Source organism: Mucilaginibacter rubeus, from assembly GCF_014643835.1.
Classification (GTDB): domain Bacteria; phylum Bacteroidota; class Bacteroidia; order Sphingobacteriales; family Sphingobacteriaceae; genus Mucilaginibacter; species Mucilaginibacter rubeus.
The window spans coordinates 315,225-372,895 of sequence record NZ_BMKD01000006.1; the positions used below are offsets into that span (position 1 = coordinate 315,225).

The window sequence follows — 57,671 nt, forward strand, 5'->3', positions numbered from 1 at the left end:
AGTTTTTATAACCGGAACAAGCAGCGGACTGGGCAAATTAACCGCTAAACATTTTGCACAACAAGGCTGGAATGTAGCCGCCACCATGCGTACACCCGAAAAGGAAACCGAACTAACACAATATCCTAATATCAAAATATTTAAACTGGATGTAACCAACCTTGAACAGGTAAAAACAGCAACAGAACAAGCGATAGCCGCTTTCGGTAAAATTGATGTTGTGGTGAACAATGCAGGTATGGGTACTTACGGTGCACTGGAACTTGCCAAAGAAGAAGATATCGACTGGCAGTTTGCGGTAAATGCCCGCGGTCCTATTAATATCATCCGTGCCTTCCTGCCTCATTTCAGGGAAAACGAAGGAGGTATGTTCATCAACATCAGCTCTTTTATGGGTATCACTTCGGCCGTACCACTTGGCTCACTGTACAACATGTCGAAATTTGCATTAGAAGGCCTTACAGAAGGACTATATTACGAACTAAAACCGCTTAATATTCATTTAAGACTGATAGAGCAAGGCGGATCAAAAGGAAACAACTTTGTTGAAAGCGTAGTTTGGAACCAACACCCGGATATAACTGCGTACGATGAACTTACCAACAAACTGCAAAACCTGATGGGCTCACGTGATGAATCGCAGCTGGATGATCCGATGTTGATTATTAATGCTATTGATGATCTTGCCACCGGCAAAAACAACAAGTTCCGTACGGTGATAGGTGATATGGGCAACATGCTAATGAACATGCGCAGCTCGATGCCTATTGAGGAATATATGGATAAGATGAGCAGCTTCTTTTAACCGTGATTTGTAGGATTTTGGGATTGCCCTGATAAAACGAGCTAATGAACCCGCTCGCATATTGGGGCAATTATTATTATCAACATTAAGAGCTTATAGTTTACTAATCGGTTTCTTGTAACAGACTTATACAATCATCATATAATTCATAAGTCGCATCGGGTGCTCGATCTTTTATTACCTGGCGGGCTATAAATTCAATTACCTGATGCCGGTTATTAGTAGGTATCCCTGTTTTTTCAAACCAACTTTCCGTTGTCGGAATATATACCAATGCAACGTGCCTGCCGGCAGCTAACTCGTACAGAAACTGCAACTTAATATCTCCATCCCTATAAATAACGTACCCTTCACGACCGTTATCAATATATTCTAACTGTTTAGATACCATATCATTTATTATTCTTTCTCTATCTACTAATATAACTTCTTTATCCGATACCTGACGACCAAAACCTGTAGCTCGACCTTTTCAACAAAGCAACTTGAGCTTTTTAACAAAACGCCGCGCCGCCTTTCAACCTAACTTTGTGTTATCAAAAAGAAAGATAACACTATGAAAAAAGTATGGTTTATAACAGGCAGCGCCCGCGGATTAGGCCGCAGCCTTACAGAAGCAGTTTTAGCAGCAGGCGATAATGTTGCAGCAACAGCACGTAACCCCGAACAATTGAAAGATCTGGCTGATCAATATCCCGGTCAGGTATATCCGATAAAATTAGATGTTACCGATTACCCGGCAGTATATAAAGCCGTTGCCGACACTGTAGCCCACTTTGGCAAAATTGATGTATTGGTAAACAATGCCGGTTTCGGTATCATTGGTGCAGCCGAAGCCTTTACAGATGAGCAGGTACGCAGCCAGCTGGAAACAAACCTTTATGCCCCTATCGAGATCACCCGCGCGGTTTTGCCTTATATGCGCAAGCAACGCTCGGGCCGTATTTTGCAGATCAGCTCGGTTGGTGGTCGCGTTGGTAATGCAGGTTTAAGCATGTACCAGGCAGCTAAGTTTGGTCTTAGCGGCTTTACCGAAGCTTTGGCTAAAGAAGTAAAACCACTTGGCATACTGGTTACCAGCGTTGAGCCCGGAGGTTTCCGTACCGATTGGGCAGGCGATTCCATGAGTTACGCCCCTAAGGTTGAAGGCTATGAACAAACGGTTGACGTGCGTGCCGATTATTTATCGAGCGGCAAATTTATTCCTGTAGGTGACCCCGAAAAAGCAGCGAAGGTAATGGTTGATCTTGTTGAACATCCGGAGCCTCCTGTGCACCTTATATTGGGCAGTGAAGCCGCCGGCTTGTTAAAAGCTGCCGACGAAGCACGCAAAGCCGAATTTGAAAAATGGCTCCCCGTTACAACTTCAACTGATCATGCCGAAGCTGAAGATTTTCTGAATACAGAATTTGGGAAATCAATAACCGCTCAAAAAGCATAATATAATTTCGGTTGTGGGGACATGTTCCCCGGGATATATCAGACTTACGAAGCTTTTGAAACTTCGTAAGTCTTTCTTTATTATTAAATTTGAACAACATGCCTGTGCCAAATCCAAAAACGTCGCCGCGGATCCTTTATTCCTGTTACTCGCAAGTAAGCCGAGCTGGCGAGCAATTTATTGCCGACCACGTATTCGGCTATATCCTCTCCGGCGATTCGGAGCTTTATGTCAACGGTAAAAACTATTATTTTAAACAAGGCGATTACCGTTTTCTGAAGCGGAACGAACTGGCTAAATTTGTAAAGCATCCACCCGCAGGCGGCGAATTTAAAACCATCACTATTGGTATGGATCAGACTACCCTGCAAAGTATGAGTGCCGAACTTGATTTGCATGCAGATGGCCGGTATTCAGGCGAAAGCGCTTTGTTTCTGAGACCAAACGAGCTTTTCAACAATTACATTACATCGTTAAGTCCTTATATGGATAAAACCGGCGACGAAATTAGCCCGGCACTTACCCTGCACAAGGTTAAGGAAGCTGTAATGATTTTGCTGGAAACAAACCCCGAACTCAAAAATATCCTCTTTGATTTCAGTGAACCCGGCAAAATAGACCTGGAGGCTTTCATGACTCAAAACTATCGTTTTAATGTAGACTTGAACCGCTTTGCTTACTTAACCGGCCGCAGCCTGGCTACCTTTAAGCGTGATTTTGAACGGATCTTTAATATATCACCCAACCGGTGGATCCAGCAGCAACGATTAAAGGATGCCTACTTCCTGATCAAAGAAAAGAAGCACAAAGTATCGGACGTGTACATGGATGTGGGCTTTAAAGATCTCTCCCACTTTTCCTTCGCCTTTAAAAAAGCTTATGGGGTAGCGCCGTCGGCGGTGTAGCCGCTGGGGGAGAGTCAAGACAGCAAGAGTCAAGAGACAAGAAAAAACAGAAGCGAGAAGTCAAGACTTAAGAATCAGGACGAGAAATAGAGTCAAGAAATCATGAGTCAAGAGCTAAGACATAAAAAAGCCAGGAATGGATTAGATCTCATTCCTGGCTCTTGTATCTTATTGTCCTGACTCTAAATTCTTAATTCCTGACTCTTGCCGTCTTGGGTCTATTCCCTAAACGTTAAACCTGAAGTGCATAATGTCTCCGTCCTGCACAATATAGGTTTTACCTTCAACGCCCAGCTTGCCGTTCTCTTTGATGACAGCTTCAGAGCCGTTGAATTTCACAAAATCTTCGTATTTAATTACTTCGGCACGGATAAAGCCTTTTTCAAAATCGGTATGGATCACACCCGCCGCCTGTGGCGCGGTGAAACCCTGAGTAATAGTCCAGGCACGAACTTCCTGCACACCGGCAGTAAAGTAGGTAGCCAGGTTTAATAGCCTGTATGCCGCTTTAATCAGTTTGTTAACACCTGATTCGGCAAGACCCAGATCATCCAAAAACATCTGGCGCTCTTCATAGGTTTCCAGTTGTGAAATTTCAGATTCAATCTGAGCTGAAATGATCAGCACTTCGGCATTTTCATCTTTAACGGCTGCTTTTACTTTTTCAACATAAGCATTACCGGTACTTACGGAACCTTCATCAACATTACAAACATATAATACCGGTTTGGCGGTAAGCAGCCAAAGGTCGGCTACATATTCTTTATCTTCTTCCTCAACAGGTGCAGTACGGGCCGACTTACCTTCCAGCAGGTGATTTTTATAAACGGTTAAAACATCAAAGGTTTTTTTAGCCTCTTTGTCGCCGCCGGTTTTGGCCATCTTTTCAACTTTCTGGATCTTTTTCTCAATAGATTCAAGGTCCTTTAGCTGCAGTTCAGTATCAATGATTTCTTTGTCGCGGATTGGGTCAACCGAGCCATCAACATGGATCACATTATCGTTATCAAAGCAACGTAATACGTGGATGATAGCATTGGTAGCGCGAATATTGGCCAAAAACTGGTTACCTAAACCTTCGCCTTTGCTGGCCCCTTTAACCAAGCCGGCAATATCAACTATCTCTATAACGTTTGGTACAATTGATTTTGGCTGTACTATTTCGGTAAGCTTTGTTAAGCGCTCGTCCGGCACTGTAATTACACCCACGTTTGGCTCAATAGTACAAAACGGAAAGTTAGCCGCTTGTGCCTTAGCGTTTGATAAGCAATTAAAAAGTGTCGATTTGCCCACATTCGGCAAACCTACTATACCACATTGTAAACCCATTTTATAATTAAATTTTAGCCCCCTCTAAATCTCCCCCGGAAGGGGAGACTTCCTGTAATAATTATTAAAAGCCCTCCCCATCCGGGGAGGGTTGGGTGGGGCTAAATTCGGCTGCAAAGATAACAGAAAATTTTGCCTTATAATTTGAAAAAATAAACGACTTTTGCGCTCGGAAAAAAGAAGCTAAATATTAATACACCGATGTAAAAGAGGAGGGCCTATATATGGAAGAAATGGTTGAGCAAATAGAATTGTTGCTGGAAAAACAAGACGATACCCAATTACAGGAATATTTGAACAACCTTAACATATCGGATGTTGAAGAACTGATTGGTGAACTTCCTGAACATGGCCCAAAATTCATCGAAACCCTTTCGCTTAACCGCGCGGTTAACGTGTTCCGCATCCTTGAATTCCCTGTGCAAGAGCGGATCATCAAAAAACTTTCGGGTCAAAAGCTTGAAGATCTGATCAACGAACTCCCTCCTGACGACCGTACGTCACTTTTCAGCGAATTGCATGGTGACGCCGTTCAAAAACTTATCCAAAAACTTTCACGCGAAAACCGCGAGGAGGCTTTAAAACTTTTAGGTTACGAAGAAGAAAGCGTTGGCCGCTTAATGACACCCGACTATATTGCCGTTAAACGCACCTGGGACGTAAGCCGTGTGCTTTCGCACATTCGCCGGTATGGTAAAAACTCAGAGACCATCGATGTTATTTATGTAATTGATGAGCACGGTGTTTTACTTGATGACATCCGGATCCGCGAGATCTTATTGGTAAAGCCCGAAACCAAGGTGAGTGAGCTAATGGATGGTCGTTTGATTTCGCTTAGTGCCAGTGATCCGCAGGAAGAAGCAATCAACGTTTTCAGGATGAATAACCGCACCGCCCTACCTGTTGTTGATAATAATGACGTATTGCTTGGCATTGTAACAGTTGACGACATCCTTTGGATAGCTAACGAAGAATATACCGAAGATATCCAAAAAATAGGTGGTACGGAAGCGCTGGATGAACCATATCTTGATATCAACCTTTTTAAACTTGTAAAAAAACGCGTAGGCTGGCTCATCATTTTATTTTTAGGAGAGATGCTTACCGCTACCGCTATGGGTTATTTTGGCGATGAGATCTCCAAAGTAGTTGTACTGGCTTATTTTATTCCATTAATTATTTCGAGCGGTGGTAACAGTGGTTCGCAGGCTTCAACCCTCATTATCCAGGCCATGGCCCTTGGTGAAGTTACCGTTGCCGACTGGTGGCGGGTTATGCGCAGGGAAATTCTTTCGGGTTTAATGCTTGGTGTTTGTTTAGGTTTAATAGGCTTTTTACGCATAGCGGCCTGGAGCATGTTCAGCAATATTTACGGCCCGCACTGGATGCTGGTAGGCTTTACCGTAGGCGCGTCCCTTATCGGTATTGTTTTATGGGGATCATTATCAGGTTCGATGCTGCCACTTTTGCTTAAAAAACTTGGCGCCGACCCTGCTACCTCGTCAGCTCCGTTTGTAGCCACCCTGGTAGATGTTACCGGGTTGATCATTTACTTTACTATAGCCGTAATATTTATGCGGGGTATATTATTGTAATCCTCGTTTTCAAATATAACACACGAAAAAAGCCCTGTTTCTGAATAAGAAGCAGGGCTTTAATTATTTTAGTTTAGTATTGTTCTGTAATAATTAGATCTCAAACGAAAAATCTTCATCGGCAGATGCCCTGGCAATTTCAGGGTTTTCGCTGTACTCATAGCGTTTTTCAACTACCTCCTGGTTTGATTTGATGTAGTCGATGGTATCTTTCAAACCTTCGGCAAATTTTTCAAAGTCTTCTTTATATAAAAAGATCTTGTGTTTTACAAACACCCCATCTTCCAAACGCTTTTTGCTTTCAGTAATAGTAACATAATAATCGTTTGAACGGGTTGCTTTTACATCAAAAAAATAGGTCCGCTTCCCGGCTCTCACCTTCTTTGAATAAACCTCTTCACGCTCTCTATTGTCAAAATCTCCCATATATATTTACCTGTAATTAGTTTTGGTTGGCATAAATATAAATAAATTTTCAAAGTGCAAGTATTTTATTCGTTATTATTGAGTTTTTTGAAACAAAAGCGTCATTTTTTTGTGTGGATGACCGATTACAGGTGAGTTGTGAAAAGAGAACGCACATAAGTCTTCACTGGCGCAAGTTTTGCGGGTTTGGCTGTGCGGAGGCTAACTTGGGCCACCTGTTACAATGCGGGGTAAATGTATAACAAAAATTATTTTATAAACTGTAAACCTTTTTGGGACGTGACAGGTAAACCTATTTCAGGACAAGGCACACACAAATTCATCTCCCACCGGCGCAAGTGTTGTGCGGAGGTTGCGGGCATGCTCACTTGAGCCCATTCGTTATGCGTTTTCCTCTTCTTCCAGTAATTGTTTTTCGTAAAGCTCAAAGTAGGTGCCTTTAAGCTGCATGAGGTACGCATGGTTACCCTGCTCAACAATTTGGCCGTTATCCATTACCAGGATCTTGTCCGCATTTTTTATGGTGGAAATGCGATGGGCTATAATGATGCTTGTTTTATCCTGCATTACCCGGCCAAGGTTATTCAGAATCTCCTCTTCCGTGCGGGTATCAACTGCCGAAAGACAATCGTCAAAGATCAAAACCTGCGGGTGCTTAAATATGGCCCGTGCAATGGATACACGCTGTTTTTGCCCGCCCGATAAGGTAACGCCGCGTTCGCCTATAAGGGTTGTAAAACCTTCTTCCAGCTCAATAATATTATTGTACACCGCGGCATCTTTGGCAGCCTGCTCAACAACCGGCATATCCAGTACATCGGCACTAAAAGCAATGTTATTGGCTATGGTATCCGAAAACAGGAAAACCTCCTGCGGTACAAAACCTATCTGCGAGCGATAGTTTTCGAGGCCAAGTGATTTTATCGGCCGACCGTCAATGGTGATCTCCCCCCCTGTAGTATCATACATACGCATTACCAGGTTGGCAATGGTTGATTTACCTGAGCCCGTACGACCTATAATTGCCAGCATCTGTCCCGGCTCAACCGTAAAGGAAACATTCTTTAAAGCCTGGATTCCGGTATCGGGATAAATGAATGATACATCATCAAACTTAATCAATCCCTCAACGTGGTGGTTGTCTGCAACCGGTGAAATGATCTCCGGCTTTTCATGCAAAAATTCATTAATGCGTTTTTGCGAGGCGGCGGCGCGTTGCACTAGTGAGGTTACCCAACCCAGCGAAATAACCGGGAACGACAGCATATTGAGGTACACAATAAACTCGGCGATATTACCGGGAGTAATGTTACCTTTTATTACTTCTACCCCGCCAACATACATGGTTATTACGTTACTCAGCCCTACCAGTAACAACATAATGGGGAAAAACAGGGCCTGTACTTTAGCCAGTTCCATGGAGTGCACTTTATAGTCCTCGCTCTCCTTGGCAAAGTTTTCGCGCACAAAGCCTTCGCGCACGTACGATTTGATCACCCTGATACCAGAAAAGTTTTCCTGCACAAAGCTGGATAAACCAGACAGGCGCTCCTGGATCATCTCGCTGCGGTGATTGATAATATTGTTTACATAGTAAATAACACCGGCCAAAATAGGCAATGGCAATACCGAAAAAATGGCCAGTTGTACGTTTACTGTGAGCATGGCATATATCACCATAACAAACAATACTACGGTATTGATGGAGTACATAATACCCGGCCCAAGGTACATGCGCACACGGCTAACATCCTCGGTTACCCGGTTCATTAAATCTCCGGTGTTGTGGCGGCGATAAAAGGCCAGTGAAAGTTCCTGGTAGTGGTTGTAGATCTCGTTTTTTAAATCGTACTCGATATGGCGCGACATGAGGATGATGGTTTGCCTCATAAAAAACAGGAACAGGCCCCGCAGCAAGGCTAGCACTAATACCAGTGTACCAAACAGGAATAAGCTGGTACCGAAAATATCATAAATAAAACTCTGCCTGTCGAAACCCGAAAAAAGCTGGTAGGCCCCTATGTTTTCGGTAACCAGGTCAAAAGCTACGCGGATAACCTGTGCCGGCAGCACACCAAAAACGTTGGATATGATTACAAACAACACGCCCGGGATAAGCCGCCAGCGGTATTTGTAAAAAAACTTATTAAGGTATGCGAGGTCTTTCATTTATTATTATAGTCCGGAAGTCGGGAATGTCCGAAAGTCGGAAAGCCCTGACATAATAATCAAAAGTATTAAAATTTGAGGAGAGTGATTGGATGGAAAAGTCGGGAGGATGTAAGAATGTTACATTGATACACTCGTAACAATCCCGGTAGTGTTCAATTTTTAAAAGTGTGAACACTTGCATATTTTTCTAAAATAAACACCATTGATAATCAATACATTACAAGTAAGCCAAAGTGCGTTAAAACTTAAAATGAACACACATGTACTAATAATCAGATAGTTATGAAATTACAAAATAAAACGTTGAACACCTGTTTTTTAAAAATTGAACACTGACAGGATCCTGTCAGTATTATCAATATTATGTATCCATATACAAAAGGCAATTTTCCTGCAACTATCAGCAGGGAAATCGCTTTTAACCACATGCACATAGAGAAATCATAAATGAAAAATTTTCACACTAATTTTCACGTATTAATCGAATTTAACGAATTTCCAATTGATTTAAGATTCGTGTAATTCGATTAATTGTGGATCGGTTGAAAAGCATTCGTGTAGAAATTTTTCAGATGAGATTTAGTAAAACAGGTCTCATCATTTTTACAGTGATTTTCCTGTAACTATGGGCAGCATGATGATGTTAATGTTAAATAATACTTATATTCGTTATTTATATGAACAACCGGGTCGATTTGACAGAACATGAGCTACTTACCTTACTTAAGGGCAAAGATATAGCCGCGTTCGATCAGATTTTTGAAAAATTTTACCGGCCATTGTGCTTTTTCGCCTCCCGCATTATTCATGACACCGTTGACGCGCAAGACCTGGTACAGGATGTTTTTGTTAAATTTTGGCAAAAAGAGAACATGCCCTGCACTGCGGATGCTATCAGATCTTACTTATATGTGAGCGTAAAGAACACCTGTTTCAATTATCTTGAAAAAAACAGCGTTAAGATAGCCCACCGGCAAACCCTTGTAAATACCGATATAGAGGAGGCTACCATTTTAAATAACATTATACACGCCGAAGTATTAAGGCAGGTTTTTGCAGCAGTGGATACTTTGCCCGAACAGTGCCGCAAAATTATCCGGATGACTTTTGAAGATGGTAAAAAAGCCAAAGAAATTGCCTGCGAACTCGGCATTACCATAAGTACGGTAAACAACCAAAAAATGCGTGGCCTCAGTTTGTTAAAAAACCGCCTGTCTGACGAAGGACTTGCACTCGGAATGCTCCTGATATTACCCGGTATTATGGGCCATGTAAAATAGGCGTTAATAAAACATAAAATTTATTTCAATTTTCTTTAGATAAAACCCCACCCTTCCCTGTTCTATCATCAAATACCGGTTATAGACGCATGGATAATTCAAAAACAGACAGCCGATTAAGGATTTCTGATCTTATCAGTAAGTATTTAAATGGCAATTTAAGCGGGGCAGAACATGCCGAGTTATTTTCATGGGTTGAGGCCAGCGAAGAAAACAGCGCTTTATTTGATACCATCCTTAACGAAAACGAGCTCGAAAGTCGCTATGCCGAATACCGCTCATTTAATACCGAACATGCTTTGGCCAACGTTAAAGCCAGGCTGCAGCCAACCGTTGTTAAACCCTTTAGGCTCCCTAACTGGTTACTTGCAGCAGCGGCAGTAGTTATTTTATGCATGGCCATTGGTATACCCGCTTATTTACACCGTTCGCCACAACAAGTTGCAGCGGTAATAAAAAAGAGCCACGAAATTACCCCGGGCGGCAACAAAGCTATCCTAACGTTAGCCAATGGCAGCAAAGTTGTTTTAAACGGTGCCGCTAATGGCAATATAGCCAACCAGGGCAACACAACCATAAAAAAACTAAGCAACGGAGTGGTTGCCTACAATAAAAATAATTCGATAGCTGCACAGCCTGCCGCTGTTGCTTATAATACAATGAGCACCCCGCGCGGCGGGCAATACCACCTGATACTGGCCGATGGCACCAATGTGTGGCTTAACGCCGCGTCATCCATCAAATTTCCTGTTGTATTTAACGGAAACGAGCGCAAAGTACAAATTACCGGCGAGGCATATTTTGAAGTAGCGCATGATAAAACCAAACCGTTCCGGGTTGAGAGCGATGGGCAAACTGTTGAGGTATTAGGTACGCATTTTAACATTAATGCCTATGCCGACGAAAATGAAATTAAAACAACCCTGCTTCAAGGCAGCGTAAGGATAAAAGCGGGCAATAAAAACTACCTGCTTAAACCCGGCGAACAATCGCATCTGAAAAATGGGGAGGTAAATACTACCCAGGCAGATATGGACGAGGCGTTAGCCTGGAAAAATGGCGTTTTCCATTTTAATGATGCCGGCATTGAATCGGTTATGAAACAAATTAGCCGCTGGTATGATGTCGACGTGAAATATGAAGGAAAAATAAAAGAACGCACGTTCTCCGGCGAAATATCAATGAATGTTAATGCTTCACAAATATTGGATGCTATGCGTTTCAAAAAGATCCATTACACAATTGAAGGAAAAACAATTATTGTAAGGCCTTAAACTAATATTAAACTACTAACTAAACCCAACCGGATGAATAAAAACATACAAAAAACGCCTTAGGCGGTACTCCCCAAACCAAGGTTATTTTAAATAACCGCACCCCGACTGGCATCAGGGTACGGTAAATATTTGAGTTAACCCTTCCGGTAAACCGGAAAAACAAGCTTAGTGTCCCTAACCATGTATTAACCCAAACTTTCCAAAAGTATGAAATTAAATGCTTTTTCAACAGCCATTTATAAACCGTGGCTGTCCAAAAAAATTCTATTGGTTATGAAATTGACTACCCTATTTATGGTCATAGCCTTTATGCAATGCAGCGCGAGCGCGTTTAGTCAAAAGATTAACCTCGATGCTACTAACGTACCTTTAAAACAGGTGCTAAAGGAAATCAATAAACAGAATGGGTACCTGTTTTTTTACGATACAAAAGATGTACGTAATAAAAACATTACCGTTAAAGTAAAAGATGCTTCGGTTGATGAAGCTTTAAACGCTTGCTTAAAAAACCTGCCCTTAACCTACAAAATTGTAAACAACACGGTTTTTTTGCAGGAAAAGGACAATACTATTACAAGCGCTGTACCGCTTAACATTAAAGGCAAGGTGGTTGATGAAAAAGGCCAGCCTTTACCCGGCGCGAGCATCCAACTCAAGGGCACTACACTGGGCGTAACTGCCGATGCAAATGGCGCTTTCAGCATTAACGTACCCGATGATAAAAGCATTTTGATTGTAAGCTTTGTTGGCTTCACACCTAAGGAAGTAGCGGTTGGCAATAGTACGTTTTTAACAGTTAGCCTTAGTGAAGCAGGCAAATTAAGTGAGGTTGTGGTAACCGCTTTAGGTATTAAAAAAGCCGAAAAACAATTAGGTTACTCCATAAGTCAGGTTGGCGGCGAAGAGGTATCGCTAACCCGCGAACCTACCTTTATAAACGCGTTGGAAGGTAAAGTGGCAGGTTTGGTAGTGCAAAGCCCGCCAAACGGCCCGGGTGGCTCATCAAGGGTTATACTGCGGGGAAACTCGTCATTTTCGGGATCAAACCAGCCATTATATGTTGTTGACGGCGTGCCTATCAACAGCAGCACCCGCGAAAACAGCGACGATGGCGGCAAGGTTTACGGCGGATCTGACCCCGGTGATGGTTTATCATCTATCAACCCCGATGATATTGAAAGTATCAGCGTTTTAAAAGGAGCGTCGGCTGCAGCTCTTTATGGAGGTGGCGCGCAAGCCGGCGTTATTTTAATCACCACCAAAAAAGGCAAAAAAGGCCAGGGCCTCGGTATCAGCTTTAACAGCAACACGGTGCTTGAAAAAATGGTGCCTTATGACGATTTGCAAACCGAGTATGGCCGTGGTTACCTTGGCCGCCCATACACCGCCGCCGATTATAGCGATCCGATATTTTACGGGCAGCTTGCGGATAACTCCGGCGATGCGCCGGGATGGTCATGGGGTGGTAAGCTGGATGGCAGGCCTTTTATAGATATCGACGGAAAAACAAAACCCTATGTATCGCAATCGGCAGCAAAAAACTTCGATCGCTTTTTTAAAACCGGTGTAACTACTACCAACAGCCTGGCTTTTACAAAAGGCACCGAAAACGGCTCATACAGGGTTTCGCTATCGCAAACGCAAGATAACCTGCCTACCCCCGGCGAAAAATACGAGCGCTATAACGCCGTAATACGTGCCACCCAGGATTATGGCAGCAGGTTACATACCGATTTTAAGATAGACCTTTCAAGAACCCTACGCAAGAACGCGCCGCTTTTACGCGGGGATGGCCGCGGTTCATTTGGCCTTGCTTATCCGCGTATTGCAAGCTCGACAGATATCACTTTGCTGGATGATAAAACCCCGGACGGCAAATACCTGTCAACTTATAACGCCAACCCTTATGTGCAGATAGAACAGGTAACTAACAACCAAACGCAAAACCGCATCCTGTCATCGGGCAATATCACTTATGATATTACAAGCCACCTGCATGCCAATTTAGTTGCCGGTTACGACTATATAAACACACCCGCCTTATTTGTGGTACGCCCAAATAACGTAATTAATACCAACGGCGTTTACCGTACTACTACCATTGAGCAGCAAAAATCTGATGTTAGGGCGATGTTATCATACGATCATAAATTTTCAGATCTAACGGTGAATGCCTTTGCCGGTGCCGAATTACAAAATTCACAACAATATTCATTAGACCTGTATGCTGAAGGACTGGCCGACCCTAACCTGTTAAACTTTAGCAATGCAAGCAATGTACACCCACCTACAGAATCGCATACGCCGAGGTATAAAACCAATTCGGTTTTTGCTGATGTGCAATTTGGCTATAAAGAATACCTGTTTCTGGAACTAACCGGCCGTAATGACTGGTATTCGGCGCTTGCATCTACCCGCCCTAATTTTAAACCAAACTTATTTTACCCATCGGCTAACTTAAGCTTTGTATTTACCGATGCGTTGAAATTAGATCAGTCAGTGTTATCATTTGGTAAAATAAGGGCATCTATAGGGCAAACGGGCAGTAATCCCACCCCGCAGCTTACCGACCTCACCTTTACGCTTAAACCGCCTGTAAATGGCATTACCAATGCTGAAATTACCGGCGCAACCGTACCGCCGCCAAGTTTAAAACCTGAAACTACAACAGAAACAGAACTCGGTACCGAACTTAAATTTTTCCAAAACAGGATATCGGTTGATTTTGCTTACTACTACAAAAAGTCTGATAACTTTTTACTGCAATCAACAATCAGCAATGCAACCACTTATAATTCATTATACTTTAACGCCGGTTCCATGTATAACCGCGGCGTGGAGTTAGCTATTACCGGCAGCCCCATTAAAACGCAAAGCTTCACCTGGAACGTTGGTTTTAATGCTGCCAGAAACAAAAACATGGTAACCGCGCTCGACCCTACAATCGGCGCTAACGGGATCTCGCATTATTACAACATAAAATCAAAGGTAGGTTATCCGCTGGGTTCTATTTTCGGTACCACATTTTTAAAGAATGCCCAGGGCCAGGATGTTTATGTACCCGTAAATTCGAGATATGGCACATCTGATGCCTCACAGCCAAATGACGCCGTTATCAAAGATGTTAACAATAATGAAAGTTATCTTGGCTCACCAAACCCAAATTGGGCTGGCGGTATCACCAACACCTTCAACTATAAAAACTTCTCGTTCAGCTTCCTTATCGACGGCCAGTTTGGCGGCCAGATTTATGAAGCAGGTGCCCGGTGGACCAACTATTTTGGTAATTCACAAGCCTCACTTGTTGGCCGCGACGGTAACTATATACCAAACGGCGTTATCAACACAGGTACGGCATCGGCACCTGTTTACGTAAAAAACACCCTGCCGTTTAGTCCTTATATCCAATATAATGATGGTGGAAATGCTGATAAAAGCGCTGATGAGGCACATGTGTTTAGCCGCACTTTTGTCAAATTCAGGCAAATCTCCCTGGGCTATTCGCTGCCCCAAAGCCTGTTGAACGGCAGCCATATCCGCTCAGTTACCCTTTCACTTATTGCCCGTAACCTTTTCTATATTAAGAAAAACCTGCCAACTTTTGATCCTGAAGCATCAGACAGTATTGCCCAGGGATATGGTTATGACAGTGGCGCGCTGCCAACCAGCCGCACTTTTGGCTTTAATTTAAATGTTACCTTTTAATTATACAGAAAGGAGAAAATCATGAAAAACTCATTAAAAAGCATATTATTCTTTGTTGTAACAGCTGCGCTTTCGGGTTGCACAAAAAACTTCCCGAAATACAACTTAAACCCCGATGCCATAACTACTATTGATCCGGGAGCCTTGCTTTCTGACGCGATGGTTAATACATCAACTGTGGATATGTTTCCGCGTACGGCTTATTGCCACGCTTTTATGCAGTACGGTTATGCTAATGACTGGCCAGGCAACGCGTATGTTGCAACTGATGATGTATCGCAACGTTACTGGAACAACTTTTACCGGCCGGCGCTAAATGATCTTGAGTACGTAGTACCAGTATTAAAAGCCCGTACCGATTTGCAGTCAACTTATGCTGCCGCCAGGATATGGAGGGTATTTGTTTATCAAAAATTAACTGATTATTATGGCGACATCCCTTACAGCCAGGCTGGTAAAGCTTTAAGCGATAAAGTATTCACCCCTGCGTATGATCCTCAGCAACAGATCTATACCGATTTTGTGAAGGAGCTTAGGGAGTCTATTTCAATTTTGTCAAATAACGCAAATCAGAAAGTAAGCGGCGACCAGTTTTATGGCGGTAATGCAGCGCAGTGGAAAAAGCTGGCTTCATCCATGCTGCTAAGGATAGGCATGCGTTTAATTAAGGTTGATCCAACCCAGGCATCAACTTTAGCCAAAGAAGCTATTGCCGATGGTGTAATGAGCAGTAATGCCGATATGCCCGTTTTATTACACAATGCCGCCGCCCCCAATGGGTTTAACTTTACCCTTAACGACGGTCAGAATGATTTCTTCCTGCATAAAACCCTCGTAACCGAAATGAAGGTTGCAGGTGATCCGCGTTTATTTGTATATGGCGGTGTTTACAACACATTTATTGCTAATGGCGGCACAAAAGCCACCCCGGTTGATACTACTCAATTTAATGGCTACAGCGTTAAAGCCAGCGACCCGGCACCAAACACTCGGGTTAATTACGATGCATTTGGCCAAAAAGATACCCCATTTTTTGATTTTGCCTATGCGGAGGTTGAGTTTTTAACAGCAGAAGCTATTGTACGCGGCTATATTACCGGCAGCGCCAATGATCATTACCAGGCAGGTATCAGGGCGCACATGCAGTCGTTATCAAAATTATCGGGCAATCCGGTTATTACCGATGCCCAGATAAGCGCATACCTGGCAAAAAACCCGTTACCGGCAACTTCAGAAGCACAAATAGCCAAAATAAACACTGAGTTTTGGGTGGCTGGTTTTGTTTTTGATGCCGATGAGGTGTGGGCCAACTGGAGGCGCACCGGATACCCTGTGTTAACTCCAACCCCAGGTACAAGCGGTGTTATCCCGCGCAAAATACCTTATCCTCAATCAGAGTTTAATTTAAATAATGCCAACGTAACCGCGGCTTTAGCCAATTACGGCGGCACTAATAATTTTAATGCTAAAGCCCGCGTTTGGTGGGATAAATAATTCAGCATTAATTGGGTTAGCAGAGGCCGCCTCCGGTGTTTACCGGGGCGGCTTTTTTTGTTTTATTAGCTGAGGCTAATTGACTGGCTGGACAATGCAGCCAATGCAGCCAATGCAACTTACACATAACTTAATGTCTTCGACACTAAGATTAAGTATATGACGTTGAAACAAGCGGGGAAATTATTTCCATAAGTTATTTTTAATTTAGGTCCACAAATAATAATTATAAAATTGAAAAATTTCCCATTTGATACTACCGCACTTGATGCCGACGAGGTACAATCACTTGAAGATACTTACGAAGAGCTTAAAAGAAAATTTAGCATCGGCTTACCGAATGAATCTGAACAGCACATCAACAAGTTTGAAATATTTAATAACATTCCAGGCGCAAAATTAGGAGGTACTTTACTCATCAACCACCCTTCGGCAAATTGTTATCTGAACTTTGTTAAATTTAGCTATCAAAATAGCATGGGCGGTCGTGGTGGTAAAGGGGGGCAGGTTACCCGGTATGATAAATACCAGGTATGGGCATTTGCAGATTTAAAATCAGATTTTGGAAGGGTATTAATCAGAAGAGAAACATTTACAGATAGGGTATTAGAAATATTTCACCCTATTGAGCTTAAATTTAATGATGACAGAATCTTCAACGATCATTTTTATGTTGTTGCTAACGATAATGAAAAAGCGAAAGCGGCCATGACTTCAGCTTTCAGGAATATTCTTGTTGAAATGATGTACAACGATTTTGTAGCAGAGATCATCAACACAGCCATAGTTATACGCACAATCCAACCGGTCACTCCTGATCATACTGTTCATTTAGCTGAGTTTATAAATAAAATCTCACAGCTTACTTAGTTGAAATAAATTAAAATACAGTCTTGTGTAGGAGGCTTTTGAGCATGGAAGTTATTTTTTCTCCCTAATAGCACATGCATACGAGGCGAGCAAGTGGAAAAAAGCTACTTGCCCTTAGGGAAACAAAATGTAATTCCAAGTAAAAGCAGGGAACACATGTAGTCGCCTCCAACTTCATGTCAAAGCCAGGCAAAGGAATTATCAATCCTTTTTAATCAATCGTTTATCAAAAGTAAAAGGTTGTACATCACCAATTTTCAGCCGTGAGGCATCAGTGTGCATGGGGTTTATCAGCACATTTTTTGCAAGGGGATCTATCACACTTGGAATGTAAAGCAGCAGCGCGCTTTTTGATGTAAGCCAGGCATTACCAATCCTTTTTAATATTATCGGCGCAGGATAACTGTTCCAGCCGGCAGGCAGTTGAGCAATATCCAATTCTTCACTAAGGGTTGTATCAGGTACTATAATACTCATGACCACAAGGTCGTTACGAATTTCTTCGGGTTGCAGGTGCACCAATACTTCCAGGATAGCTGTTGATGAATTAACAGAGGCGTATATAACCGGGATATGATCATGCCATCGGGCTGATGACAACAATCCTCCCCTGCCCGACAGGTCGTGTGCATATTTTTCCCTCGTAATGCGATAAAGGATCATGAGTAAAACCCGTATTCAATTTGCGAAAGCAGATCGTTCACCATCCTTAAACCTTCACTGGTATCAAGCAGTTCTAATGGTTGTTTATCTCCCAATGCCATATTGGGGCGCATCAGCCATTTATCAACAGTAGCTGCATCACCTAAAATATCAAGCCCGCGGGTATAAACACGCGTAAACTCATAAAGAAAGTTTGATTGCTCGGGCGATAAGCGGTCATCCTGCCCATAACGATTAAGCTGCCTGGTGCTGATATGAAGTATATTAGAAAGCTGAGCCCTGGAAACATTTGTTTTTTCTAAAATGCTATCAATAGCCCGCCTTGGTATCCCGCTTCTGATACAATCAATTACATTACTATCCACCCCGCACTTCATCTTGCTTTTAACATAATCTTCCGGGAAAAGAAAAGAAAAAACATACCATGCGTCCGGCGATCCAATCTCAAGATCGGCTATATTTATTTTCCTCGGGTGATTAGCTACCTCTGCCATAATGTCTACCAATATACAGACAAATGTCTCAAATTCAAAATTTGTTTTTATAATCTTACTGTAATCATAAAACTTAAATATCCCGCTAACAGCCGTTCATACTTATTTAATAATCATTTCATACCTGGTCCTCACTTAATATCTTTGCCAGTATTAAAAAAAACCTCTACTTTTGTGCGCTTAAAGACATTTACTTATAGTACTAATGCCTGAACAACATCCACCGGAATCCATATTTAGCCAACTTGACGCTTTCGGGCATAAGAAAGTTGTTTTTTGTACCGATCCTGATACCCATCTGAAAGCTATTATCGCAATCCACAATACAACGCTTGGCCCTGCGTTTGGCGGCGTGCGTATGTGGGCCTATAAAACCGAAGGTGATGCCCTTAATGATGTATTGCGATTAGCAAAAAGCATGACCTATAAAGCAGCGATAGCCGGCCTTAACCTTGGCGGCGGCTATTCGGTGATCATCGGCGATTCGCGCCAGGACAAAAACGAAGCTTTACTGCGTAAATTTGGCCGGTTTATCAAAAACCTTAACGGCGAATTTATCGCTGCTGAAGACGTAGGCACCAACCCCCGCGATATGGAGTACATCAAAATGGAAACCAACCATGTTACCGGCGCTCCTGAAAATATTGGCGGCAGCGGCGACCCTTCGCCAATAACAGCGCTGGGCGTTTTGATGGGCATTAAAGCTTGTGTGAGGGAAATGTATGGCAGCGACAGCTTAACAGGTAAATCGGTTATAGTACAGGGTATTGGCCATGTGGGCGAAAACCTGGTACGCCTGCTTAGGGACGAAAATGTAAAAGTTTACGCCAGCGATATTAATGAGGAACGCGTAAGCCAGATCTCCAAAAAATATGGCGCGCAGCCGGTATCAAATAATAATATTTTTGATATCGATGCGGATATTTACGCCCCCTGCGCTATGGGCGGTACCGTAAATGATCAAACCATTGCCAAATTAAAATGCGGCATTATTGCAGGTTCGGCCAATAACCAATTACTTGACGAGAGCGTACACGGGCAAATGCTGCTTGATAAAGGTGTGCTGTTTGCGCCCGATTATGTGATCAACGCGGGTGGTATTATTACCGGTTATTCGGAGTTGATGAATTTCAATAAAAAGCGTACCTTACAGCTTACAGAAAATATTTACGAAGCTACGCGCAATGTGTTAAAGCTGTCAAAGGCCGAAAACATTCCAACCATTAGCGCGGCCAATAAAATAGCCGAAAAACGCATTGAAGACATCAGAAAAGTAAAATCATCCTATTAAAACAATTAATTTTTATATAAACCGTTTGCATAAGCAAACCAAATCGTTCTTACAAAAATGTTAAACAGAAGGCACCTCCGGGTAAAGGTATTACAGGCACTGTACGCGTATCATCAATCAGACACGAAAGATGTTAAGCTATTCGAGAAAAACATGCTAAGCAGCATTGACCAGGTTTACGAAATGTATATCTGGATGCTATCATTAATTAATGAAGTAGTAAGTTTTGCCGCGAATGACGCGCAGGAACGCGCCAACAAACACCTCCCTACCGCCGATGACTTAAATGCAAACCTAAAGATCCTCACCAACAGGTTTATCCTGAGCCTGAACGATAATAAGGAATACATTACAGCCTGGAAAAAGTACAAAGTTGACTGGACCTTTGAGCCCGAACTTGCAAAATCACTTTTCATTATCCTTAAAAACTCGCCCGAGTATGCCGAGTATCTTGCCAAAACAGGCGATACACTGCAAACAGACAAGGATATCATCAAATTCATTTTCAAAAAGGTTATCCTTAAATCGTCATTAGCCGAGCAGGTTTTTGAAGACAGGTTTATTTTTTGGCCTGTTGATAAAGATGTGCTCCAGGCGCTTATTGCCAAAACTTTCAAAAACTTTTCAAACGATGATTACAAGCTTAACCAGCTTGCCGAAATTACCGGCAACTGGGTTGAGGACCGTGAGTTTGTGGTAAACCTGTTTCAGCAAAGCATCAGGTACAATGAGGCCTATCATGAGCTGATAGCCGCTAAAACCCAAAACTGGGAGCCCGAGCGTATTGCCATGATGGATACCCTGTTAATGAAAATGGCTATAACCGAGTTTATTAACTTTAATTCTATCCCGGTTAAGGTTACTATAAACGAGTATCTTGAAATATCAAAAGAGTTTAGCACGCCTAAGAGTAATTCATTTATAAACGGTATCTTGGACAAGATTTTAATAGAGCTTAAAGCCGAAAACAAAATCAAAAAGATAGGCCGTGGCTTAATAGAATAATATTAAAAAATGAAAAAACTATTTTTAAGCTTAGTAGCAGCAGGCATGTTATTATCGGCCTGCAACAGCAGCAACGGCAACACAGCCGATAACGCTTCAAAAGCTAATGCCGATAGCGCCGCAACCGCGGCTAACGCGCCGGTAGCTAAATTTGAAAAGGAAAGCCACGATTTCGGCAAGATCAAAGAAGGCGACAAGGTATCGTATGATTTCAAGTTCACCAATACCGGTAAATCGCCGTTAATTATTACCAACGCGCGTGCTACCTGTGGCTGTACTACCCCTACCTGGCCAAAAGCCCCGGTTAAACCCGGCGAAAGCGGCGTGATCAGCGTTACTTTTAACAGTGCCGGTAAAAGCGGTTTACAGGATAAACAAATAACCGTTACGGCAAACACCCAGCCTGCCGAAACTATGGTGCATTTAATTGGCGAGGTTTTAAAAAAATAACAATTAATTTAAACAAATGATAGCTACTATTTTATTACAGGCTTCAAGCGGCGGCTTAGGTAGCTACGGTTCATTAGTACCAATGGTACTGATTATCGTGGTGTTTTACTTCTTTATGATCCGCCCGCAGGTTAAAAAGCAAAAAGATCAAAAAAAATACGTTGAAGAACTTAAAAAAGGCGACAGGGTTATAACTACAGCCGGCATCCACGGCCGTATCGTTGATTTAAACGAAACCACATTTTTGGTTGAGGTTGAAAACGGCAAGATCCGTTTTGATAAATCGGCCATATCGCTTGATGCATCAAAAGCACTGAATACACCTGCGGTTGAAAAGAAAGCGTAATTGAGGCGAAAGGATAAAGGTTAAAGGCGAAAGGTAGAAGCCTTAACGCGAAACCAGAAAACTTTTACTCAGATAAAATAAACAATGACGAAAGGTTAAAGGAAAAGGAATGCATGAAAGTGCTTGACCTTTCACCTTTAACCTTTCGCCTTTAACCTAAAAGATGGCAATAGTAAAATTATCGGCAACAGAACGCAGGCGGCTCTCGGTATTTTTTACCTGTTTGTCGCTGGCTATCATTGCCTGGATTTTTACTACCCTTTCTGATCCGCTTCCGTATAAGGTTAAAAAAGTTTTAACCTTTAAAAACGCGCCGCAAAGGCGGGCTTTTCATTCGCTGCAGCCCGATACTGTTGATGCTACTATACAGGGTACCGGCTGGCAAATGCTGTTCTCCAGGCTCAACAGTGATAATAAGCCACTAACTGTTGACCTCCGCTCGCTCGAAACCCGCAATTATGTGGTTATCGACAGCACGCAGCTTAAGCAGATGAATATGGGGAAAGATCCGGCTAACCGCGTTTCATCTATTGACCCGGATACGCTTTATTTTGATTTCAGTAACCGCCTTATCAAAAAGGTGCCTGTTCAGCTTACCATGGGCGTTAGCTATCAAAAGCAATTTGCCGTATCAGGTAACATAACGGTGAGGCCTGCTTATGTTACCGTGAGCGGCCCTATTGAACGCCTAAAGCAAATCACCTCGTGGAAAACAGACTCGCTTAAATTCAGTAATGTTAATGAAACCATTAATACCAGGGTTAACTTAAAGCCCAGCAATGAAGGCAACCTGAATGTTTATCCGCGCTCGGTACAGGCCATCATTCCTGTTGATGAATTTACTGAGAAAACGCTGGAGATCCCCGTGAAGTTGATCAATAACAACAACTATTACACCGTAAAAGTATTTCCGCAAAAAATTAAAGTAACTTTTACTACGTCGTTAAGCCGGTATGCTGATATTGATGAAGACCTGTTTGAGGCTGTTGCCGATCTTAATCTTTGGCGCGATAAGGGTTATACGGCCCTGCCGGTAAAACTTATCCATATGCCCCCCTTTTGTAAAATAGTAAAGATTGCCCCTGCCAATATTGACTTCTACATAAAAAAATAATGCTTAAAATAGGTTTAACCGGTAACATAGGCAGCGGCAAAACTACCGTAGCCCAGGTATTTGAATTGCTTGGCATCCCTGTTTTTTATGCCGATGACGAAGCCAAAAAAGTAATGGTTGCCGACGGGCTGCTTATTGAAGGTATTAAACAAACTTTTGGTCCGCAGGCTTATTTTGATGATGGCAGCCTGAACCGCAAATATATATCGGGGATAGTTTTTAACAATAAAGCCGAACTTGAAAAGCTTAACGCCCTGGTACATCCTGCCGTGTTCAGGGCTTTTGATAGTTTTGACCAACTGCACAAGGATGCTCCCTACGTAATTCGCGAAGCGGCCATTTTATTTGAAAGCGGCTCATACAAAATGTGCGACAGGGCCATCATGATCACCGCTCCGCTTGAAGTCCGCATTGCCCGCGTTATAGAGCGCGACGGCATTAGCCGGGCCGATGTTGAAAGCCGCGAGGCCCGCCAGCTATCGCAGGAGGAAAAGCTGAAACTGGCCAATGATGTAATTATTAACGACGGTAAACAGCTGGTTATACCCCAGGTACTGGCCTTGCATGAACTGTACTTATCGCTTGATAGCAATTAATGATACTTGACGATTTTGTTTCTTTTGACGAAAAAGGGCTGTACTGCAAATACGGCGACTTTTATATCGATCCGCAACAGCCGGTAAAAACGGCTGTAATATCCCATGCCCATGCCGATCATGCCATAAGTGGTAACAACAATGTTTACTGCACCCGCGCCACAGCAAACATTATGCAGTTAAGGTATGACCGCACCGCTGCCAAAGTTTTTAACATAGCTGCCTTTAACCAGCCATTTGAAGTGGGCAGAGTTAGGGTAACACTGATCCCGGCGGGGCATATGCTTGGCTCGGCACAAATACTGATGGAGTATGAAGGCGCAAGGTATTTATACACCGGCGACTATAAGCTACAGCCCGATGCCACCTGCGAACCTATTGAATGGGTGACAACCGATGTGCTGATCACCGAAAGTACCTTCGCCAATCCGGCTGTTATCCATCCCGACCCGGTGAGTGAGATCCGGAAGATCAACGATATTAAAAGCAATATTTTACTTGGTGCATATGCGCTGGGTAAAAGCCAGCGGTTGATCAACCTCATTACCGAACATGCACCGCAAAAAAAGATCTTGGTACATCATAAAATAATGCCTATCAATGCCATTTATGAAAAGATGGGCTTCCATCCCGGCAAGTACCAAATTTACGGGCGCAAATTGATGAAGGTGCAGGATGAGTTTGTTTACATTGTGCCGCCCTTTACTTTTGATAGCTACATCAGGGCCACGGGAGTGAAACGCCTTTTTGCATCGGGATGGAAAAACCTGCAGGTTAACAACCAGGATACCCTCTTTATATCCGACCATGTGGACTGGAACGATATCCTGCAAACCATCGCCAACACCAAACCCAAACAGGTGTGGACACTTCACGGTAAGGGCGAGCATCTGAAAGCTTATTTTAAAGATGATATCTTTGTAAAAATTCTGAACTGATGTTGCAGGAAGGCATTGATTATTATATCAACGAAGACGGCAATTTTGTTTTTACCGAAGCCTACCATTTAAAGCGGGGCTATTGCTGCAAAAACAAGTGCCTGCATTGCCCCTGGAGTTATGGCAAGGTAAAATTGTTTGGAAATGACACTGAATCAAGCGATAGCGATAAATAAATCAATGTTAAATTAAAAATAATTAAACATATTTGCATCCCATTCATTACTATTACTATGCGAATAGAAGACGAAATACAAAGTACCAATTTTGAAGACAACTACCACAAAGTAGCCATTAACGTGGCGTACACGCAAGGTTGGCTGGCTAACTATTTTCGTTGTCATTTTGAAAAACATAATATTACCCAGCAGCAGTTCAATATACTGCGAATCCTGCGCGGCCAATATCCTAAACCGGCTACAATAAATTTATTGAAGGAAAGGATGATCGACAAGATGTCGGATGCATCGCGCATCGTTGACCGCCTTGTTCAAAAAGGACTGGTATCACGCTGCACCAATAATAAAGACAGGCGCGCCGTAGATATCCGCATCAGCGAAGAAGGCCTTGCAACACTTTCAAAAATGGACGCCGAGTTTAAAACAAAAGAGATCCTAAGCAATAACCTCACCGAAGATGAAGCCGCGACCCTAAGCGATCTGTTGGACAAAATGCGGGGATGACTTTTTAGGTGAAAGGGAAAAGGCTAAAGGCGAAAGGTTTATTGCGTTGATTGTAGTAATCAAAAAAATGTCATTTCGATAGAGCAGGGAGGAGCTGGACGCCGGAGCGAAAGAGAAATCTTGTACACCCTGCCAGTGGCTATTCATGTTGGGAAGCATGGCGTAGAAGATTTCTCCTCACCTCCTGACACACAAAACCAATCCCTGGTTCGTTTGTTTTTTATCTACTCCGTTACATACTCCAGTTTCACTTGCACGTTCAGGTCTTCGTGCATCCGGGCAAACTGGCGCGGGTTGCGGGTAAAGTCGGGATCAGTGTCCATATAAATGTTGGTGATCTTAACCATTTCGGGATGCTTATCAGTACCTATATTATAGGTAAGCCCCTCGCCGCTTTCTAAACTTTGTTTTAGCTCAAGGTATTGCTTACCGGTTACAATGATCATTTTTTCGGCAGTCATGGATACTATTTATATAAATGGATAAACTACTCAAAACCGTGAGTTGATTTGCCCTGTAACATACCGGCGATACAAATTATCGCTTACCGGGTTCTGTAACGGTTTATTATATTTACATCAAATATAACTTATATATATCCGCATAAATGATCAGTATTAAAAAATTATTGCCTTTTGCTTTATTATTGAGCGGTACTGCAGCATTGGCCCAGCAAAGCCTACCCATAGCTGTAAACTTGCAAAAAACCTACACCAAAGGAACGCGCACCACAACCGGGGCACCCGGCAAAAATTACTGGCAAAACACGGCCGACTATAAGATAAAGGTAAATTTCGACCCTAAAACCCGCTTGTTAAGCGGGACAGTTGGTATCGATTATGTTAACAACAGCCCCGATACGTTAAAGCGGGTACAATTTAAACTGTACCCCAACTTATATAAAAAGGGTTCGGCACGTCAAATGCAGGTTTCGGCAGGTGACTTGACCGATGGGGTGCACATCAAAAGCCTTAGCATTGATAATAAAACGCCTGACAGCGCTAAAACCCGCCGTATCAACGGCACAAACATGACGCAGCGTGTTTCCCCTATCGCTCCAAAGCAAAAAGTACATTTTGATATCAGCTATGCTTATACATTAAACAAGGGCTCACATATCCGCACCGGTCAAGTTGATACCGGTGCATTCTTCATTGCCTATTTCTTCCCGCGTATAGCAGTTTATGACGATATTGATGGATGGAACGATTATCCATACGTTGGCTCACAGGAATTTTATAACGATTTCTGCCATTTCAGTGCAGAGATCACCATACCCGGCGACTATAAAGTTTGGGCTACAGGCGATCTGAAAAACGCCGGCGACGTTTATGACAGCCGGATCGTTAAACGCATTGCTGATGCCGGCGTAAGTGATAAGGTAACTGATATTATTACCGAAGATGATATTAAAGCGAGCAACATCACCAAAAACAATCCAACTAACACCTGGAAGTTTGAGGCCGATAGCGTTACCGATTTTGTTTTTGCTGCCAGCAACCATTATTTGTGGAAAGCATCGAGCCTGGTGGTTGATCCGAAAACCGGCAGGCGTACCCGTGTTGATGCGGTGTTTAACGAAAAACATAAAGATTACTATGCAGTAGTTGATTACGCCCGTAAAACGGTGGAAGTGATGAGCTACAAATTTCCGAAATGGCCGTATCCATACCAGCATGAAACCGTTTTTGATGGTTTAGACCAAATGGAGTACCCGATGATGGTGAATGATAATCCGCTGGAAGATAAGGCCGATGCCATTGAGCTTACCGATCATGAAATCTTTCATACCATGTTTCCGTTTTACATGGGCATTAACGAAACCAAATACGGCTGGATGGATGAAGGCTGGGCAACCATAGGCGAATGGCTGGTAAGTCCGGAGATTGATCCGTCTATAGTTGACCCATATGGTGTTGCCGCAGTTGAACAAAGCGCCGGCCACGAGGTTGATGTGCCGGTAATGACACTTACACCAATGCTCACAGGCCCTGCCGGTTTTACCGACAGCTATCCCAAACCAGGCCTGGGCTATTTATATGTAAAAGATATGCTTGGCGACGAGCTGTTTACCAAGGCACTGCATTACTACATTGCACAATGGCACGGCAAACACCCCATGCCTTACGATTTTTTTAATTGTATGAACACCGGTTCGGGCGTAAACCTCAACTGGTTTTGGAAAGCATGGTTCTTTGATAGTGGGATAACCGATCTCGCGATAAGCAAAGTAACTAATGCCGGGCAAAATTACAGTGCCACGATCACCAGGGTTGGCAGCAAACCCATTCCCGTAAATTTAACCGTTTATTATACCAATGGCACTACCCAGCTGGTACATAAAAGTATTGCTGTTTGGGCGGCCGGCAATAAAACAACTACAGTTAATTTCGCCGCCAAAAAAGCAGTAAAAAAATTAGTATTGGGCACCACTTATGATCCCGATAGCAATAAAAAGGACAATGTGTGGGTGAGTGCAAATTAAACTTGCCTTCCGAGACTTACGAAGTTTTAAAAACTTCGTAAGTCTCTTTTCTTAATCTCCCATCTCTGCAAAAGGCCCTAACGGAACATAAAATGGGTGTCATGCTGAGGTCCTCGAAGCATGGTGTGTAGGGCCTCTGCGCACGAGTCTTCGACAGGCTCAGACTGACGGCCCCCTTATCTCTGCTGATATGCCCTCATCAGTTCATCCACATCAATCCCATTGATTTTCATACCGGCTATATCACAATCGGTAATATCAACACCACTTAAGTTGCAATCGGTTATTGTGCTGCCCTGCAGGTCACAGTTCTCAAATTTAAGGGGGCGTTGTTTTGCAGCAGGATCATAAGCCGGATGACCTTCGGGCGGCATACCTATATCATGGATATAAGCACCGCCAAGCTGGGCGTATTTTATTTCCAGGTCACTCAAATTGGCATCTTCAATTTTAAGCCCGGTTATACAAACATCCTTAAAGCTTGCATTGTTCATCATCGTTTGCTCAAAGCTTGAACCATTAAGCAGAGCGCATTTAACATCAAGTATCTTTTGAGTTTCTTTTATAACAATAACTTCGGGGCTGTTAGCTGTTGAGTTTTCCATGATTCATTATTGATTTATTCAAAGATGCTGAAAATGAACGCCAAAGCAAGGTTATACACGCGACAAATAACGGGTGTATTTGCGACAAGGTTGTGCTGTCGCTAAGTCGCAAATGCGCTAAGTTAAAATCTTTGCGGCTTAGTGCCTTTGCCTGAAATTTGAATACATACTGATATATAATTTCGTAAATTCAAATACTTTATCAAAATACCATGATCCTGCTTCGTTATATCCAATCACTACTGCTTGTTGTGGCCTTTATTACACTTGCTCATACCTCATCTTATGCGCAACAAAAATACAATCCTATTTCACACGCTAAATGGTTGATCGGCAGCTGGAAAAATCAATCGGCAAAAACAGTGGATATTGAAACATGGAAAAAGCTTAACGACAGCACCTTTATCGGCAGAAGCTATTCGTTGACTGGTGCAGATACGGTATCATCCGAACATATCCGACTGGAGCAACATATAGGCAAGCTTTACTATATCCCAACGGTAAAAAATCAAAATGGCGGCAAAGCGGTAACTTTTACGCTTACCTCATCTAACAACAAACACCTCGTTTTTGAAAATCCGGAACATGATTTTCCGCAAAAAATAACCTATACCCAAATCACTAACGACTCGTTGGTGGCCGAAATATCGGGGACAAGGAAAGGCAGGCAAAAGGCAATACAATTCCCAATGAAAAGGGTCAAATAAGAGAGGAGTGGCTTTATATCTATTGCAAAAATTCGGCTATATCACGACCATAAAATTCTTTAAACAGTTTCCGGAAATAAGCCGGGGTTTCAAACCCTGCTATATACGATATTTCGGCCACGGTACGGTATTTACCACTATTGATTGCCTCCATCGACATCAGTAAACGGATTCGCCGGATATAATTATTTGGCGTAATACCCGTAGTGTTTTTTATGCGCCGGTGCAGTTGTCTTTCACTTAAACCCATTTCATTACTTAACAATACAATGATCAAATCAACTTTTCCAATATATTTTCTTACCAGCGTTTCAAGCTCATAAAGCCAAAGCTGATCGGCAATAGAAAGTTCACTGATTGGCTTTAGATTATGTGTATTTAACTCCGCCCCTCTTTCAATTTCGTTATTTTTTACCGATACGAGTGATACTTTGCTAAATTCTTCCAGTTTCTTTTTGTCGGTAATATTCCTGGCAATAGCAAAAACCAGCTGCTGTTTTTGTACCGGCATCGAGATCCATGAAAGCCATACTATTTCTCCGCTTTTGGTTACATACCTGTTTTCAAAATTATACAACGGATTGTTTTTCTTTATACTCTCACGTTTACTTGCGGTGATGCTTCTGTCTTCGGGATAAACAAATGAATCGATAGGCCTTGCAAACAGTTCGCTTTCGGTATAACCTAAAGTTTTGGAAACAGCCGGGTTAATTTTTTTAAAGTAACCATCAAACCCGGCAACACATAACCAATCGGGCGACAAGCGAAAGAAGTATTCCAGATCAAAAATCTCATTGAAGTTTTCCATATAAATTTCAGTTCCTCTTGTAAGGGAACGCAACACATTTGGTAATTAAAAGCAATATAGCCACAGGTTGTGAAAAGGCAAATTCAAAAGAAACCATTTTTTATGATACCCATAAATATTTAACATAAACTGGCAGGATTCTTTAGTAAAATGTCAGTAATGTTAACTTTTCCAAACCGGATTTTATCTGCTTAAAGTGAAACAGCCAACCGCTATATCCCGTTATGCAAAAGCTTGATTATTCATAAACCAGTGGCGATAGTACAATTGAGTGTTTTTTCATATTATTACGGATAATATGAAAACCCTATACCAAAACACAATTAAACTCATTCCCTTCGCTTTACTGGCTATATCATTACAAAGCTGTATTAAACAGCCGGGAGCATGGCGAAACGACCGGATTCCCGGCGGTAAACGCGACGATTTCCACAAACTTAACGAACAACTGCTCCATGACCTCCGTACCGGCAACAGTGATGATATCAGCAATATGGAATCGCGGGAGATGCTGGACGACAAGTCAAATCTAAGGCAAATAGACTTGGTAGGCAACGCTGTTAAAACTGCCGATTATGATATTTACGATGAATATTACATTGTAAATAAACATCGCAGTACAGATACCATAGGCAATCCGTCGGCAGGCATTAACAGTTATAAAATGATCTATAATGGTATTACCCATGAAATGTACATGGCGCTTTTTTTGCCAAAGGATAAAAACCTGCCTAACCAGGAAATGATTACCGCCCTGTATGCCAAATACGATTATGGCTGGAAACTAACCTCGGTAAATGTAAATACTTATAAAATTAATGGCAAAACAGCACCGGAGCTTTATGAGCTGGGAAAAAAGAAATACAATAAACAGCATTTTGCCGATGCCCGTTTAACCCTTGAGCTTGCTTTACAATGTACCGCCCCTAACGACTACTGGCAATACGAACACGATACCGATGCAGGCAAATTATTCCAGGATGCTGCCGAGGCAACAGTAAAACAATACCGTTTCCCGGTAGTAATTGATGGTGTTGCAGGCGAACCGCGGGTATTCCGGATTGGCAATCAGAAAAACAGCCACGGCTGGTTCCCGGTAATTTTTTATACAACCAAAGTAAACATTGCCGATACCAACGCGGTAAAAAGCGAGAACATGCAGATCGGGAAGGTTATTAACAAACTACTACCGGGTATTACTGAGGATAAGGATTATATTTTCTACTCTGCCTGCAGCAAACTGCCGCTGGGCGCCGCAAGGGTTGAGCATTTTGATATTACAGATAAGTTGAGATAACAGGCTATAAATCCTCGTGATGCCGACCTTGTTTCGGCACCCCACAGGACAAGTAGCCGATTTGCTCAGCGCGATTGCTTAGCGAGTGGGGTGTTGAAACAACATGACAAACAAAAAAGGGGGCACCGGGCAAAGCCTTGCTGCAGCGATGGATGACATATCTTTGAGCCCCCCTAAATAAAAGAAGCCCCGGAACAATTAATGCTCCGGGGCTTCTTTATAATATCAAATCGATTTTATCAAATCGCCTCCAACTCCAACACTACACTGGTGTGATAAGCGCTGTTTCCGGGATTAATACCCACATTCATCAGGAAATCGCCGGTAAAAGTTAAATCCTCTTTGCCTAAAACTGAACCCGCGCCCGGATAAAGGTTAATCTCTTTTACACGGTATTTTTTATTAGGCTCGAGGCCTTTCAAGCGTACAGGTACTTTGCTGCCCGAGCCGTACCGGTTATTCACCAGGTAGTTAAACATTACTGCCTTTGATTTATCGTCGCTTACATACATGATAGATGCCGCGTCGTTATCCCATGGCGAAGCTAAGCGGTACTGGTCGCCGTGCCAGATCACATCTTTTAAGCCGTCATAGTTTTTCAACGCCGACTGACAGAAACTCAAATCGTTTTCGCTTAGTTTGCCAATAACAATATCAAAGCCCATTTTACCCATCATGGCTACATCCACACGGAATTTGATGGGTTGTTTGCCCCAATCGGTAACGTGGTTTGAGCTGGTGATTGCCGGGTAGAAGAATGAATACTCCCACTGGATAAATACACGTTCCAGCGGATCAGTGTTATCGCTTGGCCAAAACTCTGTAAAGTATTGCAGTGCACCATAGTCAACCCTTCCGCCGCCGCCCGAGCAAAGCATCAGAGGCACTTTAGGATATTTGGCACGAACGCGTTTCAATACATTGTATAAACCATTCACATAATCAACATAAATGTGCGACTGGTCTTTTTTCAGGTATGCTGAATACGCGTTATAGATTACCGCGTTACAGTCCCATTTGATATAAGCCAAATCAGGATTTTTGGTGAACAGACCGTCAACCACGCCAAATACAAAATCCTGCACTTTAGGGTTAGCCAGATCAAGCACCAACTGGTTACGGAAGTATTTTTCAGGACGGTTGGGCTGTTTAATCACCCAATCAGGATGGGCTTTGTACAGGTCGCTGGCAGGATTAACCATTTCCGGTTCAATCCAGATGCCGAATTTTACACCATTGGCCTGCGCTTCTTTTACCAACGAACTGATGCCATTTGGAAGCTTTTGTTTATTTTCCTGCCAATCGCCCAAACCTGCATTATCGCCGTTACGCGGGTGGCTGTTGCCAAACCAACCGTCATCCAACAAAAACAAGTCGACGCCCAGCTTTTTGGTATCTTTTAGCAGGCCGGCAAGTTTGCTCTCGTTAAAATCAAAATAGGTTGATTCCCAGTTATTGAGCAACGTAAGCCTTGAGCCGTTACCGTCAACAATTTTGTATTGGCGTGCCCAACTTTGCAGCTTGCGGCTGGCGTCGCCCTTACCATGATCTGAGTAAGTATACAGAAAAGCAGGCGTAGTAAATTCAACACCTGGTTTTAAATGATATTCGGAAGCGGCATTGTTGATCCCTGCAATAATTTTCAGGTTATTGGCCACATCCAGCTCAAAATCAATCCTGAAATTGCCCGACCATTCCATAGCCCCGTAAAGCACTTTGCCTTCATCTTCGGTAGCGGGTTTATCCATTGATATGGCGAACATCGAATGCTCATACAGGTTGGCACGGGTACCCAATTTGCTGTCGATAGTTTTAATGCCATGGGTTAAACGGGCTTCTTCGGGCTGCATTTCCATAGCCCAGTTGCCGTGGTATTGTTTTAACCAGAAACCGCCGGTAGTATTACCCTTCAGGTTTAAATTGGCAGATGCATATTTATCAAGTGTCACTATCCCCTTTTCGTTATGCTTTATTACCGACCATTGTTCGGTAACATCCTCTTTAAAATAGGTTTTGTAGTATAGCTTTACTTCAAAATCATAAGCAGGATCTTTCATGGTAACTACCAGTAATGAAATATCATCATCAATCTTGCTTACCGTATGGTTTACGTAGGTTAGGTTTAATGATTTATTACCATCGGCATGGGTAACTGTAATAGCCGGCTCACCCAGACTGGCTGAGCCTGATGGTGTGTAAGCATCGTTTTGTACGCCCGAATCATCGGCTTGTTTGTACATTTTTGAGATGCCTGCATACTCGGCTGTATTGGCAAGTTTTGCCCCCAGGTATACCATGTTCAGGTGCTTTTCGGCATCGGTTTGTAATACAATAGCGTTGTGCTGTGTTTCAACAGGGATGGTTACATCCTGCGCTGCTGCCCTGCCGGCCAACAGCATTGAGCCTGCGAAAAGCAGGCCCAGTGGTAAAGTTTTTTTTTGAGTAGTTCTCACGTGTGATTTTTGGGTTTAACCGGCCGCTTCGGTAATTTGGTTTATCATGTTTTGATGTATCCTCGCCCCAAAGTGCCCGGCATCAAGTTTCAGAACCTCGGTAAAGGCCTTTTGTGCCTGCTCGAAATCACGTAAACCGAGGTATCCCAGTCCCTGTAAAAAATAGCAGTGCACGCGGTTCCTTACCTGCAGATCATCTTCAAAAATGAGCAAATTTGGCAGCGAGACGGCAAAGTAATCAATTTTTACGTTATCATCCATGTGCCCGATACCATAATTAAGCAGTTTTTTGAAGATTCGTTCTGCTGATGTACTGTCACCCAGACATTTTTTAGCTAAACCCTGATAAAGGATCTTATCGGGCTGCTGATCGTTATAAAAAACAGCCGCTGTCGGGTCTTCCAAACCTATGGCTGCCTGCCCAAAATAAGCCTTTGCCTGTTCCGTTTGCTGCAGGCCTTCGTGGGCCTGGCCCAGCCAGTAAAAGATATCATTTTCCTGCGTACCAAATAGTTTGCCCTCGCCTAAATTATGTGGGTAGGTTTGTGCCTGTGTTAACTGTTCAATGGCTTCATTGTATTTGCCATCGCGGATGTTTTGCTTGGCCAATTCAACCAAAGCTGCAACATATTGCCCCGAAGCTTTGCCTTCGCCGCCCTCCCATGGGTGGAATGTTCTTTGCATCACCTGTTCAAACGCGGTTTGGTACTCGCCTAAAAAGTTATACAGCGTTGCACGCTCTAAATAAACATCATCACGAAGTTTGGCAGTCTCCAGATTAGCTTCAACAAAATTCAGTCGTGCTTCTGCAGAATAGTTCAGCTTTTTGTAAAGCTGGTCAAGTTCCATCAGTACACGGGCATCTGTTCTATCCAACGCAAAGGCTTTTTCAAAACAAATTAAAGCTTTTGCCGGGTCATTACGTTTATTATAATAGGCTATACCCAGATTCCTGAATACGGTTGGGAAAGTGTCATCCAGTTGTGCCGATGTTTCCCAGGTCGCGATGGCATCATCATACTGCAGTTTGTCATAAAACAGGTTGCCTAAATAATAAGGTGCTTTGGCATCGCTGGGCACGAGCTCAGCGGCCAGTTTCAGTACGCTGATCTCTTCCAGCCTATCGGGGAAGCACAGGTACGAATCGGCAGCCGAGGCCAGCTTAAAGCGTGCTGATGCCTGTTCCTTATTACCCATCTGGATAGCAAAGTAGCCCAGGTAATAATATACCATCGGGCTGGTAACATCACCGTTCACCGCATAATTCAACAAATCGGTAGCTTCCTGGTACAAACCTGCATTGGCGTAATCAAGTGCGTATTCAATGTAGTTTTGGTAATAACCGCGCGATAGTTTAATGAGTTCATTAAGGGTGGCAGTGCCTTTTTCTTCATCACCCAAAGCTTTGTAAGCATAAACCAGCTCAAACAGAGCGCCCAGGTTAAACGCATCCCTTTTTATTGCCGCTGTAGCTACCTCGACAGCATCTTCAAAACGCCCGAGCTTACGGAAAGCCGCCGAGCGCAAAACATAGGCTTTACTGTTATTGGCATTTCTATCTAATGACGACAGCGAGTGATCAAGCGCCAGTTCGTAATCGCCGTTTTCAAGGTCTATCTGCGCTACCGAAAAATAGCCGCTGTCTTTCCATGCATTGCTCCAGGTAGCTTTATAAAATGCTTTGTATGCATCCTCTTTTTTGCCAAGGAATTTCAACGCCAAACCTAAATTGTAATAACACTCGCTATCATAAGGATTAGGGTTACGCTGGGTGATGGTTTCAACCGCCTTGCGGAAATAAGGCTCGCTTTTAGCAAACTGTCCGCGGCGCAGGTACCACAAGCCTAAAGCATTATTATTGCGAATATCTTTCGGGTCACGGCGCAGGGCTTCCTCATAGTAAGGAACCGGGCTATAAGTAGCATGACGGTACTGCTCCAGGTGCTGGCCCGTTAAAAACAACTGCTCGTTATTTTCTACATCGGCAGGCAGCAGGGCCGGACTGGCAGCTTCAGGGATATTATTAAGCTTATTGCTTGCCGCATCATATTTAATGAGTTCTTTGCCCGCTGCCGAGTGTATGGTAAGCAGCAAAAGATTCTCGTTAATATCCTTAACGGCTATCTCGCGGGTATACACCTGTTCTGGTACAATGCAAACTTCTTCGCTCAATAATACTTTGCCATCATGCAGCAGTTTGATATTCAGGTTGTTTTGCTCGCCGGTTACGTAAACTTTCAATAGTAGTTTGCCCTCTTTATAATCAAGTGCCAGCAGGATATCTTTGGTAGCATTTTTTACTACGCCAAGCTCGCGGTATGGCATAAAGTATTGGGTAAAATGTTTTTCCTCGTGCGGCATCAACCAGGTAAAATCGGGTTGGTTATCGGTAAACATACCTGTCATGAGCTCAATGTACGGGCCATCCTCGTCGGTTAGGTTCCTGTCCCAGGCCAGGCCGAAATCGCTGTGGCCCCAGGTCCACTGTTTTTTTCCTGGCGATACATGATGATTGGCTACGTGCAGCAAACCAGCCTGACTGTCATGTTCATATCCGCCTACAAAATCGTAATTGGAGTTGATAGCCATGTACGACGTTGGCACCGGGATATTTTTATACCTTGAGATATCTGTACCCGGCGAATAATCAACTTTATAGTAAGTACCCGTAGCTATCGGGAATGTTGATACGTCGCGCTTACCATGGTCAAACACCGCGTTCACATCCGGCGGAAAAACCGACTGGTAATCGTCATTAACTTTCACCGCCGGGTTTGCCCACCATAAAAAAGTTTGCGGCAGGGCCGAGCGGTTATAGAGCTTCGCTTTTATTTCGATGTAAGCCTTATCCGGGTGCAGCGTAAAACCGGCCATACCTTTGGTATGGAACATGCGCTCCACTTCATTAACCCAAACGGTTTTGCTGCCATCGGCATTTTCTTCAATTTTATAATCAACCGGTTCAAAAGTGCTTGGGCGATGGTGCTGTGGCCAGTTAAATTCAATACCGCCCGAAATCCAGGGGCCGGTTAACCCTACCAGTGCCGGCTTAATCACCTGGTTATAATAGATGAAATGACGGCCCCTGATTTTGTCATAAGCCATCTGGATACGGCCGCCAAGCTCGGGCAGGATGAGTACTTTGAGGTATTTATTCTCGAGGTAAAGGCCTGCGTATTCTTTATCTTCTTTTTCGTCGTAAATTTTTTCGATAACCGGGTTAGGGTACACCTTGCCGCTGCTACCCTGGTAAACGCGCTTTTCAAAAAACATGGGGTTTTTATCGGGCTTCCCTATACCGTAGGTTGGGATAACTACCTTCTCTTCCCAAACATTTACATACAAATTATTCATGTGGCTTATGATTATTAATGTCTTATTAAATTTTCTTCTAACTCTTCAAGGGTTTGGCCTTTGGTTTCTCTCACTTTTTTAAGCACAAACAAAAAGCCTAAAAAGCAGATCACCGCGTACATATAAAATGGCCCGTAAGTGCCCAGCACCTTAGCCAGTATAGGAAAGGTGAACACCAATATAAAATAGGCAGCCCATAACGATACAATGGCCACTGTTGATGCAGCGCCACGGATCTTATTAGGGAAGATCTCTGAAATAAGTACCCAGGTTATAGGCGCAAGTGAAAGCGCGTAAGTGCTGATGGCCAGCAATACAAATATGGATACCAGCCCGGCCGCTAAGTGATTTTGCAGCAGGTAAGCCAATACAATATAAAATATGGATAAGCCCAATGAACCAATGAGCATCAATGGCTTACGGCCGAGCTTATCAACCTGCCACATGGCCAGCAAGGTAAAAACCAGGTTAACTATACCAATGGATACAGTTTCAAACAATTGCTGGTTTAAGCTTGAACCCACCGAGGCAAAAATGGTTGAAGTATAGTTAAACACCACATTGATGCCACAAAACTGTTGAAACACAGCCAGTGTAATACCTATCAATACGGCGGGGCGTACGCTTTTTTCAAATACGGCGCGGTACGATTGCTTTTTTACGCCGCTAAGCGATTTTTCAATGGCCTGCTGTGTTGAAGTCACAAAACCTTCGGAGCCTATTTTGTAAAGCACCTTTTCGGCATCGGCGTGCCGACCGGCCTTGATCAGCCACCTGGGGCTTTCGGGCAGGGCTATAACCCCTAATAAAAATACCGCGGCAGGTACCGTGCCCAAACCAAACATCCAACGCCAGGCATTATCGCCGCTGTCGGCCAAAAAATAGTTACACAGGTTGGTGATCAGGATGCCCAATACCACGGTAAGCTGGTTGATAGCTACATTACGCCCCCGAACCTGTGCCGGGGAAATTTCGGCAATGTACATGGGGCAAAGCATTGATGCCATCCCTACCCCTATGCCCGCTGCAAAACGCAGAATGATAAAATAAGTGAGCCCGGTTGAAAAGGCAATACCCAGTGACGATACCGCGAAAATAAACGCCGCAACCATGAGACCGGGTTTACGGCCGTATTTTTCGGCAATGCGGCCGGCTATGATACAGCCCACGATACAGCCCAGCGCCAGGGAACCGGTAAGGAAGCCCTCCCAAACAGGGTCAAGCGCAAACTCCTTGCGGAGGAACGGCAGCGCACCCGATATTACGGCAAAATCAAAGCCGAACAGGTAACCGCCCAGTGCCGATATAAAGGAGATCCCTATAATATAGCCGCTGTTAAATTTTACTTCTTTTTTAAAATCGATGGTCATTTGATACTGGTTAGTTTCTTCTCTCTGTATAAATTTACTTTAATTAACTTCTGTTATTAATTTCACAGGTGTATTACTCACCTTAAAATCTCCGCTTCAGCTTGCAGCCTTTTGCTGTTAGCTTTATATGGTGCCAAACTTGTATAAAATGCTTTGGTTATATACATCGCCTGCCCGCAATATAGCCTGCGGAAAATCAGGATGATTGATGCTATCCGGATAATGCTGACACTCCAGGCACAACGCATCAAAAGGTTTCGCCCCCTGGCCAGTATGTATAGGCGTAGTGCTGCTCAAATAATCACCGGTGTACAGGAACACGCCGGGATAATCCGTATAAACTTTAAGGGCACGGCCCGATGCTTCGTCGGTTAAAAGAGCGGCATAAGTTAAGCCGTTCTCCCTGGCTCCAGTGTTGATAATGTAAAACAGGTTAAGGCCCTCAACACGGTTTTCATCTATATTAAATTTATCGCCCAGCTTGTTATTATTGAAAGCCTTTTGCCCGGCTGGTATAATTGCCCCGCTCGGCGTATAATCTTCGTGCAAATCCACAATACTATCCGATAGCAGGGTAAGCTTGTGGTTATAGATCTTACTTTTAAATGCCGATAAATTAAAGTAAGCGTGATTGGTAAAATTTGCTATCGTAGCTTTGTCGGTAGTAGCTTTATAATTGATCAGCAACTCATTATCATTGCTCCAGGTATAGATAACCATAAGCTCCAACTTACCGGGATAACCCCCATCGCCATCAGGGCTGGTCAGGGTCATCATTACGCCATTATCAAAAGCTTCGGCAGTAAACACCCTATAGTTAAAACCGCTTTTACCGGCATGGTTGGAATTTTTACCTTCATTGGCATCCAGGTGAAAAGTTTCGCCTTCGAGCTGAAATTTTACCCTGCTGATACGGTTGGCGTACCGGCCTATGGTTGAGCCGATGTAGCAGCTATCGGTTAAATACCCGTTCAGGTCAGGAAAACCAACCACCACGTTTTCAAAGTGCTGCAGCCTGTCGGGCACCACAACTGATACAATGGCCGCGCCGTAATTGGTAAGTTCAACATAGGCCCCCTTCTGGTTTTCAATTTTGAAAAGATAAACGTTATGACCGTTATGCTGCCCCCATAAACGGGTTGTGGTGTTAACAGCCATCGTTCAGATATTTAAATTGTTTGTTCATAAGTTATCAGCTTCATTAAACAGCCAGATAATTTGCCTGACTTGTTTTAGCCCTAATTGGTTTTGGTAAACCTACTATGAAACAGGTGTTAAAAAAATGGATATTCTTTAAAAAGTGATGGATAATACTATCATTTGCCGGCAGGTATTAAAATCTTGCCGGGATAAAAAAAATAAATACCTTTAATCGCCAGTTATACAGCAACGTTATGAATGTGATAGCCGAACCTAAAAAACGGATCAAAGAAGGCTTTATCGGTCAAAAAATGATCGTATTGCCACCAAACATAAAAAAAGCCATCACCAGCAATGCTTTGATCAAAGGCTTTTACCTTACCGCTATCGGCTATTATCCCAAGGCGGCCTTTCATGACCGTGAACGCCGTACAGGCAGCAACGAATATATTTTTCTTTATTGCGTTGATGGAGAAGGCTATGTTTATTTAGGGGGCCAGGACCACACCCTTAAACCCAATACTTTTTTCATTATCCCCCGTAACGTGGCACATCGTTATAAAAGCTCGGAAACCAATCCCTGGAGCATTTACTGGGTACACTTCAGCGGGCTAAATTCGCACCTGATCTATGAGCGCTCGCTCGAAAACGGGCAGCCTGCGGTACAATCCGTTCCGTACGACAGCAGCCGGATCAAGCTGTACGAGCAGATCTATGCCGTGCTTGAACACAGCTATCATGAAAAAGAAATGGAGATCGTTAACATCAACCTGCTCAATTTTATCTCCTCGCTGGTGTATTATAAGCAAACCAACCCGGTTGATTATGATAACGATTTTGTGAGCAACTCCATCGCTTATATGAAAAAACACATTAGTCAAAAGTTTGAAGTGATGCATTTGGCGAAACAGCAGGGAATTTCGTCATCACATTATTTGCGGCTGTTTAAACAAAAAACAGGCTCATCACCTATTAACTATTTTAACCTGCTCAAGATTCAAACCTCCTGCCAGTACCTGTACTTTACCGACAGGAGCATTAAGGAAATTTGCTCAGAACTGGGCTTTGACGACCCTTATTATTTTTCAAGGCTGTTTACCAAACTGATTGGCATGTCGCCGTCAAAGTACAGGAAAACACATAAGCGATAGGCCGACGCAGGTTCGGGTTAAAGCCGTCGGCGAGGAATGCAGCGAATAAAACAGATGACTTAGTTACTCCTCATCCTTTCACTCTCTTCTTTTGAACCACTTTCCGGTTTCCCCCGGTTTGCCGGTCTTGTACCACCAAACGACTTTGAATAAGTAAGCTTAATTACCGGGAAACGTCTTGTTTCGGTATTGACAAGCACGTTGCTCTTTATGTCAAAAGCCTCACGTGTAAGTGTGCCGTACCGCACATGGATCTGAGCAGCACTAAACACATCGGCCACTGATAACTGCAGGCTGCCCCCGTTATTTTTCAGCTCTTTTTTGATCCCTGCATTGATCACCCCAAAACCATCAACCCTCGTTGTGCCATTGTACGCCAGGGAATTGTACTGGCCCGATGCCTCTGCCGAAAAGCTGCCGGACAACTTAAACAACTGGTTAAAATTAAAGGAATATCCGAAGTATGATTTGGTTAATGGATGTAAAGTATAATCCTCCTTAAACTGCCTTAGGCCGCCAACCAGGCTATAGGTCATTTCCCACCAGTTGCTCACTTTAACCGGCACATTGGCCTGCAAAGTAAGGTAATTTTGATACGGCAGGTTTTGCGGTGAGATGAACAAAATATCGTGCGCGGGGCTTTCGCTGAGCTGATAGCGGGCTATGGCATTAGCATCCCGGCTGTAAAGCAGTGAAAAACTATAGTCGCCATAGTTATAGCCCAGTTTTATATTATTGGTGATGGTTGGTTTAAGAAAAGGATTGCCGGTGTAAACCGCCGTAGGGTCGCTGTATGCAAAGTATGAGGCCAGGTCGTCATATGATGGACGACTGATCCTTTTGGTGTAAGACAGCTGCAATTCGGACCGGTCGCCCAGCTTTTTGGTAAACAGCACTGTCGGAAACAGCTTTCCCAGTTTACGGTCTACAATATTGCCGCCGGTTTGCGGGTTATCCATATTGGTATAGGGATATTCATAACGCGCGCCGGTATTAAGGCTTATGCTTTTGCCCAGTTGCCAGGTAAGGGACAGATAAACCGCGCCAATATCTTCCTTCATGTATATGTTCGCGGCGGTCTGCATATTGCGTTCCCAAACCCCATTGTTAAAACTTTCGATACCTGATGAGCTTGAACTGCCGGTATGCGTGCCTTTAATGCCTGTTTCCAGTTTTAGCAAGGGTGATAGCTGGTTGGTATAATCGGCTTTAAACACGCCTACGTTGATGGCCGTATTGGCAAATCCGCGTTGCCTTTGCGCGCTTACGCTGTTATTGGCGTACACCTGCTCACCGTATTTGTTTACAAAGGAAGTATTAACTTCGCTTGGACTGTTATTTCCATAATGGATGTAATCAGCTTCCATGCTTATCTTCTCCCCTTCCTTCAACACGCGTTCAATATTGAGCGAGCTGGTGAGGTTATCCCAGCGCCCGTTCCCGTTAATATGCCCAATGTACCTGAGCAATGAATCGGGCAGGATCTTATAGCCCGCATTACTGTAGGTATAAGTAGGCGAATGGCTATTGTTGTAGCTCAGTGTACCGCTAAGGGTAGTTTTATGATCCAGCTTAATATCAGTCCCCAGGGTGGCATTGTGGTTATTGCTGATCCTTTTAGTTTTTGTGTAAAACTCTACCTCGGCATTGCCGCCGATAAAAGGCATGTATTGGCTTCCGGTGATAAAAAGATCGGTATAGGTCCTGTCGTGCTGGAAAGTATAGGAGCCGTACAGGTTAACATTTTTGGTGTTATGATTGAGGTTGATGCCGGCAGTACCTTTCTCGCCCATGCCGTAACCGCCGGTTAAGGAATAGGAGCCGTTTGTTCCCTGCTTTTTGCTTTTCTTCATTACAATATTGATGATGCCGGCACTGCCTTCGGCATCGTATCCGGCGGGCGGGGTGCTCAGCAGTTCTATTTTTTCAATATTATCGGCACTGGTACCGTTAAGCAAATTCGTGACCTGGGCAAGCGGCATACGCACCAGTTTGCCGTTGATCATTACTGTAGCCCCGCTTTTACCGTTCAGGGCAATACCATTATCCCGATGATCGATAGTTACACCCGGCAATCGTTCCAACACCTGCAGGGCCGTACTGCCTTTGGTAAGCACGCTGCTTTCAACATTTACCACTAAGCCATCGCTGCGCTGCTGGTACAATGGCTTATTTGCCCGCACTACCACCTCGCCCAATTGCCGGGTGTCCTCCTTCATTACAATAACAGCAAGATATTTTGCATCACTGCTCCCGCTGATTTTAAAAGGGGATGAAACCCAGGTTTGATAACCGATACTGCTTAACCGCAACCGATAATTTCCGGAAGGGGCATCCGCAATACTATAGCCTCCCTTCTCATTGGTAAGCATACTTTTAACTGAAGATGAATCTGCAGTTCTGACAAGCGATACAGTGACATATGGCAAGGGCTGGCTGCCGGCTGTGGTAACCCTGCCCGACACCTGGGCATTTACTATTTGTGCCAGGCAAATAAGTAACAGACTGATGCATAAAGTTTTCATATGGCGTGTGTAACCTTTTTGGAGGTTATGCCGGCAAATAAAAACAGTGCTTTAAACTTTAAAAAACATGAATGATGAGTGACATGAGATAATTGATGAGATACGCAGAAGCGGGTTAATCGGTTTAAAACCAAAACTATACTGCCTTTTTTACGGCTTATAAGTTAAAGCCTGCATTTGGTCAATTATTTGTGCAGGTTGATACAATAACGAAATATAAATCAGTGCAATTGCTGTATCTTTAGGTAGGATATTGGAACGCGCTGGGCCTCAGGGTCCTCTGCGAGAGACCCTGAGGGGACGGGAACCTGCTCTCCCTCTGGGGGATTTTAGAATTTAATAAACATGTATTAATTGAAGGACAGATGCACCAGAGGTGCAAAAGGTTTGTAGCTCGTAAAGTTATAGAATACCCTTTGCCCCAGAGGGGCAAAACACGACGATTTGCTGGTTAAACGACAAGCAATTTGTGGGTAAACTTAAACTCGTAAAGGACCCTGAGGCCTACGCCACTCAGATTCGCTTTTCCAATTCGGGTAGAGCGGCGCCCCTCAGAGTCCTCTGCGAGAGACCCTGAGGGGACAGGGAAAATATATTTGGTGTTGGGGTGTCGTCCTGAACCTGTCGATGGACGCGCGCAGAGGCTTGCCCACCATGCTTCGAGAGCCTCAGCATGACACTTGTTTTTTATTATTATGATTTAATATGAACAGTTTATCCGTTGATACATTAAACCAAAACTGGCTGTTTAAATACAAGCTGTACCATATCCCGTTTTGGTGTGTGTACCATTATTTTTGGTTCACCATAGCGGTGGCTAACCCTGTGGCAGCGGCTAAATCGATGTTTTTTTCGGCTTATAGTGTCAAGATCCTGGCTTATGTAGTTTTCCAGGCGTTGGCGGTATATTTTAACCTTTACTTCTTAATGCCGCGGTTTATGAAAAAAGAGCGGCTTACCCAATATGTAATTTATCTTTCGCTAACCATCATCGGCACATCATCGCTTATTAACGGCGGCTATTATTTAAGTGCTTTTTTTGCGGGCTGCTCAGTAAAAAAAATGTTTGGCGTTGATCCGGGCAATTTCATGAGTTTCTATAATACTTCCTTCCCCTCTACCGTAGCCAGTATGACTTTGGGAATGAGTATTAAACTCACCAAAAACTGGCTGCAAACCCAGCACCGCCAGCAGTTGCTCGAAAAAGAGAAACTGGAAACCGAACTTAAATTCCTGAAATACCAGTTTAACCCGCATTTTCTATTCAACAGTATCAACTCCATATTTTTCCTGATCCATAAAAACCCCGGCATGGCATCAGCATCATTGGCCAAATTTTCTGAATTACTGCGGTACCAGTTGTACGAGTGCAACGACCAGCAAATCTCTTTAGGAAAAGAGCTTAGCTATCTCGAAAACTTTATCGAGCTGGAAAAGCTTCGGCAAAACAATAATGTGCATGTTACCTTTGAGGCAGATGAGCCCCTGCCCGGCCATTTAGGCATAGCCCCCTTTATATTGATGACCTTTGTAGAAAACGCGTTTAAGCATGTATCCAAAGAGGCGGAACACCCTAACTGGATTGCGATTAGATTGGGATTGAAAGACGATCAGCTCGATTTTTATGTTGCCAACAGCGCATCAAACGACCCGGGAACCGGGCTTGTGAACTTTGGGGGTATCGGCCTGAAAAATGTAAAGCGCCGGCTTGACCTGATTTACCCCGATCTTCATAAGCTGGAGATCCAAAATACCGGAGACCGCTTTGAGGTACACCTGCAATTAACTTTAACCGAACTGGAACAATCATCCGCAACCTTTCAAATGGCCTCACTATGATGAACTGTGTAATAATAGATGATGAGCCCTTAGCCCGCGAAGGATTAGCCAGCTATGTACGCGAGGTTGATTTTTTGAATTTAACCGGCACCTGCGAAAACCCGCTCGAACTGATCAAGCTACTTGATCACCAGGCTATCGACCTGATATTTCTGGATATCCAGATGCCGAAAATGAATGGTATTGATTTTTTAAAGATCATGCAGAAACCTCCGATGGTAATTATCACCACAGCCTATCCAAGCTATGCATTAGAAGGTTTCCAGCTCAATGTGCTCGATTACCTGCTGAAACCCATCACGTTCGACCGATTTTTTAAATCGGCCAATAAAGCTAAAGATTATCACCGCCTGCTCAACAATTGGGCCCAACCCGGTGCACCAAAAACGGAAGCGGATGAAGGCTACTTCTTTATAAAATGCGGTAATAAATACGAAAAGATTTACTTCGATGAGATCCTGTACGTGGAGGGGATGCAAAACTACGTTACTATATTTACTGCCAAAGGCAAATATATCACGCTGCTTAACCTCAAAAGCCTTGAACAAAATTTAGATAGCAAGCTCTTTATCCGCGTACATAAATCATACATCGTATCAACCGGCAAAATTGATGGTATTGAGGGGAATGATATTTTTATCGGGCAGCACCGCATCCCTATAAGCCGCAATTACCGCGAACAGGTGATCCGGCAGGTTGTTGCTAATAAACTATGGGATAAAATAAAATTTTCGTGATATATTTATATATCCGTTTTTAACCTTTATCCTGCTTAAGCCATGGCCAAAAACACCAATAAAACCACGGAAACCGTAGCAAGCGTAAGCGATTTCATCAATACCATTACCGATGAAACCAAACGGGCCGACAGCTTTAAGCTGACCGCGTTGATGGAAGAAGCCAGCGGCCACAAAGCAAAAATGTGGGGCCCGGCCATTGTAGGCTTTGGCAGCTATCATTACAAATATGAAAGCGGCCGTGAGGGTGATGCCCCGCTTATAGCTTTCTCGCCCCGTAAAAGTTCTTTAACACTCTATCTTCCAGGCTTTGAGAGCAAGGAACAATTGCTGCAGAAATTAGGTAAGCACAAGCAAAGCGGCGGCTGTACGCATATTGTTAAACTGACCGATGTAGATAATACTGTGCTCAGGCAATTGCTCGACGAATCATTTAAACACGCGGAAACTACACATTGCAAATAATGGCAGCATTAGCTTACCATTACTATACTTTTAATCCTTAATACATCTTACCGAATAACCATAGTATTTCGGACTGTCATGCCGTTCAAAATAGCCTTTAACATAAAGGTCCATATACCAGGCATTTGAAGCTCCGTTGGCTGTTGTGCTCCAGAAATAGGCATCATAAGTTAAGCTGGCAAATACTCCTTGAAACGAATCGAAAATACGTCCGCCTCCCGGCAATGCGGTAAACAATGTACTATTGGTAGCACCCGTATTGGCAGACCAATGTGCAGTGCCCTGCTCCTGGATCTTTTTCCCATCTTCGCGGTCGCCGCCTAAATAATTATACAAGGTTGTCCATTCGGCATCGGTTGGGATATGAAAACCCTTCGGCGCAAGTTTTTTTGTATTTGTAACTGCATACCAGTTATACAATTTGCCATAAGTAGCCGCTATAGAAGCATCATTTTTATAGTTGCAATAAGCGCCGGTGGTAAGTCCTTTCCAGGTATTATCTTCGGTTACGTTTGGTATGGCCGTACCATCATTATAATGGGTAACTTTCAAATTTTCAATCATCCAGGTTTGCGTACCTATAGTGATTGTTTTATAAACATTACCATCCACATCGGTAACCGTTCCGGTTAAAGCACGGTCTTCCACAGTTAAAACAGCCGTTATACTTCCCGATGTATAATTGCCATTAGCAGCCTGAGTTGCAGTTATAGTTGTTTGTCCTTTTGCTTTAATAGTGATGATATTGCCGCTTATAGCAGCCACGCCTGTATTGCTGCTGGCATAAGTAAAAGCCCCGGCACTTGTACTGCCCGGTGCAGTTATAGTAAAAGGTGCATCTCCAACTCGTTTATCGGGCAATACAAAACTATAAAGGTTAGGGGCAATCGGTCTGGCTGTAACAGTTAAAGTGGCCTTGGTCGAGTCGGCGCTATAGGTGGCAGTAGCCCTTTGTATGGCGGTAATTATCGTAGTGCCGGCGGCCTTAATGGTTACCATATTGCCGGTAACATAAGCCACAGCTGTATTGCTGCTTTTATAAGTAAACAACCCCGTGCTGTTACTGGTTGGGTTGGTTATAATAAAAGTGGGGTCACCAACCTTTTTAGCAGGAAGAGTAAGCGCTCCCAAAGTAGGCTTTAAACCCGTTACGGTGAAATTTGCGGTGATAGAATCTGTTTTGAAGTTGACTGTGGCCGCCTGTACAGCTACAATTGAAGCCCGCCCGGCCCCCACTATAGTCACTTTATTGCCTGATACCGTAGCTACAGCCGGGTTATTAGTTTTAAATGTAAAAGCCCCTGTACTCTTACTTTTAGGGTTTACGAGCGTGAATACCGCGTCGCCTATTTTTTTATCTGCAATGGTAAAATCAGTAAGGGTTGGCGATGACAGGCCTACCGTGAAAGTAGTTTTAACAGAATCGGCCAGGAAAGCTTTTGTCGCGGCCTGGTGCGCCGTGATTACCGAAGCCCCTGAACTTTTAACGGTTATAGTTTCGCCGCTAACAGTTGCGACTTTGGTATTACTGCTGGTATAAGTTATGGCACCATCGCTGGTGCTTTTAGGAGCGGTTATTTTGAAAGCTGGATCGCCAAATTCTTTTGAAGGGATAGCAAAATCGCCAAACGTAGGTGCTACAGGTGCAGGCGGAGCAACATTTTCAGTTTTACTACAACCGATAGCAAATGCTATTAATATGACAAGGCAGGTTTTTAAGGTTTTCATTAACAATATTTTGCGGCGAAGATAAATATTACCAACGGGTTATTTTTATTAATTTAATATTAAATAACTATCCCACTACTGTGCCAAATTTCTCACTAATCTCCCCAGCACCTTAAAACTCTCTTCAACCACCCCGTCAAAAGCTAACCCAAAACTAATGCGGATAAAATTGGTAAACCGCCCGTCAACACTAAAGATCTGGCCGGGAGCTATGCTGATGTTTTGCTCTATTGCCAATTGATACAGTTCAAAGGCATTTACCTTCTTATCCAGCTCAACCCAAAGTGCATAACCGCCCTGTGGCCTGCTGATCTTTGTACCTGCCGGGAAGTGTGTTGCAATAGCCTGGGTATACCGCAGGCACTGGGTATATAACGCCTTCCGCAAATGCCTCATGTGCAGGTCATAGCGCCCGGTTTCAAAAAAATGACCAATGGCTGCCTGTGTAGGTGTGGCCGAGGCTATGGAATGCATCATTTTAATATTCAGCACCTGTTCTTTAAACCTGCCCGGAATGCACCAGCCTACCCGGTAACCGGGCGCTATTGATTTGGATACCGATGAACAAAGGATTACCCAGCCATCCTTATCATAACTTTTGCAGGTGCGCGGACGGCTTTTTCCAAAATAGATCTCACCATAAATATCATCCTCAATTAAGGGAACTTGCTTTTCAGCAAGCAGGCGCACCAGTTGCTGCTTACGCTCATCGGGCATGCAAACCCCTATCGGGTTACTAAAATTGGTAACAAACAGGCATACTTTTACTGGCACTTCATTCATAGCCCGTTCCAGATATTCCAGGTCGAGGCCGGTATCGGGGCTAACCGGAATTTCCAATACTTTCAAATCCAGACTAAGCATTACATTGAAAATCCCGAAATAGGTAGGGCTTTCAATGGCAATGGTATCGCCGGGCTTGGTGAGCGCCCTTAAGCAAAATATCAAAGCTTCCAGGCAGCCCTGCGTTGTGATCACATCATCTTCAGTAATATTACCACCCCAGTTAAAAGCGTTTTTAGCCACCTGTTTGCGCAAAGCGATATTACCCTGCGGGTTTTCATAAGTGATATTACCCGATGGACTATTACGGATAGATTCCATCATGGATTTACTGAGCTTTGCCAGCGGAATCAGGCTGAGCGGCGGCGATGAGCGCGAGAGCTGCAAAACGCTGTCTTCCGACATGTTGCGGTAAACCATCGCAATCATTTCGGCAACGCTGGCCTGTTTAACCTTTTTAAGCGGAGGTTTGGTTTCGGGCACACTCGCAAAACGGGCGGGCAGGTATTTTACATAGTAGCCCGATTTGGTACGTGCCTCTATCAACCCCAGGTTCTCTAACTCAACATAAGCTTTATAAGCGGTACTCATGCTGATGCCCTGTTCCTGGCTCAACGCCCTTACCGACGGCAGCTTGTCGCCGGGTTTCAGCAGGTTCTGTTTAATCTGCTTTTCGATCCGGGCGGCTATCTGCGAGTATAAAAAATCGTTGTCTGTATTGAGTACCGGACTTTCCATGCAAAATCTGTTATGCTCAAAATTAATAAAACTGCATCTGTTTTTCTATTGCCGGATATTTTTATTTTGTATTGATCAAATAATTAAGCACATGGAACTACAGGTTATCGATTATCAGCCACAACATGCCCCCTACTTTGAAAAGTTTAACAAGGCATGGCTCGAAGAGTATTTTACCGTTGAGCCTTTTGATAAATGGGTATTGGAAAATCCCGACGAGGCCATCATTAAAACAGGCGGCAGCATTTACTTTGTCACTTCGAACCAAAAAATTATTGGCACAGTAGCATTGCGGTATATGGAAGACGGCGTTTACGAGCTTACCAAAATGGCGGTTGATAAAGACAGTCGCGGGGCTGGCGCCGGTCAGTTTCTATGTCAAACCGGTATTGATAAAGCGCGTGAACTGGGTGTAAAAAAGCTGGTACTGTTTTCGAACAGGGTGCTCGAAAATGCCATCCACATTTACCGCAAACTGGGCTTTACCGAAATCCCTGTTGAGCCCGGCACCTACAAACGGGCGGATATCATGATGGAAATAAACTTTACAAATAACTAACAGCCTTCAATTTTTTGTAGAGACGCATCACATGCGTCTTTCAACGGACAAGCCCCTTAGCATACGGGAGACGCATGTGATGCGTCTCTACACCGAAAATCAAATTATCCAATCTATCTCAACCTTATGAAAAATATACTAAGCGAACAGGAAGTACAGCAACTAAGGACCGAAACCCGGGGCACAACAAAAACCATCCACTTCAATAATGCAGGCTCATCCCTGCATCCCGATGTGGTGGTTGATACCGTGATAGATTACCTGTACGAAGAAGCGCAAAACGGCGGCTATGAAACAGAGTACACTTACCGTGAAGAGCTGGAAAACACCTACACCCTCATAGCCAGGCTCATCAACGCCCGTAAGGATGAGATTGCCATTGTTGAAAACGCCAGTATCGGCTGGTGGCTTGCCTTTAACGGCATTGATTTTAAACCCGGCGATGAGATCATTACCTGCGAAATGGAATATGTAACCAACCTGATAGGTTTGCTGCATGCTAAAAAAACACTGGGTGTTGAGTTTAAAGTGATCCCTAATGATGATCAGGGTAATTTCCGGCTACAGGCTTTGGAAGATGCTATTTCTGACCGGACAAAGCTGATAGCCGTAACCCATATCCCCTCAACCGCAGGGGGCATGATCCCGGTAGCAGAGATAGGCAGGATAGCGCGCAAACACAATATTTTGTACCTGCTTGATGCCTGCCAGAGCGTGGGCCATGTGCCGCTGGATGTACAGGCCATTGGCTGCGATATGCTGGCAGTAACCGGCAGGAAGTATTTGCGGGCGCCGAGGGGTACCGGCTTTCTGTATGTCCGCAAAGAAATTCAGGATAAGCTGAAGCTATTTTTCATGGACGGCTTCACTACCCAATGGGTAACCCAAACTGATTTTAAACCGCGTAATGATACCCGCCGTTTTGAAGTGTATGAAAAAAGCCGTGCCTTAACGCTTGGTCTTGGCAAGGCGGTTGAATATGCGCTCAATATCGGTGTTGACCGTACCTGGCAGCGGGTGCAATATTTAGCCGGCTTACTACGCGAAAAACTAAAAAATATTAACGGCGTAACCGTTCATGATTTTGGCGACGAGTTATCCGGTATCGTAACTTTTTCGGCAGATGGCATGGAGGCCGCAACGGTAAAAAACAAGCTGGCCGAAAAGCACATCAACGTATCAGTTGGCAAGGCGGTTTCAACCCTCATTTACATGAATAAAAACCACTTAAATAATATTGTAAGGGCTTCCGTGCATTATTATAATACTGAGGAGGAGATTGATACCTTATGCGGAGTTTTAGAAGAGTTGGTTAGAATGAGTGTTTAACATTCGCACGATTAAGCGCCCTGGCTATTGTTGGTGTTGTCACCAGAAGTGTTCGGAAGATTTTTAATTCCCTCCCTTGGGAGGGGTGCGGTTGGATTTCGTGGTGGCAGGGAGGGGTTTATACGTCGTTTCAGGCGAATAAGTCTGTGAATGCCTCCCTCCCTACACCCGCCCCAGGGGAGGGAATCGCACAATCCCTCGCTTTTTTTATTTCTTCCGAACACCTATGGTGTTGTCACCAACAACAGCGGGTTATAGTTCAAGCGAAAAACGCTTAAACTTGCTTGATAAAAGTTGCCAACAAAACAGCTGCATCTATTGATGTTTTGTAATTTTTGCGCGCAAACTCGGCCTCATAAAAGTCGTTGTCGCTATAAAAAGCAGAGTATATTTATATTAGTGCCATAAATCATTGGCCATTGAAAGCAATCCGCGATAAAGCAGGTGAATTTTTACTTGGATTACAGGATGTACGGGAAGATATTTTATGTACGCCTGCCCAGTTTTCTGAATATACCGTTTACCTCGTTCCTGAAGGGTCGGGTATCTTTCATGCAGATTTTGGGGCATTCCCTTTTACGGGCCCGGTGTTGTTGTTTTCAACCCCGCTGCAGATTATTTATGTAGATGAGTGCCGCGCCATAAAAAGCAATATCTTACAATTTCACAGTGATTTTTATTGTATCGAGTACCACCGTGAAGAAGTAGCCTGCAATGGGTTATTATTTAACAACATCTATATTGATCCAATAGTTGCGCTTACCCCACAGGATGTAAAAGTGTTTGAGCTGTTATTGATGCAGATGAACGATGAATTTATGCAGCCGCAGCCATCCGAAATTGTATTGAGAGCCTATCTGCAACTTTTCTTAGCCAAGGCCAGCAGCATAAAAATAAATGCTATCAATACTGATCAGGATAAGCCCCAAAAAGACGAACTGATGGAAAAGTTTCAGGCACTGCTTAATCAGCACTATCTTGATCTCCATAAACCTTCAGACTACGCATCATTACTCGCTATGTCACCCGATACGTTAACCCGGCGTTGTACCAAATACTTTCGCAAATCACCATCACAACTTATCCAGGAACGGCTGATCCTCGAAGCCAAAAAACAGCTGCATTTAACCCGGCAAAGTATTAAGGAAATTGCCTACAACCTGAAGTTTCAGGATGAGTTTTATTTTAGCCGGGTATTTAAAAAGTTCACCAAAGTATCGCCCCAAACTTTTCGTGATAAAACAGGCATCTCCATCGTCGCGGATTTGTACAAATAAAACCCCGTTTCGTCCATGTTTGCGGGGCTCATGGCGTTGTAGTTTTGCTTTATCAAACAACAACAACATGAAAACTTCAATCATAAACACCATAGCAGGCCTTGATCAGCTTGGTAAAAAAGCAGTCCGTTTCGGCATCGTAGTCGTATTCCTTTGGATAGGCGGCCTTAAATTTTTCACTTACGAAGCCGATGGCGTTGTGCCCTTTGTGGCCAACAGTCCGGTGATGTCATTCTTTTACAACCATCCAACAGAATACAAAAAACACATCAATAAAGAAGGCGAACTGATTGCTTCCAACCACCAATGGCATATCGAAAATAATACTTATGGCTTTTCCGTTGGCCTGGGTATTTTCCTGGTAACACTGGGCATACTGGTTGCACTTTATAAAGTTGTACCAATGCCAAGTATGATTGCCAGTATCCTGGTATTTATCATGACTTTGGGCACGCTTTCCTTCCTGGTCACTACGCCCGAAAGCTGGGTACCACATTTAACCGACAACCAATGGGGCTTCCCATACCTGTCAGGCCGCGGTCGTTTGGTTATTAAAGATGTCGTGATCCTTGGCGGTGCCATCATCACTATGAGCGAAACCGCGCAACTTTATCTAAAACGTAAAACAGCAAGTAAATAATCTTAAACCATAATATAATCATGAAAACTATAAATGTTCCCACCCGCGAACAGGTAAGTGCCGAAGCGCAGGTAATGTTTGATATCTTCACAAAACGCGTTGGTAAGGTACCTAACCTTTATGCCACCATGGGCTATTCGGCACCTGCACTTAAAATGTTTATGGATATGGAGGATGACATGAGCAAAAGCGTGTTTACCTCCAAAGAAAGGGAAGCCATTGCCCTAATTGTTTCTGAGCTAAACGGTTGTGCCTATTGCTTAGCCGGTCATAGTATGCTGGCCATGAAACGCGGCTTTACTAAAGAACAAACCCTGGATATCAGGAGAGGCCATACAGCTGATGATAAACTGAATGCCATTATCGGTTTAGCCAAGTCAGTTGTTGAAAATAAAGGTAAAGGCGATGAAACCGTAGTAAATAACTTTTACGAAGCCGGTTTTGATGAAGCCGCTTTGATGGATCTTATTGCCTTTATTACCATACGTGTGTACACTAACTACGTATTTGCCAACACCGAAGTTCCGGTAGATTTTCCTGCCGCTGAGCCTCTTAACTAATATCTAAAACATTTCATCATGAAAACCACAGAAGAAGTAAAAGGCCAGTTAGCCAATAAGTTTTTAACAGGGCTAAAAAATCGTGATTGGGAGCTCATGCGCCCGGCCCTTGCCAATGATGTTACCTGGACCCTGCCAGGAACAAGTTTGCTTTCGGGTCCTGCTGTTGGTGCCGATGCCGTAATTAAACGTGCCGGTCAGCTGCGTGATTTTGGGGTAATGGTTCAATTAAACCACATTCTATACGGATTGGATAGTGTAGCCCTGTCGCTTCACAATACTGCCAGCCGTGGCGATTTGATACTGGATGAGCAGGTAGCCATAGTTTGCGATATTACTGATAATAAGATTAGCCGGATAACTACCCATTTGAGTGATATTGAAGGGATCAATAAGTTTTTTATTGAAGGGGTGATTTAACGTCATACAGCATATCATAAACTCATTTTACGTTCCATCAGGATCTCTCGCAGAGGACCCTGATGTCTTCGCAACGCAAGTACGCCTGTTTGGCGCATGTTATATTATAGTCTCCCGTCACAGTCAGGAACATCAGGGTCCTCTACGAGAGGCCCTGGTGGGACAGAAGCCTGGGATTGCTTCGGGCCTCGCAAAAGACGCTTTTTTTTGAGTTGCATCTACGTTATCTTTGGGCCTAATCCCTGCAATACACATGAAATATTTCATTGTCCTTCTATTTATCTTTTTCATTGGCCAACACAGTTTTGCACAAACTCATAAAGAGCAAATTGCTGCCTTCAGGCAAAATTATAAGGATGATTTTTTAAAAGATCCGCGATCGCCGCTTAAACAGGATGACCTGCAATTTTTAAAGTTTTATGATGCCGACAGTACCTACCGCGTAACTGCTAAAGCTGAATTATTGACTAATCAACCGGCTTTTATAATACCAACCTTCAGCGGTGCAGGCAGCCAGTATGTGCGTTATGCCCAACTTTCGTTTACGCTAAAGGGTAAACCAATGCAGTTAACCATTTACAAAAGCATCGCCCTGTCGCAAAACCCTGCCTTCAGCAATTATCTGTTCCTGCCTTTTACCGATGCTACCAACGGCTCTGAAACTTATGGTGGCGGCCGATATATCGACCTTACTACTAAAGATATTAAAAACGGCTCTATCGTTATTGACTTCAATAAAGCCTACAACCCATACTGCGCTTTCAGCAGCGGCTATTCATGCCCTAAACCTCCCGACGAAAACCGGGTTGATATGGCAGTTGAAGCTGGCGAAAAAAACTTTGGGAAAGGGCATTGATCTAAATCTGCATTAAACAAGCACATTAATTGTTTTTACCTTATAAAGATACCGGCATCGATGTGCGCTCCTGGTGATGAAGAGGAAAGGTTCAGGTAATCTTTTGGTATGCCTTTGGTTTGCACTTCGCTCAGGGTTACTTTTCCAACTTTTTGGATACTCTGTTCTATAGGCTTATTTAGCCGGTCTGGCTTTACGTCCTCTTCGTTAAAGCCCAAATAAAAAGCGTTTTCGGAGATAAGCGAATTGGCAAACTCATAGTTAGCATGTGCACCACGGTAACCTATCCAAAAATAATTGCAATTGGTAACGATATTATCACTGAAAGTAAACGGCATATTGGAACTCTGGCCGTAGCCGTACCAAACAGCACCTTCATAGGCCCCGTAAATAATAGAATGAGTGAGTGAAAAATCCCTGATCCCGAGAAATACCATAACGGCGTTTTTTACCCCATAAAATATACAATGGTCTACGCGGATACCGGCACCCTGGGCAAAAACCCCTCCTTGTATAGGTGCAGAATTCTTTTCCCCGATAAAATAACACTGGGAGATTTCCAGCCCGGTCAATGTGCTGTCCCTCCTTTCTATAACGTAATAATACTCTGATGCGGGGTTTGGGTTACCGGTGAACTTCAGTCCTTTAATTACTACATGATTCCGGGCGATCTGGAAAGCGGAACTGGCATGCTTTAATTTACCGGCCCTGTTGGAATCGGCCACGCATTGGATAACCGGCATTTTGGCCGGTGCCCAGTCGGGATCACCGGGCATGACCATCGCTTCGAAAGTGTATTTTTCAGCAACCTGCCGGTTACTTTCATCACGAATTGCCAATGCACTTTTAATGATATAAAGGCCGGGCGCAATCTTAATGGTAATGGGCTCTTCACCGCTAAACGTATTTGCCTTGACAACCGCTTTTTCCAGGCTTGCCAGCGGTTCACTTTGCGTACCCGGGGCATCATCCCTACCCCGGCTTACATCTACATATAGTGTTTGCGCGTTCAGCGGAATGCTCCAAATCAATAATATTATAAAGCTTAAAAATTTTAATGCAGTGGGTTTCATGAGTTAAACTATAAGGCATGCTGCCTGGTAAACAAATGTAAAAGAGCAGAAGGTGTCCGCATATTCATAACAGGTTCAAGTTTGTTCAAGTTTCATCACGCCGGAATCAAAAATATAATCAAACATTACCTCTGAAAACAAAAAACAGCCCGGCAGTTAAAATAAGCTTTCAAAGTTTGTGGTTACCGGTCTGACAGTTTCCAGGTTGTAAGGAAATAAAAATATACCAGGTAGAAATTCTTGCAATCCAACACACAAAACATTACCGGTAACGAGACTGTTACACCCTAAACAAAACCTAACCGGTAAATTTGAACAAAGCCTCCGGAAATATGAACCAAATCAGCAAAGAAGATATCAAACAGGAAGTGTTTGACCTGTATGATGATTACGCACATAACCGCCTCGACAGGCGCTCATTTGTGCAAAAGCTCTCCATGTATGCAGTGGGCGGCCTTACCGTAACCGCACTAATGAGTTTCCTGATGCCTGATTACCAGGGTGCCATACAGGTAAAATCCGACGATCCGCGTTTAAAATCGGGCTACATTAATTACCCTTCGCCCAAAGGCGGCGGTACAATTAAAGGATTATTATCGGAGCCTGCAGATGCAAAGAAGAAACTGGGCGGCATTGTGGTAGTTCACGAAAACCGGGGCTTAAACCCTTATATTGAAGATGTGGCAAGAAGAGCTGCCCTTGCAGGATTTATTACCCTTGCACCCGACGCGCTAACACCGCTTGGCGGCTATCCCGGCAATGATGACGAAGGGCGTACCATGCAGGCCAAACGAAATAAAGGCGAAATGGAGGAAGATTTTATAGCTGCCTATGAATACCTGAAAAACCATAAGGATTGCAATGGTAAGGTAGGTGTTGTAGGCTTTTGTTTTGGCGGAGGAATTGCCAATATGATGGCTGTGCGTGTTCCCGATCTGGCTGCCGCTGTTCCATTTTATGGAAGTCAACCCGCTGTTGAGGATGTCCCTAAAATTAAAGCGCCGCTGTTGCTGCATTACGCGGCCCTGGATACCCGGATTACGGAGGGCTGGCCGGCATACGAAAAAGCGCTTAAAGAAAATGGCAAAAAATACCAGGCTTATATCTATGAAAACGCGAACCACGGCTTTCATAATAATACAACTCCACGTTATGACAAAGCCGCGGCAGAACTGGCCTGGAAAAGGACTATAGATTTTTTTAATGAGAATTTAAACTAAAGACCTGAAATTTCAGGTCTTTAGTTTCGCAGGATCATATTGTGAAGATACCTTATTCTTTGGGGGTATCTTCTTTATCTTCCTCTTCCCGTTCTACCGTTATGGTACATTCCGTAACCAGTGCGGCCAGGGTACCTACGGCAGCAAAAACCGGTGCCAGGATCATCCCGAAAAGGCCAACACTTAACGGAAAGGTCATTAACTCTTTGCCATGCTTGTCCGAAATGGTGATCCTGCTGGCTTTACCTTCGTTAATTATCTCTTTTATCTTTCCCAATAACGCTTCACCGTTAATTGAAAATGTTTCTTTGGTGCTCATGTTTTTTCTAAGTTTTTATATTTAGATGTGCATACCAGCGGCTTGTTACAGGTTTGGCTAAATATGCCAATAGCAGGTGGAATATTAATTTCCTTACTGCAGAGGCTTCTCAATTGGTTACAAAAAAAGCAAACTCCTCATGCCGAATTTATTCCGGCACCCCACTTTCAAAGTAAGCGGAGGACAACTAAGCAAGAATTAATCGTGAAACCAGGTAAGCGTGAATATCCAGTTAAGTACCGACATAAATCCGGCATCACGTATGTTTTTAACTTTAAACGATATTAAACACTTATCTCCACCTTCTTTCCGGTTTTAACAGCAAGGTAAATGGCATCAATAATTTTAAGGTCT

General features: G+C 43.6%; 52 protein-coding genes (2 of these 52 cut by a window edge). 33 read left to right on the forward strand and 19 right to left on the reverse strand.

Going from position 1 to position 57,671, the window contains the following annotated elements:
* Window positions 1-805, forward strand: partial view of an SDR family oxidoreductase gene (locus tag IEX80_RS20345; protein WP_188833961.1) — the 3' portion only. 11 nt of this gene lie to the left of the window's left edge; only the last 805 of its 816 coding nucleotides appear in the window; the start codon falls outside the window, past its left edge; it ends in the stop codon at window positions 803-805.
* 103 nt (window positions 806-908) lie between these two features.
* On the opposite strand, the gene IEX80_RS20350 is transcribed toward IEX80_RS20345, so the two are convergent.
* Entirely contained in the window at window positions 909-1,196 is a 288-nt protein-coding gene (locus tag IEX80_RS20350) for a hypothetical protein (protein ID WP_090527999.1), read from the reverse strand.
* A gap of 165 nt (window positions 1,197-1,361) precedes the next feature.
* Here IEX80_RS20350 and IEX80_RS20355 point away from each other — a divergent pair, with 165 nt between their 5' ends.
* Together IEX80_RS20355 and IEX80_RS20360 are read left to right on the forward strand one after the other, a co-directional pair.
* A complete protein-coding gene (locus IEX80_RS20355; RefSeq protein ID WP_188833962.1) occupies window positions 1,362-2,246 on the forward strand; it encodes an oxidoreductase in 885 nt (294 codons plus the stop codon).
* A gap of 98 nt (window positions 2,247-2,344) precedes the next feature.
* Entirely contained in the window at window positions 2,345-3,151 is an 807-nt protein-coding gene (locus IEX80_RS20360) for a helix-turn-helix domain-containing protein (RefSeq protein WP_188833963.1), read from the forward strand.
* A 225-nt stretch (window positions 3,152-3,376) separates the two neighbouring features.
* Here IEX80_RS20360 and ychF read toward each other — a convergent pair whose 3' ends face one another.
* Window positions 3,377-4,480, reverse strand: a complete 1,104-nt coding sequence (gene ychF, locus IEX80_RS20365) for a redox-regulated ATPase YchF (protein ID WP_090528008.1) — start codon at window positions 4,478-4,480, stop codon at window positions 3,377-3,379.
* Window positions 4,481-4,704: 224 nt separating this feature from the next.
* Between ychF and mgtE the strand changes: the two genes are divergently transcribed.
* On the forward strand, window positions 4,705-6,075 hold the full coding sequence (gene mgtE / locus IEX80_RS20370; RefSeq protein WP_176628513.1) for a magnesium transporter: 1,371 nt from the start codon (window positions 4,705-4,707) through the stop codon (window positions 6,073-6,075).
* Between the two features lie 93 nt (window positions 6,076-6,168).
* Here the strand turns inward: mgtE and IEX80_RS20375 are convergent, their stop codons facing one another.
* Together IEX80_RS20375 and IEX80_RS20380 are read right to left on the reverse strand one after the other, a co-directional pair.
* Entirely contained in the window at window positions 6,169-6,501 is a 333-nt protein-coding gene (locus IEX80_RS20375) for a DUF3276 family protein (RefSeq protein ID WP_090528014.1), read from the reverse strand.
* Between the two features lie 381 nt (window positions 6,502-6,882).
* Window positions 6,883-8,670, reverse strand: a complete 1,788-nt coding sequence (locus IEX80_RS20380; protein ID WP_176628512.1) for an ABC transporter ATP-binding protein — start codon at window positions 8,668-8,670, stop codon at window positions 6,883-6,885.
* 680 nt (window positions 8,671-9,350) lie between these two features.
* Between IEX80_RS20380 and IEX80_RS20385 the strand changes: the two genes are divergently transcribed.
* The 5 genes from IEX80_RS20385 (at window position 9,351) to IEX80_RS20405 (ending at window position 17,299) form a co-directional block, all read left to right on the forward strand.
* Window positions 9,351-9,953, forward strand: a complete 603-nt coding sequence (locus tag IEX80_RS20385) for an RNA polymerase sigma-70 factor (protein ID WP_090528019.1) — start codon at window positions 9,351-9,353, stop codon at window positions 9,951-9,953.
* Window positions 9,954-10,042: 89 nt separating this feature from the next.
* Entirely contained in the window at window positions 10,043-11,227 is a 1,185-nt protein-coding gene (locus IEX80_RS20390; protein WP_188833964.1) for a FecR family protein, read from the forward strand.
* A 276-nt stretch (window positions 11,228-11,503) separates the two neighbouring features.
* Window positions 11,504-14,935, forward strand: coding sequence for a SusC/RagA family TonB-linked outer membrane protein (locus IEX80_RS20395; RefSeq protein WP_188833965.1), 3,432 nt, complete (start codon window positions 11,504-11,506; stop codon window positions 14,933-14,935).
* 21 nt (window positions 14,936-14,956) lie between these two features.
* Window positions 14,957-16,429 (forward strand): SusD/RagB family nutrient-binding outer membrane lipoprotein, encoded by a 1,473-nt coding sequence (locus tag IEX80_RS20400; protein ID WP_188833966.1) that lies wholly within the window; start codon window positions 14,957-14,959, stop codon window positions 16,427-16,429.
* Between the two features lie 234 nt (window positions 16,430-16,663).
* On the forward strand, window positions 16,664-17,299 hold the full coding sequence (locus IEX80_RS20405) for a hypothetical protein (RefSeq protein WP_188833967.1): 636 nt from the start codon (window positions 16,664-16,666) through the stop codon (window positions 17,297-17,299).
* 201 nt (window positions 17,300-17,500) lie between these two features.
* On the opposite strand, the gene IEX80_RS20410 is transcribed toward IEX80_RS20405, so the two are convergent.
* Both IEX80_RS20410 and IEX80_RS20415 read right to left on the reverse strand, forming a co-directional pair.
* A complete protein-coding gene (locus tag IEX80_RS20410; protein WP_188833968.1) occupies window positions 17,501-17,962 on the reverse strand; it encodes an RES family NAD+ phosphorylase in 462 nt (153 codons plus the stop codon).
* Window positions 17,959-18,456, reverse strand: a complete 498-nt coding sequence (locus tag IEX80_RS20415; protein WP_090528037.1) for an Xre family toxin-antitoxin system antitoxin — start codon at window positions 18,454-18,456, stop codon at window positions 17,959-17,961. Before IEX80_RS20415 ends, IEX80_RS20410 begins: the two co-directional genes overlap by 4 nt.
* Window positions 18,457-18,661: 205 nt before the next feature.
* On the opposite strand from IEX80_RS20415, the gene IEX80_RS20420 reads away from it, so the two are divergent.
* From IEX80_RS20420 to IEX80_RS20460, 9 genes are all read left to right on the forward strand, one after another.
* A complete protein-coding gene (locus tag IEX80_RS20420; RefSeq protein ID WP_090528040.1) occupies window positions 18,662-19,747 on the forward strand; it encodes a Glu/Leu/Phe/Val family dehydrogenase in 1,086 nt (361 codons plus the stop codon).
* 57 nt (window positions 19,748-19,804) lie between these two features.
* Window positions 19,805-20,752 (forward strand): transcription antitermination factor NusB, encoded by a 948-nt coding sequence (gene nusB / locus IEX80_RS20425; protein ID WP_090528044.1) that lies wholly within the window; start codon window positions 19,805-19,807, stop codon window positions 20,750-20,752.
* A 9-nt stretch (window positions 20,753-20,761) separates the two neighbouring features.
* Window positions 20,762-21,202 carry a DUF1573 domain-containing protein gene (locus IEX80_RS20430; protein WP_091175205.1) on the forward strand — a complete coding sequence of 147 codons (441 nt, stop codon included), beginning with the start codon at window positions 20,762-20,764 and terminating at the stop codon, window positions 21,200-21,202.
* A 16-nt stretch (window positions 21,203-21,218) separates the two neighbouring features.
* Window positions 21,219-21,548: a preprotein translocase subunit YajC gene (gene yajC, locus IEX80_RS20435; protein ID WP_112657676.1), complete on the forward strand. Its 330-nt coding sequence runs from the start codon at window positions 21,219-21,221 to the stop codon at window positions 21,546-21,548.
* Window positions 21,549-21,711: 163 nt separating this feature from the next.
* Window positions 21,712-22,662: a CdaR family protein gene (locus IEX80_RS20440; RefSeq protein ID WP_176628505.1), complete on the forward strand. Its 951-nt coding sequence runs from the start codon at window positions 21,712-21,714 to the stop codon at window positions 22,660-22,662.
* A complete protein-coding gene (gene coaE / locus IEX80_RS20445; protein WP_188833969.1) occupies window positions 22,662-23,258 on the forward strand; it encodes a dephospho-CoA kinase in 597 nt (198 codons plus the stop codon). The genes IEX80_RS20440 and coaE overlap by 1 nt, the downstream gene beginning before the upstream one ends.
* Entirely contained in the window at window positions 23,258-24,196 is a 939-nt protein-coding gene (locus tag IEX80_RS20450) for an MBL fold metallo-hydrolase (RefSeq protein ID WP_188833970.1), read from the forward strand. Before coaE ends, IEX80_RS20450 begins: the two co-directional genes overlap by 1 nt.
* Complete coding sequence (locus IEX80_RS20455; RefSeq protein WP_188833971.1) at window positions 24,196-24,372, forward strand: C1orf53 family protein; 177 nt, start codon at window positions 24,196-24,198, stop codon at window positions 24,370-24,372. The genes IEX80_RS20450 and IEX80_RS20455 overlap by 1 nt, the downstream gene beginning before the upstream one ends.
* A 57-nt stretch (window positions 24,373-24,429) precedes the next feature.
* Window positions 24,430-24,879 (forward strand): MarR family winged helix-turn-helix transcriptional regulator, encoded by a 450-nt coding sequence (locus IEX80_RS20460; protein ID WP_091175216.1) that lies wholly within the window; start codon window positions 24,430-24,432, stop codon window positions 24,877-24,879.
* Between the two features lie 224 nt (window positions 24,880-25,103).
* On the opposite strand, the gene IEX80_RS20465 is transcribed toward IEX80_RS20460, so the two are convergent.
* On the reverse strand, window positions 25,104-25,340 hold the full coding sequence (locus tag IEX80_RS20465) for a hypothetical protein (protein ID WP_091176012.1): 237 nt from the start codon (window positions 25,338-25,340) through the stop codon (window positions 25,104-25,106).
* A gap of 146 nt (window positions 25,341-25,486) precedes the next feature.
* Here IEX80_RS20465 and IEX80_RS20470 point away from each other — a divergent pair, with 146 nt between their 5' ends.
* Window positions 25,487-27,364 (forward strand): M1 family metallopeptidase, encoded by a 1,878-nt coding sequence (locus IEX80_RS20470; protein ID WP_188833972.1) that lies wholly within the window; start codon window positions 25,487-25,489, stop codon window positions 27,362-27,364.
* A 176-nt stretch (window positions 27,365-27,540) separates the two neighbouring features.
* Here the strand turns inward: IEX80_RS20470 and IEX80_RS20475 are convergent, their stop codons facing one another.
* On the reverse strand, window positions 27,541-27,969 hold the full coding sequence (locus IEX80_RS20475; protein ID WP_176622429.1) for a pentapeptide repeat-containing protein: 429 nt from the start codon (window positions 27,967-27,969) through the stop codon (window positions 27,541-27,543).
* A gap of 212 nt (window positions 27,970-28,181) precedes the next feature.
* On the opposite strand from IEX80_RS20475, the gene IEX80_RS20480 reads away from it, so the two are divergent.
* The gene (locus IEX80_RS20480) at window positions 28,182-28,676 is read left to right on the forward strand and encodes a DUF6265 family protein (RefSeq protein ID WP_188833973.1); all 495 of its coding nucleotides are present in this window, start codon (window positions 28,182-28,184) and stop codon (window positions 28,674-28,676) included.
* A 19-nt stretch (window positions 28,677-28,695) separates the two neighbouring features.
* On the opposite strand, the gene IEX80_RS20485 is transcribed toward IEX80_RS20480, so the two are convergent.
* Window positions 28,696-29,484 (reverse strand): helix-turn-helix domain-containing protein, encoded by a 789-nt coding sequence (locus tag IEX80_RS20485; RefSeq protein ID WP_176622425.1) that lies wholly within the window; start codon window positions 29,482-29,484, stop codon window positions 28,696-28,698.
* A gap of 298 nt (window positions 29,485-29,782) precedes the next feature.
* On the opposite strand from IEX80_RS20485, the gene IEX80_RS20490 reads away from it, so the two are divergent.
* Entirely contained in the window at window positions 29,783-30,781 is a 999-nt protein-coding gene (locus IEX80_RS20490; RefSeq protein WP_188833974.1) for a hypothetical protein, read from the forward strand.
* 239 nt (window positions 30,782-31,020) lie between these two features.
* Here the strand turns inward: IEX80_RS20490 and IEX80_RS20495 are convergent, their stop codons facing one another.
* The 4 genes from IEX80_RS20495 to IEX80_RS20510 form a co-directional block, all read right to left on the reverse strand.
* Window positions 31,021-33,234, reverse strand: coding sequence for an alpha-galactosidase (locus tag IEX80_RS20495; protein WP_229701692.1), 2,214 nt, complete (start codon window positions 33,232-33,234; stop codon window positions 31,021-31,023).
* A gap of 15 nt (window positions 33,235-33,249) precedes the next feature.
* Window positions 33,250-36,588, reverse strand: coding sequence for a DUF5107 domain-containing protein (locus IEX80_RS20500; protein WP_188833975.1), 3,339 nt, complete (start codon window positions 36,586-36,588; stop codon window positions 33,250-33,252).
* Window positions 36,589-36,602: 14 nt separating this feature from the next.
* Window positions 36,603-37,988, reverse strand: coding sequence for a sugar porter family MFS transporter (locus IEX80_RS20505; protein ID WP_262892461.1), 1,386 nt, complete (start codon window positions 37,986-37,988; stop codon window positions 36,603-36,605).
* A gap of 93 nt (window positions 37,989-38,081) precedes the next feature.
* Window positions 38,082-39,116, reverse strand: a complete 1,035-nt coding sequence (locus tag IEX80_RS20510) for an aldose epimerase family protein (RefSeq protein WP_188833977.1) — start codon at window positions 39,114-39,116, stop codon at window positions 38,082-38,084.
* Window positions 39,117-39,352: 236 nt separating this feature from the next.
* Here IEX80_RS20510 and IEX80_RS20515 point away from each other — a divergent pair, with 236 nt between their 5' ends.
* Window positions 39,353-40,249, forward strand: a complete 897-nt coding sequence (locus tag IEX80_RS20515) for an AraC family transcriptional regulator (RefSeq protein ID WP_176622416.1) — start codon at window positions 39,353-39,355, stop codon at window positions 40,247-40,249.
* A 59-nt stretch (window positions 40,250-40,308) separates the two neighbouring features.
* Here the strand turns inward: IEX80_RS20515 and IEX80_RS20520 are convergent, their stop codons facing one another.
* Window positions 40,309-42,774 (reverse strand): TonB-dependent receptor, encoded by a 2,466-nt coding sequence (locus tag IEX80_RS20520; protein ID WP_188833978.1) that lies wholly within the window; start codon window positions 42,772-42,774, stop codon window positions 40,309-40,311.
* Between the two features lie 705 nt (window positions 42,775-43,479).
* Between IEX80_RS20520 and IEX80_RS20525 the strand changes: the two genes are divergently transcribed.
* Genes IEX80_RS20525 through IEX80_RS20535 form a run of 3 tightly spaced genes read left to right on the forward strand, consistent with a single transcriptional unit; the run spans window position 43,480 to window position 45,815 of the window.
* On the forward strand, window positions 43,480-44,613 hold the full coding sequence (locus IEX80_RS20525; RefSeq protein ID WP_090534001.1) for a sensor histidine kinase: 1,134 nt from the start codon (window positions 43,480-43,482) through the stop codon (window positions 44,611-44,613).
* The gene (locus tag IEX80_RS20530) at window positions 44,610-45,350 is read left to right on the forward strand and encodes a LytR/AlgR family response regulator transcription factor (protein WP_090534003.1); all 741 of its coding nucleotides are present in this window, start codon (window positions 44,610-44,612) and stop codon (window positions 45,348-45,350) included. Before IEX80_RS20525 ends, IEX80_RS20530 begins: the two co-directional genes overlap by 4 nt.
* 42 nt (window positions 45,351-45,392) lie before the next feature.
* Window positions 45,393-45,815 (forward strand): DUF1801 domain-containing protein, encoded by a 423-nt coding sequence (locus IEX80_RS20535; protein WP_188833979.1) that lies wholly within the window; start codon window positions 45,393-45,395, stop codon window positions 45,813-45,815.
* A 30-nt stretch (window positions 45,816-45,845) separates the two neighbouring features.
* Here the strand turns inward: IEX80_RS20535 and IEX80_RS20540 are convergent, their stop codons facing one another.
* Both IEX80_RS20540 and IEX80_RS20545 read right to left on the reverse strand, forming a co-directional pair.
* Window positions 45,846-47,543 carry a fibrobacter succinogenes major paralogous domain-containing protein gene (locus tag IEX80_RS20540; protein WP_090534007.1) on the reverse strand — a complete coding sequence of 566 codons (1,698 nt, stop codon included), beginning with the start codon at window positions 47,541-47,543 and terminating at the stop codon, window positions 45,846-45,848.
* A gap of 75 nt (window positions 47,544-47,618) precedes the next feature.
* Window positions 47,619-49,064: an aminotransferase-like domain-containing protein gene (locus tag IEX80_RS20545; protein ID WP_090534011.1), complete on the reverse strand. Its 1,446-nt coding sequence runs from the start codon at window positions 49,062-49,064 to the stop codon at window positions 47,619-47,621.
* 91 nt (window positions 49,065-49,155) lie between these two features.
* Here IEX80_RS20545 and IEX80_RS20550 point away from each other — a divergent pair, with 91 nt between their 5' ends.
* From IEX80_RS20550 to IEX80_RS20580, 7 genes are all read left to right on the forward strand, one after another.
* A complete protein-coding gene (locus tag IEX80_RS20550) occupies window positions 49,156-49,623 on the forward strand; it encodes a GNAT family N-acetyltransferase (protein ID WP_188833980.1) in 468 nt (155 codons plus the stop codon).
* A 126-nt stretch (window positions 49,624-49,749) separates the two neighbouring features.
* Window positions 49,750-50,952, forward strand: coding sequence for an aminotransferase class V-fold PLP-dependent enzyme (locus IEX80_RS20555; protein ID WP_188833981.1), 1,203 nt, complete (start codon window positions 49,750-49,752; stop codon window positions 50,950-50,952).
* 419 nt (window positions 50,953-51,371) lie between these two features.
* Window positions 51,372-52,229, forward strand: coding sequence for a helix-turn-helix domain-containing protein (locus IEX80_RS20560; RefSeq protein ID WP_188833982.1), 858 nt, complete (start codon window positions 51,372-51,374; stop codon window positions 52,227-52,229).
* Between the two features lie 67 nt (window positions 52,230-52,296).
* Complete coding sequence (locus IEX80_RS20565) at window positions 52,297-52,869, forward strand: DUF417 family protein (protein ID WP_188833983.1); 573 nt, start codon at window positions 52,297-52,299, stop codon at window positions 52,867-52,869.
* A 20-nt stretch (window positions 52,870-52,889) separates the two neighbouring features.
* Entirely contained in the window at window positions 52,890-53,429 is a 540-nt protein-coding gene (locus IEX80_RS20570) for a carboxymuconolactone decarboxylase family protein (RefSeq protein WP_188833984.1), read from the forward strand.
* 18 nt (window positions 53,430-53,447) lie between these two features.
* On the forward strand, window positions 53,448-53,849 hold the full coding sequence (locus IEX80_RS20575) for a nuclear transport factor 2 family protein (protein ID WP_217633221.1): 402 nt from the start codon (window positions 53,448-53,450) through the stop codon (window positions 53,847-53,849).
* Between the two features lie 253 nt (window positions 53,850-54,102).
* Window positions 54,103-54,705, forward strand: coding sequence for a DUF1684 domain-containing protein (locus IEX80_RS20580; RefSeq protein ID WP_188833985.1), 603 nt, complete (start codon window positions 54,103-54,105; stop codon window positions 54,703-54,705).
* A gap of 35 nt (window positions 54,706-54,740) precedes the next feature.
* On the opposite strand, the gene IEX80_RS20585 is transcribed toward IEX80_RS20580, so the two are convergent.
* Window positions 54,741-55,778 carry a hypothetical protein gene (locus IEX80_RS20585; protein WP_188833986.1) on the reverse strand — a complete coding sequence of 346 codons (1,038 nt, stop codon included), beginning with the start codon at window positions 55,776-55,778 and terminating at the stop codon, window positions 54,741-54,743.
* A 332-nt stretch (window positions 55,779-56,110) separates the two neighbouring features.
* On the opposite strand from IEX80_RS20585, the gene IEX80_RS20590 reads away from it, so the two are divergent.
* Window positions 56,111-56,998, forward strand: coding sequence for a dienelactone hydrolase family protein (locus tag IEX80_RS20590; RefSeq protein ID WP_188833987.1), 888 nt, complete (start codon window positions 56,111-56,113; stop codon window positions 56,996-56,998).
* Between the two features lie 52 nt (window positions 56,999-57,050).
* Here the strand turns inward: IEX80_RS20590 and IEX80_RS20595 are convergent, their stop codons facing one another.
* Window positions 57,051-57,317, reverse strand: a complete 267-nt coding sequence (locus tag IEX80_RS20595) for a DUF4342 domain-containing protein (RefSeq protein ID WP_090534028.1) — start codon at window positions 57,315-57,317, stop codon at window positions 57,051-57,053.
* Between the two features lie 284 nt (window positions 57,318-57,601).
* A protein-coding gene (locus tag IEX80_RS20600; RefSeq protein ID WP_188833988.1) for a Gfo/Idh/MocA family protein crosses the window boundary here: on the reverse strand, window positions 57,602-57,671 show its 3' end. The gene runs 1,049 nt beyond the window's last position; 70 of the gene's 1,119 nt are visible here — the last part of the coding sequence; the start codon falls outside the window, past its right edge; its stop codon occupies window positions 57,602-57,604.

Excerpts from the sequence above, each read along its gene's own strand:
- IEX80_RS20350 (WP_090527999.1), bottom strand. The coding sequence starts at position 1,196 with ATGGTATCTAAACAGTTAGAATATATTGATAACGGTCGTGAAGGGTAC.
- IEX80_RS20355 (WP_188833962.1), top strand. The coding sequence starts at position 1,362 with ATGAAAAAAGTATGGTTTATAACAGGCAGCGCCCGCGGATTAGGCCGC.
- IEX80_RS20360 (WP_188833963.1), top strand. The coding sequence starts at position 2,345 with ATGCCTGTGCCAAATCCAAAAACGTCGCCGCGGATCCTTTATTCCTGT.
- ychF (WP_090528008.1), bottom strand. The coding sequence starts at position 4,480 with ATGGGTTTACAATGTGGTATAGTAGGTTTGCCGAATGTGGGCAAATCG.
- mgtE (WP_176628513.1), top strand. The coding sequence starts at position 4,705 with ATGGAAGAAATGGTTGAGCAAATAGAATTGTTGCTGGAAAAACAAGAC.
- IEX80_RS20375 (WP_090528014.1), bottom strand. The coding sequence starts at position 6,501 with ATGGGAGATTTTGACAATAGAGAGCGTGAAGAGGTTTATTCAAAGAAG.
- IEX80_RS20380 (WP_176628512.1), bottom strand. The coding sequence starts at position 8,670 with ATGAAAGACCTCGCATACCTTAATAAGTTTTTTTACAAATACCGCTGG.
- IEX80_RS20385 (WP_090528019.1), top strand. The coding sequence starts at position 9,351 with ATGAACAACCGGGTCGATTTGACAGAACATGAGCTACTTACCTTACTT.
- IEX80_RS20390 (WP_188833964.1), top strand. The coding sequence starts at position 10,043 with ATGGATAATTCAAAAACAGACAGCCGATTAAGGATTTCTGATCTTATC.
- IEX80_RS20395 (WP_188833965.1), top strand. The coding sequence starts at position 11,504 with ATGAAATTGACTACCCTATTTATGGTCATAGCCTTTATGCAATGCAGC.
- IEX80_RS20400 (WP_188833966.1), top strand. The coding sequence starts at position 14,957 with ATGAAAAACTCATTAAAAAGCATATTATTCTTTGTTGTAACAGCTGCG.
- IEX80_RS20410 (WP_188833968.1), bottom strand. The coding sequence starts at position 17,962 with ATGATCCTTTATCGCATTACGAGGGAAAAATATGCACACGACCTGTCG.
- IEX80_RS20415 (WP_090528037.1), bottom strand. The coding sequence starts at position 18,456 with ATGGCAGAGGTAGCTAATCACCCGAGGAAAATAAATATAGCCGATCTT.
- IEX80_RS20420 (WP_090528040.1), top strand. The coding sequence starts at position 18,662 with ATGCCTGAACAACATCCACCGGAATCCATATTTAGCCAACTTGACGCT.
- nusB (WP_090528044.1), top strand. The coding sequence starts at position 19,805 with ATGTTAAACAGAAGGCACCTCCGGGTAAAGGTATTACAGGCACTGTAC.
- IEX80_RS20430 (WP_091175205.1), top strand. The coding sequence starts at position 20,762 with ATGAAAAAACTATTTTTAAGCTTAGTAGCAGCAGGCATGTTATTATCG.
- yajC (WP_112657676.1), top strand. The coding sequence starts at position 21,219 with ATGATAGCTACTATTTTATTACAGGCTTCAAGCGGCGGCTTAGGTAGC.
- IEX80_RS20440 (WP_176628505.1), top strand. The coding sequence starts at position 21,712 with ATGGCAATAGTAAAATTATCGGCAACAGAACGCAGGCGGCTCTCGGTA.
- coaE (WP_188833969.1), top strand. The coding sequence starts at position 22,662 with ATGCTTAAAATAGGTTTAACCGGTAACATAGGCAGCGGCAAAACTACC.
- IEX80_RS20450 (WP_188833970.1), top strand. The coding sequence starts at position 23,258 with ATGATACTTGACGATTTTGTTTCTTTTGACGAAAAAGGGCTGTACTGC.
- IEX80_RS20455 (WP_188833971.1), top strand. The coding sequence starts at position 24,196 with ATGTTGCAGGAAGGCATTGATTATTATATCAACGAAGACGGCAATTTT.
- IEX80_RS20460 (WP_091175216.1), top strand. The coding sequence starts at position 24,430 with ATGCGAATAGAAGACGAAATACAAAGTACCAATTTTGAAGACAACTAC.
- IEX80_RS20465 (WP_091176012.1), bottom strand. The coding sequence starts at position 25,340 with ATGACTGCCGAAAAAATGATCATTGTAACCGGTAAGCAATACCTTGAG.
- IEX80_RS20470 (WP_188833972.1), top strand. The coding sequence starts at position 25,487 with ATGATCAGTATTAAAAAATTATTGCCTTTTGCTTTATTATTGAGCGGT.
- IEX80_RS20475 (WP_176622429.1), bottom strand. The coding sequence starts at position 27,969 with ATGGAAAACTCAACAGCTAACAGCCCCGAAGTTATTGTTATAAAAGAA.
- IEX80_RS20480 (WP_188833973.1), top strand. The coding sequence starts at position 28,182 with ATGATCCTGCTTCGTTATATCCAATCACTACTGCTTGTTGTGGCCTTT.
- IEX80_RS20485 (WP_176622425.1), bottom strand. The coding sequence starts at position 29,484 with ATGGAAAACTTCAATGAGATTTTTGATCTGGAATACTTCTTTCGCTTG.
- IEX80_RS20490 (WP_188833974.1), top strand. The coding sequence starts at position 29,783 with ATGAAAACCCTATACCAAAACACAATTAAACTCATTCCCTTCGCTTTA.
- IEX80_RS20500 (WP_188833975.1), bottom strand. The coding sequence starts at position 36,588 with ATGAATAATTTGTATGTAAATGTTTGGGAAGAGAAGGTAGTTATCCCA.
- IEX80_RS20510 (WP_188833977.1), bottom strand. The coding sequence starts at position 39,116 with ATGGCTGTTAACACCACAACCCGTTTATGGGGGCAGCATAACGGTCAT.
- IEX80_RS20515 (WP_176622416.1), top strand. The coding sequence starts at position 39,353 with ATGAATGTGATAGCCGAACCTAAAAAACGGATCAAAGAAGGCTTTATC.
- IEX80_RS20520 (WP_188833978.1), bottom strand. The coding sequence starts at position 42,774 with ATGAAAACTTTATGCATCAGTCTGTTACTTATTTGCCTGGCACAAATA.
- IEX80_RS20525 (WP_090534001.1), top strand. The coding sequence starts at position 43,480 with ATGAACAGTTTATCCGTTGATACATTAAACCAAAACTGGCTGTTTAAA.
- IEX80_RS20530 (WP_090534003.1), top strand. The coding sequence starts at position 44,610 with ATGATGAACTGTGTAATAATAGATGATGAGCCCTTAGCCCGCGAAGGA.
- IEX80_RS20535 (WP_188833979.1), top strand. The coding sequence starts at position 45,393 with ATGGCCAAAAACACCAATAAAACCACGGAAACCGTAGCAAGCGTAAGC.
- IEX80_RS20540 (WP_090534007.1), bottom strand. The coding sequence starts at position 47,543 with ATGAAAACCTTAAAAACCTGCCTTGTCATATTAATAGCATTTGCTATC.
- IEX80_RS20545 (WP_090534011.1), bottom strand. The coding sequence starts at position 49,064 with ATGGAAAGTCCGGTACTCAATACAGACAACGATTTTTTATACTCGCAG.
- IEX80_RS20550 (WP_188833980.1), top strand. The coding sequence starts at position 49,156 with ATGGAACTACAGGTTATCGATTATCAGCCACAACATGCCCCCTACTTT.
- IEX80_RS20555 (WP_188833981.1), top strand. The coding sequence starts at position 49,750 with ATGAAAAATATACTAAGCGAACAGGAAGTACAGCAACTAAGGACCGAA.
- IEX80_RS20565 (WP_188833983.1), top strand. The coding sequence starts at position 52,297 with ATGAAAACTTCAATCATAAACACCATAGCAGGCCTTGATCAGCTTGGT.
- IEX80_RS20570 (WP_188833984.1), top strand. The coding sequence starts at position 52,890 with ATGAAAACTATAAATGTTCCCACCCGCGAACAGGTAAGTGCCGAAGCG.
- IEX80_RS20575 (WP_217633221.1), top strand. The coding sequence starts at position 53,448 with ATGAAAACCACAGAAGAAGTAAAAGGCCAGTTAGCCAATAAGTTTTTA.
- IEX80_RS20580 (WP_188833985.1), top strand. The coding sequence starts at position 54,103 with ATGAAATATTTCATTGTCCTTCTATTTATCTTTTTCATTGGCCAACAC.
- IEX80_RS20585 (WP_188833986.1), bottom strand. The coding sequence starts at position 55,778 with ATGAAACCCACTGCATTAAAATTTTTAAGCTTTATAATATTATTGATT.
- IEX80_RS20590 (WP_188833987.1), top strand. The coding sequence starts at position 56,111 with ATGAACCAAATCAGCAAAGAAGATATCAAACAGGAAGTGTTTGACCTG.
- IEX80_RS20595 (WP_090534028.1), bottom strand. The coding sequence starts at position 57,317 with ATGAGCACCAAAGAAACATTTTCAATTAACGGTGAAGCGTTATTGGGA.